The organism is Bacillus sp. C30 (assembly GCF_040838255.1).
Lineage (GTDB): Bacteria > Bacillota > Bacilli > Bacillales > Bacillaceae_G > Bacillus_A > Bacillus_A mycoides.
The window spans coordinates 1-50611 of sequence record NZ_JBFPJH010000005.1 but is presented as its reverse complement, the minus strand read 5'-3'; the positions used below and the strand labels follow the sequence as shown (position 1 = coordinate 50611).

The window sequence follows — 50611 nt, the reverse complement described above, 5'->3', positions numbered from 1 at the left end:
AACATATAGTATAACTATTTGAATGAAGAATACTGAGAAAAGCCCTTAATAGGGGATTAGTTTATAACGAGGTGAATGGGGCATTGTTATCGGAATTATCGATCAGAAACTTTGCTATTATTGAGGCATTAAATATTTCTTTTCAAAAAGGTTTAACCGTTTTAAGTGGTGAAACAGGAGCTGGAAAATCCATTATTATTGATGCAATTAGTTTGCTTGTTGGTGGCCGTGGTTCAGCAGAATTTGTTCGATATGGAACAGAAAAGGCTGAGATAGAAGGCTTATTCTATGTAGAAGATGACAAACATCCATGTATCGCAAAGGCAGAAGAGTTAGATATAGAAATAGAAGATGGCATGATTATTTTGAAGCGTGACATCGCTGCGAACGGAAAAAGTGTCTGTCGTGTAAATGGGAAACTTGTTACACTCAGCATATTAAAAGAGATTGGAAAAACGCTAGTTGATATTCATGGACAGCATGAAACACAAGATTTAATGAATGAAGAGCGTCATATGTTTATGCTTGATCATTTTGATGGAAATCGCATTGTTAAACAATTGGGCATATATCAAAATGTATATACAGACTATGAGAAGTTAAAAAAACAGCTGAAATCTTTAAGTGAAAATGAACAACAAATGGCCCATCGTCTAGATTTAATTCAATTCCAACATGAAGAAATTCGTAAGGCGGATTTAAAAATGGATGAAGAATATGAATTGACTGAGGAACGATTAAAAATCTCCAATTTTGAAAAGATTTATAAAGCATTAGGAGATGCGTATCGTTCGTTAAGTGGAGACGGACAGGGATTGGATCACGTAAGAAATGCAATGGGACAAATGGAGAGTATTACGCACTTAGATGAAGCGTATCAAGAAAATCATGATTCTATTGCGAATAGTTATTACTTATTAGAAGAAGTTGCATACCAGCTTAGAGAAAAATTAGATATGATGGAATATGATCCGAAACGTCTAGATGAAATTGAAACACGTTTGAATGAAATCCGTATGTTAAAGAGAAAGTATGGAAATACTGTAGAAGAGATTTTAGCGTATGCTGATAAAATTGAACAAGAAATTTTTACGATTGAAAATAAAGACGTACATATTGAAACGACGAGAAAGCAGTTAACGAAATTAGAAGGTGTTATTGTAAAAGAAGCAACGTTGTTAAGTACTATGCGTCATGAGCTTGCAGATCATCTTACAAGCGCTATTCATCAAGAATTAAAAGAACTATATATGGAAAAAACGAAATTTGAAGTGAGAATTATGAAGAGGGTAGGAAATGTAGAAGAACCTCTCGTGGAAGGAACACCGGTAAAACTTACGGCGGATGGCTACGATCATGTGGAATTTTATATTTCAACGAATCCGGGTGAACCGTTAAAGCCACTTTCAAAGGTCGCTTCTGGCGGAGAGTTATCTCGTATTATTTTAGCTTTAAAAAGCATTTTTTCTAAGCATCAAGGTGTTGCATCTGTTATTTTTGATGAAGTGGATACGGGTGTGAGTGGTCGGGTTGCACAGGCTATTGCGGAAAAAATTTATCGTGTATCAGTAAACTCGCAAGTACTTTGTATTACGCACTTACCTCAAGTAGCTTCAATGGCGGACTCTCATTTATTTATTAGAAAACAAGTGGCGAATGATCGTACGATTACATCGGTTACTGTGTTAAGTACGGATGAAAAAGTAACAGAAATTGCTCGAATGATTTCTGGTGTTGAAATTACAGATTTAACGACAGAGCATGCGAAAGAGTTACTTACGCAAGCGCATCATTTCAAACAGACAGCAGAGGCTATCCAGTAATGGATAGCTTTTTTTTCTCAAATGACGATTTCTTAATTCTTCCGGTTATAAATAAAGCGCTGCAAGGAGAGATTAAAAAGTGAAGCCAAGAGGCTGAATGTGGGGTAGGAGCGAGGAGAGTGAACAAATTGAAATTAGAAAGATTTCGAAAAATAATAGGTCTTTGTCTCCTTGTTTCTCTAGTTTTTATTGGATGTTTTAAACCGCTTCGAACGTTTATTTCATCGCCGAAGCAACTTGTTGTTTTTGAAGGACAACAATCAGAAATAGCATCATTACCAGTTTTTAAGGCTGCATCTACAAATCGTAATGTATTTACTGTAAGTTCAAATGAACAAGAACTTATGGTAAATTCTCACCAAAATGGTGAAGCTGATATGGTGTTTCAACTTGCTGGTTTTCCAGTGAAAAAAGTAAATGTGAAAGTATTAAAAGATTTTAAAGTTATTCCAGGTGGACAATCGATTGGTGTAAAATTGAACACAAAAGGTGTACTTGTTGTAGGCCATCATTTAATTCAAACTGAAAAGGGTAAAGTATCTCCTGGTGAAACAGCTGGTGTACAGATTGGAGATATGATTACTGAAATCAATGGTAAAACAATTGAAAGAATGAGTGATGTAGCACCATTTATTCATAATAGTGGAGAAACAGGTGAACCGCTTAATCTTGTTTTATTAAGAGATGGAAAATATATTCGTGCTAAGCTAACACCACAAAAAGACAATGGTGAATCCTCTTACCGAATTGGACTGTATATTCGTGATTCAGCAGCTGGTATCGGAACGATGACATTTGTACATCCAGATTCTATGAAATATGGAGCGCTTGGTCATGTAATTTCCGATAATGATACAAAAAAGCCAATTCAAGTAGAAGATGGACAAATTATGCGTTCGACAGTAACGTCTATTGAAAGAGGAAGTCACGGGAACCCGGGAGAAAAATTAGCAAGATTTTCACCGGATCGTGAAGTGATTGGTAATATTACAATAAATAGCCCGTATGGTATTTTTGGGAAATTAAACACAGATATGACAAACGGCATAATGGATAAAGCAATGCCTATCGCATTATCTCATCAAGTAAAAGAAGGGCCAGCGAAAATATTAACAGTTATTGATCAAGATAAGGTGGAAGCGTTTGATATTGAAGTTGTTAGTACGGTACCACAAAAGTTCCCGGCTACAAAAGGTATGGTTATAAAAGTGACAGATAAACGTTTACTAGCAAAAACGGGTGGTATTGTACAAGGAATGAGTGGAAGTCCGATTGTACAAAATGGGAAAGTAATTGGTGCGGTTACACATGTATTTGTAAATGATCCAACGTCAGGATACGGTGTTCATATTGAATGGATGTTACATGAGGCTGGAATTAATATTTATGATCAAGAGAAAAAAGCGAGCTAATACATATTAGCTCGCTTTTCTTTTGAAAAATTCGTTGAAATTTTGTAAAAGCTCCGCAAGAGCTGTTTTTTGTTGTAAGATATAAGCAAAGGGTTGAACGTTTCGCTGTAATTCTATGATGGAATGTGTTGCGAAAGTAAAAAAATGAACGATAAACATATTTTTTTGTGATTTTATCGGAAAGTAAGAAACTTTAAAGGGAATTTTCACACAATTGTCGAACAATTCATGTAGCCTAGAAGCTTACACATGTCGGAAGAATCGATTCGGTAAGGGAGGAAAAACTGTGGAGAAAATTAAAGTATGTCTTGTGGATGATAATAAAGAATTGGTATCGATGCTAGAGAGTTATGTTGCTGCCCAAGATGATATGGAAGTTATCGGAATTGCTTACAATGGTCAAGAATGTTTAAACTTATTGAAAGAAAAGCAGCCTGATATACTCGTTTTAGACATTATTATGCCACATTTAGATGGTCTGGCTGTGCTAGAGAAAATGCGACATATTGAAAGGTTAAGACAACCTAGCGTTATTATGTTGACAGCATTCGGACAAGAAGATGTGACGAAAAAAGCGGTTGATTTAGGGGCATCATATTTCATATTAAAACCATTTGATATGGAGAATTTAACAAGTCATATTCGTCAAGTTAGTGGTAAGGAAAGTGCTACTATTAAACGTCCATTACCATCTTTCCGATCAGCAACAACGATCGATGGAAAACCGAAAAACTTAGATGCGAGTATTACAAGTATCATTCATGAAATTGGTGTACCCGCTCATATTAAAGGGTACATGTACTTACGAGAAGCAATCTCTATGGTGTACAATGATATCGAATTACTAGGATCTATTACGAAAGTATTATATCCAGATATTGCAAAGAAATATAATACAACAGCAAGCCGTGTCGAGCGCGCAATCCGTCACGCAATTGAAGTAGCTTGGAGCCGTGGGAATATTGATTCTATTTCGTCCTTATTTGGTTATACAGTATCTATGTCAAAAGCAAAACCTACGAATTCCGAGTTCATCGCAATGGTTGCGGATAAGCTAAGACTTGAACATAAGGCTAGCTGAGAGGAAAAGTAGTAAGGGATTTAAGTTTTAGTAGAGCTTAATAATTCTTGAAATTTATACTCGATATCAATTTTAAAACCAATAAACTTTTATTTAATGACCAATGAATTTTAGAATTCGTTGGTCTTTTTATTTTGTTGAGAAAAAGAGGGAGAAGGAAAATGAAAAACAAAATATTAACTTGGCTAGGAATAGTAGCAGCTATGGGAGTTCTTGCTGTTGCAGTTACATTTGGAATGTTAGAGCTTGCCGATAATCCAGTAGATAAAGAAGTGAGTGCTCAAATAGATAAAAAAGAAGACCCAACGATAGTAGGTAGAGAGGTAGATGGAGTCTTTGTTGATGTGTATGTTACTGAAAATTCTACTGAAAGCGAAGTCATTACAGCGATGTACCACATGACTCATCAAAAAGTAGTGGCAGAACGAAAATCGGGATCCATCCCAATGATTCAAAATAACGCTGAAAAATTAAAAAAAATCATAAATAAGAGTAGTTTTGCGAAGAAAAAGGAGCTTGTAGCAATTGCTGATAGATGGGCGAAAAAAGATTTTAGTAAAATTGTAGAAGATCACAATTTTTTCTCGGATGCTCAAGAGGGTAATGTTTGTAAAGCCACTAGAGCGATGGATGCGGTAGAAGAGCAACATTATATTTTAACTACATTTGGGGAGGAAAAAGCGAAAGAACTATACGAATCAGGGGATACTCCGCATGTTCAATAAAAAATAATATGAAGGGCTTCTAGTTTTTTTATTACCTTGCTTTAAGGGGGCAATGGTGACTTGTGAATAAATATTCTGCTTTCTTTATGACTTGTAACAAAAAAGAAGATATATAATTCATTATTAAATGATGAAGTGAAGGCTAACTCGCATCGTAGTACATCTGTTAAAGGATTTTAGCGGGGAAGTCATCCATGATATAATAGATGATAATAAAAAGCCCTGCAAAACAGGACTATATTATTCTTCGTCTTTATTTTGTTTTTCTAATTCAACTAACTTTTGGATTAAAATATGCTGTGGCATATGCATAAGTTGTTCAAGTGGAACACCTAACGCTTTTGATAGGCGGACTGCAGTGTCTGGAGAAATTTGTAATGGTCTCATAGAAGTACCTCCTTTTTCGTATAGTATAGCATAAGATTGGGGGAGTGAGGATGACTCTTATATTTGCGCATCGTGGTGCGGCGGGAACGTATCCGGAAAATACAATGATTTCATTTGAAGCAGCAGAGGCTTTCGGGGCAGACGGAATTGAACTCGATGTTCAATTCACGAAAGATGGAAAAGTTGTCGTTATTCATGATGAAACGGTGGATCGGACAACAAATGGAAAAGGTGCGGTTCGGAATTATTTATATGAGGATTTATGTAAGTTGGATGCGAGTTATAAATTCGGTGACAAAGTAGGTTTTTGCAAAATACCTCTTCTAGAAGAGGTGTTAGAATGGCTCGCAAAAACGAAATTGCTACTCAATATTGAACTGAAAAATAATAAAATCCCATACAGAGGTTTAGAAGAAGAGGTTATAACACTTGTACGTAAGTTTAGTCTAGAGGATCGGATTGTGTTTTCTTCTTTTAATCACTACAGTATGAAGCGATGTCATATGATGGCTCCTGATATTCAAACAGCTATTTTGTATCGTGAAGGTTTGCATAGCCCGTGGGCATATGCAAAAAAGATGGGTGCTACTGCAGTACATCCGAATTATCGTTATCTTCAAGATGCTATCGCTGAATTAACGATGGGAAGTGGTGTGGAGGTTCGTCCTTACACGATAAATGAAGAAACGCTTATGCGTAAATATTTTGATATGAATATATCAGCGATTATTACTGATTATCCTGAAACAGCAAGAACTTTATTACCGATAAAAAAATGAGACCTAATATAATGGTCTCATTTTTTATTTATGATATGTGAAAACTTTGTTTTATCTTCTGAAGCGTGCTTGTACTTTATTTCTCTTACGATCTCTGTGTAAGACGAAGCCGCCGAAGATATAAAACCCGAGTGCGAAGCAAAGAGCGCCGATTAAAAATTGTAACCATAATATAGGGATTGGGGAGAACAAAATCCCAAATACAGTATCTCTCATTAGTTTAATACCAAGCACGGCTAATGAAATGGGGATGAGTGCTAATAATAGAGCGAGGTAACGCTGCATACATAACGCTCCTTTTTAGATTATTTTGTGTATTTTAATGATGTTATATGGAATGGGGGTTTGTCAAGAGGTTGCTGAACGAGTAAGATAAGAATGTGAAAAATTTTGCAGAGATACTTCGAGAGGAAGTGTAATGTATGAAACAAAATGTGTTAATTGTTGGAGCAGGTGAAGGTGGGAGTACACTGCTGAGTCTGTTGCAAAATTCGAATATATTTCAAATTATAGGAGTTATTGATAGTAATCCAATTGCGAAAGGATTACAAATCGCAAAGGAATATGGGACTCCGATTGGTGATAGTGTAACTCCGTTTCTTTCTATGCATATTGATGTAATGTTTGATATGACAGGTGATTATGATTTACATAAAGTTTTATTGGGAAGCAAGCATAAAGACACCCTTCTTATACCAGGGGATATTGCAAAAATTGTTACGAGACTAGCGCATGAGAAGGAAAGCTTAATTGGAAAGCTAGAAGAACAGACGCAACAAGGGAATTTAATTTTAAATTCAACGCATGACGGTATGATTGTTATAGACCAAGAGGGACAAGTTCGTCTGTTTAATAAAAGCGCAGAGCGTATTACTGGATATAAAAAAGAGGAAGCAATAGGGAAATATATTTTAGAAGTTATTCCAACGAGTAAGTTGCTTCGTATTATACGCACGAAAAAAATAGAAGTGAATCATGAACTGACGTTAGAGAATGAAAAAAAGATTATTACAACGCGTATTCCGATATTAAAAGAAGGTGGAGAGGTTCAAGGGGCATTTGCGATTTTTAAAGACATTACAGAAGTTGTAGATTTAGCGGAAGAAGTTACAGACTTAAAAGAAATTCAAACGCTACTTGAGGCGATTATTAACTCATCTGAGGAAGCAATTTCGGTTGTTGATGAGAAAGGAAGAGGACTAGTTATAAACCCTGCTTATACGAAGTTAACGGGTTTGACTGAAGAAGAAATTATTGGGAAGCCGGCTACAACTGATATTGTGGAAGGTGAAAGTATGCATATGAAAGTACTTCGGACGCGCCGAGCGGTACGAGGAATACATATGAAGATTGGGCAAAAAAAGCGAGATGTAATTGTAAACGTAGCACCGGTTATTGTCGATGGAATATTGAAAGGGAGCGTCGGGGTAATTCGCGATGTATCAGAAATTCAAAAGTTAACAAATGAATTGAATAGGGCAAGACAAATTATTCGAACGTTAGAAGCAAAATATTCATTTGATGATATTGTTGGTGATTCAGATGAAACGACGGCAGCTATTGAACAAGCAAAACTTGGAGCGAATACACCGGCAACAGTATTGCTTAGAGGGGAATCTGGTACGGGGAAAGAGTTATTTGCACACGCTATTCATAACAGTAGTAATCGAAAATACAATAAGTTTGTACGAGTAAACTGTGCTGCTATTTCTGAGACCTTATTAGAAAGTGAATTATTCGGTTATGAGGAAGGCGCGTTTTCTGGAGCGAAAAGAGGCGGGAAACGAGGATTCTTTGAAGAAGCGAATAATGGAAGTGTTTTTTTAGATGAAATCGGAGAGTTATCTGCAAATACGCAAGCGAAGCTCCTTCGTGTGCTACAAGAAAAAGAAATTGTGAAAGTAGGGGGAACGAAAGCGATACCTATTAATGTCCGGGTAATTGCAGCAACACATGTGAATTTAGAAAAGGGCATTCTAGAAGGAGAGTTCAGAGAGGACTTGTATTATCGTTTAAATAAAATCCCGATTCAAATTCCTTCCCTTCGTCAGCGTAAAGGAGATATACCAGCGATTGCAGAAAGGTTAATTCAAAAAATTAATCAAGATTATGGTCGTAATGTAGAAGGACTCACCGATTCAGCCGTTTCGTATTTACAATCATATGAATGGCCAGGGAATGTTAGGGAACTTGAAAATATTTTAGGACGAGCTATTATCTTTATGAATTATAACGAAATATATATTGATGTACATCATTTACCGCCTTTACATAAAGAAGAACAAGTAGAGACGAAACAAAATAATTTATTACCTGAATTAGAAGAGAAGGCCCTTGAACACCTAGTGACAGAATTTGAGGGGAATATTATCCGTGAATATTTAGAGAAATTTGATGGGAACAAAACGAAGACTGCAAAAGCGTTAGGAATTTCAGTTCGAAACTTATATTACAAGCTAGAAAAGTATGACTGCGCAAAAAATAGCATGCAATAAATTGCGCACCGTGCAATTTATTGCGTGGTATACAAAAAGCGACAAAACGAGACAGAATATTCCGTTGTTTTCCAAAGTATTGATTTTACTGCGTTTTGAATGCGTTTTCATTATTGGTAAGACCACTTTTGAAAGTTGGCACGGTATTTGCTTAATGAATAGACGAGGGACGACGGAAAGGGTTGATTACAAAATATGAAGTTAGAACACTTAATTGATCAAGCAGCAGGACAGTCTAAAAAAACTGTGGCTGTAGCAGTAGCTGAAGATCATGAAGTAATTGAAGCTGTAGCGAAAGCAATCAAGTTACAGCTAGCTCAATTTCGTCTATATGGAAATCAAGAGAAAATAATAGGGATGCTACAAGAGCATGGGTTACAAACTTCAGAACATATTGAAGTGATTGCAGCAGCGTCAAGTGCTGAGGCTGCAGAACTTTCTGTTAAATCTGTAAGCAATGGCGAAGCAGATGTGCTAATGAAGGGGAACATCCCAACAGCAAATATTTTGAAAGCTGTATTAAATAAAGAGTGGGGACTTCGTAAGGGCAGCGTGCTTTCACATGTTGCAGCGTTTGAAGTTCCAAATTACGATCGTCTTATTTTTGTTACAGACGCAGCGATGAACATTGCACCTGATGTAACACAAAAAGCTGCTATTATACAAAATACTGTAGAAGTTGCCCAGGCAATAGGAATTGATTTGCCAAAGGTAGCGCCAATTGCAGCGGTAGAGGTTGTTAATCCTGCGATGCAAGCGACAATTGATGCAGCGATGTTAACTCAAATGAATCGCCGCGGACAAATTAAAAATTGTGTCGTTGATGGACCACTTGCTTTAGATAATGCAGTATCACAAATTGCAGCAGAACATAAAGGCATAGTAAGTGATGTAGCAGGTAAGGCAGACATTTTACTCGTCCCAACGATTGAAGCTGGAAATGTGCTATATAAATCACTCGTCTATTTTGCAAATGCAAAGGTAGGAGCGATGATTGCTGGCGCTAAAGCACCGATTGTTTTAACATCACGTGCTGATTCAGCAGAAACAAAAGTATATTCATTAGCATTGGCAGTTGCGACTGCTTCAAAATAAACCAAATAGGGTAAAACAATTAGGGGGAAACGACAATGACATTAGAAATCTTCGAATACTTAGAAAAATATGATTATGAGCAAGTGGTATTTTGTCAAGATAAAGAATCTGGTTTAAAAGCAATCATTGCAATCCATGATACAACACTTGGACCAGCTCTTGGTGGAACAAGAATGTGGACATATGATTCTGAAGAAGCGGCGATTGAAGATGCATTGCGTCTTGCAAAAGGGATGACATACAAAAATGCAGCAGCTGGTTTAAACTTAGGTGGTGCAAAAACAGTAATTATCGGTGATCCACGTAAAGATAAAAGCGAAGCGATGTTCCGTGCATTAGGACGCTACATTCAAGGACTAAACGGACGTTACATTACAGCTGAAGATGTTGGTACAACAGTAGATGATATGGATATTATCCATGAGGAAACTGATTTTGTAACAGGGATTTCACCATCATTCGGTTCTTCTGGTAACCCATCTCCAGTAACTGCATACGGTGTTTACCGTGGTATGAAAGCAGCTGCAAAAGAAGCATTTGGTACAGATAACCTAGAAGGAAGAGTAATTTCTATTCAAGGTGTTGGTAATGTAGCATATCACCTATGCAAACATTTACACGCTGAAGGAGCAAAATTAATCGTTACAGATATTAATAAAGAAGCTGTACAACGTGCAGTAGAAGAATTCGGTGCAACAGCAGTTGAGCCAAATGAAATTTACGGTGTTGAATGTGATATTTACGCACCATGTGCATTAGGCGCAACAGTTAATGATGAAACTATTCCACAACTTAAAGCAAAAGTAATCGCAGGTTCTGCAAATAACCAATTAAAAGAAGATCGTCACGGCGACCTTATTCATGAAATGGGTATTGTATACGCACCAGACTATGTTATTAATGCAGGTGGCGTAATTAACGTAGCAGACGAATTATATGGATACAATAGAGAACGTGCATTAAAACGTGTTGAGTCTATTTATGACACAATTGCAAAAGTAATCGAAATTTCAAAACGCGATGGCATAGCAACTTATGTAGCAGCAGATCGTCTAGCTGAAGAGCGCATTGCAAGCTTGAAAAACTCTCGTAGCACATACTTACGCAACGGTCACGACATTATTAGCCGTCGCTAATCATTCATATATAACTTTTACAAAAGGTGTGGTTACCTCTTATGAGGTTTCCACTTCCTTTTAAATTTATTAGTGGAGGTAGCAACATTGTCTGTAAATCGAATTCTTGTTATTAACCCAGGTAGTACATCCACAAAGATTGGTGTTTTTGATAATGAAAGACCCGTTCTAGAAGAAACTATTCGTCATGACGTAGAACAGATTGGAAAATATAAGCGAATTATCGACCAATATGAGTTTCGTAAAGAAACGATTTTAGAAGTTCTACATTCTCATGGTATTAACATTTCAAAATTAAACGCTGTTTGTGGGCGTGGTGGATTACTTCGTCCAATCGAAGGCGGTACGTATACAGTAAACGATGCGATGTTAGAAGATTTAAAAAATGGGTTTAGCGGTCATCACGCTTCAAACCTTGGAGGCATTTTAGCATATGAAATCGCTTCTGGATTAAACATTCCTGCATTCATTGTGGATCCTGTCGTTGTAGATGAAATGGAACCGATTGCTCGTATTAGCGGTATTGCTGGTATGGAACGTAAAAGTATTTTCCATGCATTAAACCAAAAAGCGGTTGCTCGTAAAGTAGCAGATGAATTAAATCACAAATATGAGGATTTAAATTTATTAGTTACACATATGGGCGGTGGTATTACAGTTGGTGCTCATAAAAAAGGAAAAGTTATCGATGTTAATAATGGCTTAAACGGAGAAGGACCATTTAGTCCAGAGCGTGCTGGTACAGTACCAGTAGGACAATTAGTTGAAATGTGTTTTTCTGGTGAGTATTACCGAGACGAAATGGTTAAAAAACTTGTCGGACAAGGTGGACTTGTAAGTCTTATCGGTACAAACGATGCAATTAAAGTAGAACAAATGGTTGAAAAAGGTGATCCTGAAGCAACTCTTATTTATAAAGCAATGGCGTATCAAGTTGCAAAAGAGATTGGCGGAGCTAGTGCTGTACTTCACGGGAAAATCGATGCAATCGTATTAACTGGTGGACTTGCGTACAGTAAAATTCTTGTCGATGAAATAAAAGAACGTGTTCACTGGATTGCAGATGTTATCGTACATCCAGGAGAAGATGAATTACAAGCATTAGCAGAAGGAGCACTTCGTGTATTACGTGAAGAAGAAGCTCCAAAAGAATATATTGTACGAGAAAAACAAACAGTAGCTAGGGGTTGAGATAATGGCAAGAGAATATGATTTAGTCATCGTTGGCGGCGGTACTGGTGGATATGTTGCTGCTATTCGTGCATCACAACTAGGGTTAAAAACTGCACTTGTTGAAAAAGAAAATCTTGGCGGTACTTGTTTACACAAAGGATGTATTCCTAGTAAAGCTCTTTTACGTAGTGCGGAAGTATACGCAACTGCTAAAAAAGGAGAAGAGTTCGGAGTTATTGCAAGTAATGTAGAACTAAACTTTGCTAAAGTACAAGAGCGTAAAGAGAAGATTGTAACGCAGCTTCATAAAGGCGTTCAGCATTTAATGAAACAAGGTAAAATTGATGTGTTTGAAGGTATTGGCCGTATTCTTGGCCCATCTATTTTCTCTCCAATGCCAGGTACAATTTCAGTTGAACTTGCAAGTGGAGAAGAGAATGAAATGTTAATTCCAAAAAATGTACTTGTTGCAACAGGTTCTCGTCCAAATTCATTACCAGGATTAGAGTTAGACGGAGAGTATGTAATGTCTTCGGATCATGCCCTAAAAATGGAAACGCTTCCTAGCTCAATCATTATCGTTGGTGGCGGTGTAATTGGTATTGAGTGGGCATCTATGCTTGCTGACTTCGGTGTAGAAGTTACTGTATTAGAATATGCGAAAAACATATTACCACTAGAAGATAATGACGTTTCAAAAGAAATGCAACGTCTATTCAAGAAAAAAGGTATTAAAGTGGTAACTGGTGCAAAAGTATTACCAGAAACATTGGTAAAAGATAATGGAGTAACAATTCAAGCTGAACATAACGGTGAGAACAAAGCATTTAAAGCAGAAAAAATGCTTGTATCTGTAGGAAGACAAGCGAATACGCAAAATATGGGCTTAGAGAACACAGATATTGTTGTGGAAAAAGGATACATTCAAACAAATGAGTTTTATCAAACGAAGGAATCTCATATTTACGCAATTGGAGATGTAATCGGTGGCTTGCAACTTGCTCACGTTGCTTCTCATGAAGGAATTGTTGCAGTAGAACATATCGCTGGTAAAGAAGTTGCACCAATTGATTATTCTATGGTATCAAAATGCGTATATAGTAGTCCAGAAGTTGCTTCTGTCGGCTTAACAGAACAAGAAGCAAAAGAAAAAGGCTATAAGTTAAAAGTAGGTAAGTTCTCATTCCGTGCAATCGGAAAGGCACTTGTATACGGAGAATCAGACGGTTTTGTAAAACTTGTAGTTGATGAAGAAACAAATGACATTCTCGGTGTTCATATGATCGGACCACATGTAACAGATATGATTTCTGAAGCTGGTCTTGCAAGAGTACTTGATGCAACACCTTGGGAAGTAGCACATACAATTCATCCGCATCCATCATTATCTGAGGCGATTGGTGAAGCTGCACTTGCTGTAGATGGAAGAGCGTTACACGCATAAAAATGTGGATTTAGGAGGTTATGAAAAATGGCAGAAGTAAAAGAAAAGCGCCATGAAGAGCTTGGCTTAAGTGATGAGCAAGTATTAGAAATGTTCCGTACGATGTTACTTGCACGTAAAATTGACGAACGTATGTGGTTATTAAACCGTGCAGGTAAAATTCCATTCGTAATTTCTTGTCAAGGACAAGAGGCTGCACAAGTTGGAGCGGCGTTCGCTCTTGATAGAGAGAAAGATTATGCATTACCATACTACCGTGATATGGGTGTTGTACTAGCGTTTGGTATGACAGCTAAAGAGCTTATGTTGTCTGCTTTCGCAAAAGCTGGAGATCCAAACTCTGGTGGTCGTCAAATGCCTGGTCACTTCGGTCAAAAGAAAAATCGTATTGTTACAGGATCATCACCAGTAACAACGCAAGTACCACATGCAGTTGGTATTGCACTAGCTGGAAAAATGGAGAAGAAAGATTTAGTAACGTTCGTTACATTCGGAGAAGGCTCTTCAAACCAAGGTGACTTCCATGAAGGAGCAAACTTTGCTGGTGTACACAAACTACCTGTTATTTTCATGTGTGAAAATAACAAATATGCAATCTCTATTCCAGTTGAAAAACAATTAGCATGTAAAAACGTATCAGATCGTGCAATTGGTTACGGCATGCCTGGATATACAATAGACGGAAACGATCCGCTTGCAGTATATAAAGCTGTAAAAGAAGCAGCAGACCGCGGTCGTCGTGGTGAAGGTCCGACTTTAATTGAAGCAGTATCATATCGTTTAACAGCACATTCTAGTGACGACGATGATCGTGTTTATCGTGATAAAGAAGAGGTAGAAGAAGCGAAGAAAAAAGATTCAATTATAACATTTGCAGCTTATTTAAAAGAAGTTGGTGTGTTAACTGAGGAATTTGAAAAACAAATGCTAGACGAAATTATGCATATCGTAAATGAAGCAACAGAATATGCAGAAAATGCTCCGTATGCAGCACCTGAAGATGCATTGAAGCACGTATACGCAGAATAGGGGGGAACGTTTCATGGCTGTAATGTCTTATATTGATGCTATTACATTAGCAATGCGCGAAGAAATGGAACGCGATGAGAAAGTATTCGTTTTAGGAGAAGATGTTGGTAAAAAAGGTGGCGTGTTTAAAGTGACACACGGTTTGTATGATCAATTTGGTGAAGATCGTGCGCTTGATGCACCGCTTGCAGAATCTGCAATTGCTGGGGTAGCAATTGGTGCGGCAATGTATGGTATGCGTCCAATCGCTGAAATGCAGTTTGCTGATTTCATCATGCCAGCAGTAAACCAAATTGTTTCTGAGGCAGCAAAAATTCGTTATCGTTCTAACAACGATTGGACTTGTCCAGTTACAATTCGTGCGCCATTCGGCGGGGGTGTTCACGGTGCATTGTATCATTCACAATCTGTAGAAGCGATGTTTGCAAACCAACCAGGTTTAAAAATTGTTATCCCTTCTACACCATATGATGCAAAAGGCTTATTAAAAGCTGCAATTCGTGATGAAGATCCAGTATTATTCTTTGAGCATAAGCGTGCATATCGCTTAATTAAAGGTGAAGTGCCAGAAGATGACTATGTATTACCAATCGGAAAAGCAGATGTAAAACGCGAAGGTGATGATATTACTGTTATCACTTACGGATTATGTGTTCACTTTGCTCTTCAAGCAGCTGAAAAGTTAGCCCAAGATGGAATCTCTGCACACATTCTTGATTTAAGAACGGTATATCCGTTAGATAAAGAAGCAATTATTGAAGCGGCTTCTAAAACAGGTAAAGTTCTTCTTGTAACAGAAGACAATAAAGAAGGAAGTATTATAAGTGAAGTGGCAGCAATTATTGCTGAAAACTGTCTGTTTGATTTAGATGCGCCAATCGCACGTCTTGCAGGTCCAGATGTTCCAGCAATGCCATATGCACCAACAATGGAAAAATTCTTTATGGTAAATCCAGATAAAGTTGAAAAAGCAATGCGTGAACTTGCGGAATTTTAATCGGGGGGACTATACATGGCTGTAGAAAATATCACAATGCCTCAGCTCGGGGAGAGCGTTACAGAGGGTACAATTAGTAAATGGCTCGTTAATGTTGGCGATCACGTAAACAAGTATGATCCGCTTGCAGAAGTAATGACTGATAAAGTAAATGCTGAAGTGCCATCTTCTTTCACTGGTATTGTGAAAGAATTAATCGCTGGTGAAGGTGAGACGTTAGCTGTAGGTGAAGTAGTTTGTGTTATTCAAGTAGAAGGCGCAGATGAAGTAGCAGCGACAGCTGTTGAGGAAAAAACAAAAGAAGAACCAAAGGCAGAAGTAGCTACGCCTGAAAAAGCACCGAAAGCAAAACAACCAATTGATGGAAAACCACGTTTTTCACCAGCTGTTTTAAAACTTGCAGGTGAGCATAATGTTGATTTAGATTTAGTAGAAGGTACGGGAGCAAATGGCCGTATCACTCGTAAAGATATTTTAAAGCTAGTGGAATCTGGAAATATTCCGCAAGCAGGTGCGAAGAAAGAGGAAGCGGTAGCAGCAGTAGTAGAAGCGCGTCCAGAAGCACCAAAAGCAGCGCCAGTAGCACAAAAAGTAGAAGCTGCAAAACCAGTTTCTGTACCAACAATGCCTGGCGATATCGAAATTCCAGTAACAGGTGTGCGTAAAGCAATTGCAGCGAACATGTTACGTAGTAAACACGAAGCGCCACATGCTTGGATGATGATTGAAGTAGATGTGACAAACCTTGTGTCATACCGTAATTCAATTAAAGGTGATTTCAAAAAGCGCGAAGGCTTTAATTTAACGTTCTTTGCTTTCTTCGTAAAAGCAGTAGCGCAAGCGTTAAAAGAGTATCCTCAAATCAATTCAATGTGGGCTGGCGATAAGATCGTTCAGAAGAAAGATATTAACCTTTCTATCGCTGTTGCAACAGAGGATGAACTATTTGTACCAGTAATTAAACACGCGGACGAGAAGACGATTAAAGGTATCGCTCGTGAAATTACAGAGCTTGCAGGAAAAGTACGTACGAAATCGTTAAAAGCGGACGAAATGCAAGGCGGGACATTTACAATTAATAACACAGGATCATTCGGTTCTGTTCAATCTATGGGTATTATTAATTACCCACAAGCGGCTATTTTACAAGTTGAATCAATTGTAAAACGCCCAGTAATTATGGATAACGGTATGTTCGGTGCTCGCGACATGGTTAACTTATGTTTATCACTTGACCACCGTGTACTAGATGGCCTAATTTGTGGTAAGTTCTTAGGACGTGTAAAAGAAATTCTAGAAAATACGTCAGAAAATAATACATCTGTATATTAATAAAAAGCTCGCTTATGCGAGCTTTTTATCATCTTATTTCTTCATTTGCATCCTACTATATGTACAACACTTTTCCCAGCAATCTTACAATGAACGAGTATGTATTAGAAATTTACGAAAATACATTGCTGATATATGGTATATAGATATAAAATAAGAAAAGAATAATTTTTTTGGCCAATCTTACTGACGAAACTGTAGTATAATATATTGTATTGTATGAAAAAGAGAGTTATTCTATATAAGTGTTTTATAGATAATGTGTAATCAGTCGTCAAAACATGAAGAATGTTGACTCCTGGTTTTTTATTTTGCTGTAACAATGTTTCAGGAGGATGTCATGAAAAGAAGTACCGAGTTTCTAAAAAGTTTAGATGTAAAATTAATATTAATTTTGTTTGCATTATGTGTTACGAGTATAGCTGCTATATATAGCAGTCAGCAAACTGGCCAATATGGAGAGGCAAACTTTGCGATGAAACAGGGTTTGAACTACATAATTGGAGTTGTATTGTTACTGCTTGTTGCAAGCATCGACTTAGATCAATTACAAAAATTGTCTTGGCCACTTTATATCGTTGGATTTGGTTCACTTATTCTTTTGAAAATACTACCGGTTTCCACTTTCACACCTGAAAAATTAGGTGCAAAAAGATGGTTTGTGTTTCCGTTAGTTGGACAAATTCAACCATCTGAGTTTTTCAAAATTTCATTGCTTCTCGTAGTAGCAAGTATAGCAGTGAAACATAATGCACAGTATATGGCAAGGACATTCCAAACGGATTTACAATTAGTAGGTAAAATTGTGCTAGTATCCCTCCCGCCTATGGCTGTTGTATATAGCCAACCGGATACAGGGATGGTGTTCTTATATGCTGCTGCAATTGCATGTATTTTATTTATGTCAGGTATTCAGAAGAAATTGATAGCGTTATGTACAGTTATTCCAGTCACCATATTATCGGCGTTAATATTTATTTACGTAAGGTATGAGGATTTCTTCTTTAATAAGTTAGTTACGTTACTAAAACCTCACCAACAATCACGTATTTTAGGTTGGTTAGATCCATTTGAACATACAGATCAAGGTTATCAAACACAGCAATCGATTTTAGCTGTAGGTAGTGGAGGTATGGAAGGGAAAGGATTCGGTGAAGGGAACGTCTATATCCCGGAGAAACACACTGACTTTATTTTCGCTACAATTGCCGAAGAAGGTGGATTTATAGTAGCCGCGTTAGTTGTGTTCTTGTTCCTATTACTGCTATATCGAACAATTATTATCGGTTATTCTGCTGATAATTTATTCGGTACATTATTATGTGCTGGGTCTATTGGTATATTAACAGTTCAAATATTCCAAAATATTGGTATGATCGTCGGATTAATGCCTGTAAAAGGGATTGCACTACCTTTCTTATCGTATGGGGGAAGTTCCTTATTCTCGAATATGATTATGATGGGGCTCATATTGTCCGTACGGAAAACGTATAAAAAATATATGTTTTCAGTTAAGTAAAAAAGCTAGTTCGTGTAAAAACGAACTAGCTTTTTTACATATATGCTCTTAAACGTTGCAAACTAAAACAGAATAGCAGTTTGAGACGGGTAAGGAGTGCAAAGTGATGCATATGCATATTTTTGAAGGGGCACGGCATCTATCTAATAGTGAATGGGTTATTCGAGCTATCATAGCATACATATTTTTAATATTAGTTGCGAAAGCGATGGGACAAAGGTCCATCGCACAACTTCGTTTTTTAGATGTCGTATTAGTATTATTGCTTGGTGGGAATATTTCTAACGCATTATCTGATGAAAAAGTGGGGTTACTCGGCTCGATGATTACAACGTTCATACTCGTTGTACTTCACATTATAAGCTCAGTCTTAATGTTGAAATGGGATAGATGGAGACGCTTTTTAGAGCCAGCACCTATTATTCTTATACACAATGGTTCCATTGATTTTAGCAATTTGAAAAAAGCGAGAATTACGGTGGAATATTTATTTTCGGAACTTCGTATGCGAAATGTGAGCGATATTCAAACGATTAAATTAGCATTGTGGGAAGCGAATGGTGTTGTTTCTATATTTCAGTATCCAGAATATGAAGCAGTTTCGCGGCTTGATCTGAAAGTGGCGGGAAGAAGATCTCCAGTTTCTTTTGTATTAGTAAAGGATGGGAGGATTCAGCAAGATGTTCTAGCTTTAGTAGGAAAAACAGAAGAGTGGGCGAAAGAATTTCTAGAGAAGAGTGCAGAAATCGAATCCATTATGTTAGCTACAGTAGATGAAGCGCATAAAATAAATGTTTTGTTAAAAAAATGAAAAATAGACGCATTTTGTCGTTTCGTACATATGATACAATAGTGTGGACAACGAAAAAATGGGAGGTGTTTCCATGGGATATGTAGAGGAATTACGAAAAGTAGTTGGTCATCGCCCTTTAATTTTAGTTGGTGCTGTTGTACTCGTTATAAATGAAAGTGGATATGTATTATTACAGCAAAGAACAGAGCCTTACGGAAAATGGGGGTTGCCTGGCGGGCTAATGGAGCTTGGTGAATCACCAGAAGAAACAGCTTACCGTGAAGTATATGAAGAGACAGGAATAGAAGTAAAGAACCTCCGATTAATCAATGTATTTTCTGGAGCGAACTATTTTTCAAAATTAACAAACGGTGATGAGTTTCAATCCGTAACGACAGCCTATTATACCGATGAATACGAAGGGAATTTTGTTATGAATAAAGAAGAAGCGGTTCAGCTTAAATTCTTCCCACTAACAGAGCTACCTGATTATATTGTAGGATCGCATAAAAAAATGATTGCGGAATATATGAAAATTATGGAAAAGTGACAAAAAGGTGTTAGAGCAAGGGCTCTAACACCTTTTCTATGCCTAAATACAAGTAAACTTACTTGTATTTCATAAACATTAACTGGTAAGATACAAATAGGTAGAATTAGAGGAGGGAAAAGATTGATTAACTTTAACTTTTTTATGAATGATGTTGTCCGTCAAGCGCGTGAAGAGATTGTCTCTGCGGGATATACAGAATTGACGACACCAGAAGCAGTCGAAGAAGCATTTAAAAGAAATGGTACAACACTTGTAATGGTAAACTCTGTATGTGGTTGTGCAGGTGGCATTGCTCGTCCTGCTGCTGCACATTCCGTACATTATGATAAACGCCCTAACCACCTTGTAACGGTATTTGCGGGTCAAGATAAAGAAGCAACAGCAAGAGCTCGTGAATATTTTGAAGGATATCCACCTTCATCTCCATCATTTGCGTTATTGAAAGATGGAAAAATTGTAACGATGGTAGAACGTCATGAAATTGAAGGTCATGAACCAATGCAAGTAATTGCAAAACTACAATCTTATTTCGAAGATAATTGCGAAGAACTATAAGGAAGAGAAAAAGGCGGTACGTCCACGATTAAGTGGGTGTACCGCCTTTTTTATTTAGTTTTTAAAATAATTAAACATGCAGGAAGTTGTTATTTTATGCATATTTTTATGCATTAACAACAGCTTTAATGCTGTTTTTATATTTATTTTTATTTTAAATATTGCATAAAAATGAAAGTACTGATACAATACAAACATCGAAAAAATATTCTATTAAACTTTTAAATATACATTATTAGGGGGAAGAAAGATGAAGAAGTTATTATCAATATCATTTGCACTTATTTTAATTGTAAGTATGTTCAGTGCTTGTAGTAATGGGGAAGAAAAGGCGAATGGCGAAAATAAAAAAGTACTCGTTATGGGGACTTCAGCAGACTATAAACCGTATGAATACGTGGAAGCTTCAAAAAGTGATGAAATTATCGGCTTTGATGTTGATATTGCAAAATATATCGGAAAAGAACTTGGGTATGAAGTAAAAGTGAAAGATATGGATTTTGGCGGATTATTAGCATCTCTTAGCTCAGGAAAAGTTGATTTCGTTATGGCAGGTATGACGCCAACTGCAGAGCGTAAAAATAATGCTGATTTCACAGATATTTATTTTGTTGCTAAAAATATGATCGTTTCAAAAAAGGGCTCTAATATTAAATCGTTAGAAGATTTAAAAGGGAAAAAAGTAGGGGTACAAACAGGGTCAATTCAAGAAGAAAAGGCAAAAGAATTTCAGAAACAAGTCGATTTCAAAGCTGAGGGACGTGACCGTATACCAGAAATCGTACAAGAAATTAAAGCTGGTCGTTTTGACGCTGCAATTATAGAAGACACAGTTGCAAAAAAATATTTAGAAAAAATGAAAGAACTACAAGGAATTGAAATTCAAGAAGCACCAGAAGAAGTAGGTGCAGCAATTGCTCTTCCGAAAAATAGTGATAAAACAGAAGAATTTAATAAAGTAATTAAGAAAATGCAAGAAAATGGAGAAATGGATAAATTAGTGAAGAAATGGTTTGGCAGCGGAAAATAAGCTGCCTTTCACTTTTCTGTGAGGGGAATGAAAAGGATGAATCTAGATTTTTCGGCAATTACGCCTTCAATACCATATATATTAAAGGGATTAGAGGTTACATTGAAAATTGTAGCTGCATCAGCTGTGGTAGGATTTATTTTAGGAACGTTATTAGCACTTTGCAAAATTGCTAGAATACGAGTATTAAATATTGCAGCAGATATTTATACGTCAATATTTCGTGGCACACCGCTAGTATTACAATTAATGATTATTTATTTCGGTGTTCCGCAAATGATGGGTTATGAGATACCAGCCTTTTTAGCAGCTGTACTTGCATTTAGCTTAAATTCAGGTGCGTATATGTCAGAAGTAATTCGTGCCGGCATTCAAGCAGTCGATAAAGGACAAACAGAAGCAGCAATGGCTTTAGGTATTCCGTACAGTAAAATGATGAGAAATATTATTTTTCCTCAAGCTTTAAAAAATATATTACCAGCACTTGTGAATGAGTTTGCGACACTTATGAAAGAGTCGGCTGTAGTAACCGTAATAGGAGCGACTGATTTAATGCGCCGTGCTTATATTGTAGGTGGTGAAACATTTAAATATCTTGAGCCATTACTTTTTGTTGGACTTATTTATTATATATTAGTAATTATTCTTACATTAGTCGGGAAAGCCATTGAAGGGAGAATGAAGAAAAGTGATTAAAATTGACAACCTTCATAAATCATTTGGGAAAAATGAAGTATTAAAAGGAATTACAACAACGATTGAGAAAGGAGAGGTTGTTGCAATTATTGGACCGTCTGGATCTGGAAAGTCAACGTTTTTACGCTGTATGAATGTATTAGAAGCGCCGACAGATGGTCACATTTGGATTGGAACGGAAGAAGTAACGAATCCGAAAACAAATATTATGCACGTTCGTGAAAATGTCGGAATGGTATTTCAACATTTTCATTTATTCCCTCATATGACTGTATTAGAAAATATTACGTATGCTCCTATCAATGTAAAAGAAGTAACGAAGCAAGAAGCTGAAAAAAAAGCTGAGAAACTTCTAGAAAAAGTGGGGTTATTAGATAAGAAAGATGCATATCCAAATCGTCTTTCAGGAGGACAAAAGCAACGTGTAGCAATTGCAAGAGCGTTAGCGATGGAACCGGAAGTTATGTTATTTGATGAACCGACCTCTGCGCTAGATCCAGAAATGGTGAAAGAAGTGTTAGAAGTTATGAAATCATTAGTTACGACAGGAATGACGATGGCAATCGTTACACATGAAATGGGATTTGCAAAAGAAGTAGCAGACCGTGTTCTCTTTTTAGATGGTGGAAAGCTCGTAGAAGATAGTAATCCGGAAGAGTTTTTTACAGCACCAAAAAGTGACCGTGCAAAAGAATTTTTGCAAAAGATATTGTAATATGTGAAGGGTACGTGAATAATAGGTAGAAAAGGATGACATTGCGTCATCCTTTTTTTTATACTATTTTTAAATACATTTATACATATAGGAGTAATGATATGTTTAAAATTGGATATAGAACAGTGAAAACAGCGCTTGGAACGGGAGCGGCAGTTTTTATTGCTCAGTTATTAGGATTAGAATTTTATAGTTCAGCTGGTATTTTAGTCATTTTATGTGTGCAAAATACGAAACGAAAATCCGTTCAAGTATCGTTGCACCGTTTTTTAGCTTGTGTATTATCGATGGTATTTGCGTTTTGTATTTTTGAAACGATTGGTTATACACCACTTGCGATTAGCGTATTACTGCTTACCTTTATTCCAACTGCAGTTATGTGCAAAATTCAAGAAGGGATTGTCACGAGTTCGGTTATCGTTATGCATCTGTATTCATTAAAGCAAATTACATGGTCTATAGTTGGTAATGAAATTGCTATATTAACGATTGGAATTAGTGTCGCTTTATTAGTAAACATGTACATGCCAAGCAGTGAGAATAAACTGAAAGAGTATCAAGGAAAAATAGAAGAGCATTTCAGAACGATTTTGTTTGAAATGGTCGTTTATTTACGGAATCGAGATAGTAATTGGAGTGGGGCCGAATTAATTGAAACAGAAATGATGCTGAAAGAAGCGAAAGATTTATCATTTAAAAAACTTGAGAATGAATTTATGCGTGAAGATGACTATTATTATCGGTATTTTGATATGCGTATGCAACAATTTGAAATTTTGGAGCGCATGATACCATTAGCTGCATCACTATCTTGGACGTATGAACAAGCTGATATGATTGCAGACGTAATTGAAAATATAGGGAATTCTATTCGACCTGAAAGTACAGGGGTCATTTCGTTAAGACAACTTCAAGAAATGCGAGAAGTATTTAGAGAAATGCCTTTACCAGTCTCGCGAGAAGAATTTGAAATACGTGCAAAACTTGTTCAACTTGTTTATGAGATGGAGCAATATTTACTCATTAAAAGTCGTTTTAAGGGAAAGGATAATATAAAAGAACTTATTTAGAAGGTAGGAACTATATATGCCGTATCTTCTTTCTTTATTATTATGTCTTTCTCTATCACCGATCTGGCCTCTTGGTGATAACCCACGTGCTGGAGATCCTTTTATAATTGTAAATAAAGCAACGAATAAACTAGCTTACATCGATGATGGGAAGATCCAAAAGGTTTTTCCAGTAGCGACAGGGAAAACAAATGAATTAACCCCAGAAGGAACCTTTGACATTGTATTGAAGGCGAAGGATCCCTATTATATTGCGAAGGATATTCCTGGGGGCTCTCCCAAAAATCCACTTGGATCGAGATGGATGGGATTTAATGCAAGAGGCACGGATGGAAGTAAGTATGGGATACACGGGACAAACCAACCTAGTTCAATTGGAAAATATATTTCGCAAGGATGTATAAGAATGAAGAAACATGATGTGGAATATTTGTTTGATCGTATTCCAATTGGAACGAAAGTATCGATTGTGAAATCGAAAAAAACATTTCAGCAATTGGCGAAGGAAAAAGGGGTCATAGTATTTGGAAAAGTCAACGAAACGCTTGGCTTTTTCTTTTATTATAAGTTGTCTTGACATGTGTACATAACCATGCGTTAATGAGAATATATAAAGATAATTGAGTAAAGGGGTTGCTCATATGTATTTAAATCCAAAAATTTCTTACATGCAGTTTTGTGTTGGTTTTCTATTTGTTATTACATTCATATTGGCAACTTTTAATATATGTTCTTACGTTGTAGCGATTGTATTTATGGCATTACTCAATCTTACTTTTGTTATTGGGGCATTTCAGCAGAAACAATATACAAGTTTTGTAATAGCACTTGTAATGGCCTTTTCCTTTAGCATTGTAGCAATTGTAATATATATAAAATAAAATGTTCATTACAAGATAGACTATCTCGATTTCGAGATGGTCTATTTTGTATGTGTAAGCAGTAAAAAAAGGACGAGTGAATCGTCCTTTTTACCAAAACATACTTGCGCCAGTAAGTAATGTTGTTACAAGCATAGAAATTAGCATTATATAAACCATAATTTTTTGAGCTTTTTTATGCATCGTTAAACCTCCTTGCAAATCAGTACAATTTCATTGTAACGAGAAATGAAATTGTGGACAAGGGGAGAGAAAGGACAAAATTCGGGAAGGGGGTGCAAAATATTACAGGAAATTTGAGCATACGTAGAGAATATGTTAAAAGATAGATTATTAATTTTTTGTTATGCAAGCTGAAGAATGGAGATACAATGATGAAAATATACGAGACAGATCGTTTACATTTAAGAGAAATTGATGAGTCGTATGCGGAAAAAGTTCTTCAATATTACGACAAAAATCGTGAATTTTTAAAAGCGTGGGAAGAGTATAGACCGGAGGGGTTTTTCACGTTAGATTATCAAAAGAAAAAGTTACAAAAGGATAGAAAAGAGTTCGCGGAAGGCAAGATTATCAGGCTTTGGATTTTTAAAAAGGGTGATGATACAAAAATTATTGGATGTATTTCATTTAATCTAATTGTTCGCGGAATTTATCAATCTTGTGTACTCGGTTATAAATTAGATAAGGAAGAATTGAATAAAGGTTACACAACAGAAGCGCTTAGAAAAGCAATTCAAGTTACCTTTGAAGAATTTCATTTACATCGTATAGAAGCACCAATTATGCCACGAAATTTAGCATCTATACAAGTAGTGACGAAGATAGGATTTCAATATGAAGGTGTATCTCGAAAAATGCTAATGGTAAATGGCATCTGGGAAGATCATATGCGCTGGGTATTGTTAAACGAGTAATAGAAGGCAGATGGGTATCTAGATGTGTTAACCATCTGTTTTTTGTCTTGTATTTCGAAACTTTTGCGAAATTCTGTTATAATTAATGTTGTTACATACATAATGGTAGTGCAGGAGGCGCAGTCTTATGATTAATCAAGAACGTTTAGTAAATGAATTTATGGAGTTAGTACAAGTAGATTCTGAAACAAAATTTGAAGCAGAAATTTGCAAAGTGTTAACAGAGAAATTTACTGCTTTAGGTGTAGAAGTATTTGAGGATGACACGATGGGTGTGACTGGTCATGGTGCAGGTAACTTAATTTGTACTTTACCAGCAACAAAAGACGGTGTTGATACAATTTATTTCACTTCTCATATGGATACAGTAGTTCCTGGTAATGGAATTAAGCCTTCTATTAAAGATGGATATATCGTATCAGATGGTACTACAATTTTAGGAGCCGATGACAAAGCTGGATTAGCATCTATGTTTGAAGCAATTCGTGTCTTAAAAGAGAAAAACATTCCTCATGGTAAAATTGAATTTATTATTACAGTTGGAGAAGAATCTGGTCTTATTGGCGCAAAAGCGTTAGATCGCGAGCGCATTACAGCAAAATATGGTTATGCATTAGATAGTGATGGAAAAGTTGGTGAAATTGTAGTTGCAGCGCCAACACAAGCGAAAGTGAATGCGATTATTCGCGGGAAAACAGCTCATGCTGGCGTAGCACCAGAAAAAGGTGTATCTGCAATTACTATCGCAGCAAAAGCAATCGCAAAGATGCCACTTGGTCGTATCGATTCTGAAACAACTGCAAATATTGGACGTTTTGAAGGTGGTACACAAACAAATATCGTTTGCGATCATGTTCAAATCTTTGCAGAAGCTCGTTCTTTAATAAATGAGAAAATGGAAGCACAAGTTGCAAAAATGAAAGAAGCATTTGAAACAACTGCAAAAGAAATGGGTGGTCATGCAGACGTTGAAGTAAACGTTATGTATCCAGGATTTAAGTTTGCTGCTGGCGATCACGTTGTAGAAGTTGCGAAACGTGCAGCTGAAAACATTGGTCGTACGCCTTCTCTTCACCAAAGTGGTGGCGGAAGTGATGCGAACGTAATCGCAGGACATGGTATCCCAACAGTTAACTTAGCAGTTGGTTATGAAGAAATTCATACAACAAATGAAAAAATTCCTGTTGAAGAATTAGCGAAAACAGCAGAATTAGTTGTAGCTATTATCGAAGAAGTAGCGAAGTAAGTAATAAAGTCAAAAAGACGTGTGAACCAATTATGGTTTACACGTCTTTTTTTATTTTGATTCAATTGCTTTCACAAGGCGGATAAGCCAATATAAGAAGACCCACGGAAGTACATAAGTTGTTGCAAAACGTATGAAATGAGAGAAGATTCCTAAAGCGTAAATGTTAATGTTAAAAAGGGGAAGTAACAAATAATTAATCGCAAGGATTACTATAATAATAATAAATACATAATTGAGTTTATTATGTTGTTTCATAACGATTCACCTCCTTTACAATAATATCCATTTGTTACGTACAGTATAGCAAAAAATAGATAGAGAAAAGCCAATAATTATTATAACGTGTAAAGAAATTTGATATAATGAAGGAACAAATGTTCTTTAAGGGGTGAGTAGTATGCGAGAAATGTATCCGAAAAATGGACGTGTTATTTTACATGTAGATATGAATTGTTTTTTCGCATCTGTCGAAATTGCTCATGACCCATCATTACAAGGAAAGCCATTAGCGATTGCGGGGAATGAAAAAGAGAGAAAAGGGATTATCATAACATGTAGTTATGAGGCGAGAGAATATGGAATACGTACGACGATGCCTCTATGGGAAGCGAAGCGATTATGCCCGCAATTAGTTGTGAGGCACCCTAATTTTACATTATATCGAGAAGCTTCATTTCAAATGTTTCAAATTCTTTCCCGTTTTACAGAAAAAATACAACCGTTTTCTATAGATGAAGGGTATTTAGATATTACAGATTGCTATGCGCTCGGTTCGCCTCTTGAAATAGCGAAGATGATTCAACAAGCGTTACTAACAGAGTTACAGCTTCCATGTAGCATTGGGATTGCCCCAAACCTTTTCCTAGCAAAGACTGCTTCAGATATGAAAAAACCTCTTGGAATTACAGTACTTCGAAAACGTGATATCCCAGAAATTATTTGGCCACGATCAGTTGCAGAGATGCATGGAATCGGAGAGAAAACAGCTGAAAAACTAAAAGACATTCATATACATACAATTGAACAGTTAGCAAAAGGAGACGAGCATATCATTCGCGCTAAAATTGGAAAGCACGGTGTTGATTTACAAAAACGTGCAAAAGGTATGGATGACAGGGAAGTTGATCCGAATCAAATGGGACAACATAAAAGCGTTGGAAATTCGATGACTTTCTCAAAGGATATGGACGAAGAAAAAGAATTACTTGATATGTTAGAAAGATTATCGAAATCAGTAAGCAAAAGGCTACAAAAACGAACTCTCGTTAGTTATAACATTCAAATTATGATTAAATACCATGATCGTCGCACGGTAACACGGAGTAAACAATTGAAAAATGCAATATGGGAAGAACGGGTTATTTTCCAAGCAGCATCACGTTTATGGAAGCAACACTGGGATGGTGATTCTGTTCGTCTGTTAGGTGTTACAGCTACTGAATTAGAGTGGAAGACAGAATCAGTGAAACAGTTAGATTTGTTTTCATTCGAAGAAGATGCGAAAGAAGAGCCGTTACTTGCTGTTATTGATCAAATTAATGAAAAGTATGGAACACCTCTTTTACAGAGAGGTAGTCAATTATTGCGTCAGCAAGAAAAGTCGTTTCAGCAAAAATTAGAAAATAAGTTTATGTAGAAGGTTTTAGAGATTTAAACCCTTCTTTTTTAGATGGAAGAGAGGATCCAGCCATTCGATGTCTCCATTGTCTTTCCATTCCGATGCAAGCTCCTACAATAATTGCTATAAATAACCTTAATACGATGTCATACCATATCATCATGGTTACCTCCATACATATAAGTACATGTTATATTTTTTGAGAATGAGTGAGAAATACCCACTCATTCTCATTTTTACAACCAGCTGTGGAATTTTTTAATATAAAGCTTTTTCAGGAATTGTGTTAAGAAAGCATAACCTAATAATATTCCTATGAGCCACGGGAAGTAGCTTAGTGGTAATGCTTGTAAACCAATTGCTGCACCAAGTGGTGAGAATGGAATGTAAATTCCGATTGCCATAATACAAGCGGTTAATATAAGAACTGGTATTGATGCTGTACTTTGAATGAACGGAATTTTCTGTGTTCTAATCATATGGACAATTAATGTTTGAGTTAGCAACCCAACGACAAACCAACCAGATTGGAATAGCGATTGTTCTCCAGGTGTATTTGCACCGAACACATTCCACATGACAACGAATGTGATAATATCGAATATAGAGCTAATTGGACCGATGCAAATAATGAAGTTACGCAAGTTTGCAGTATCCCATTTTCTAGGCTTCTCTAGAAATTCCTTATCCATTTTATCCCATGGGATTGAAAGCTGTGAAATATCATAAAGTAAGTTTTGAATTAAGAGATGAATTGCAAGCATCGGTAAAAATGGAATGAAAGCACTTGCCACTAATACACTAAATACATTTCCAAAGTTAGAGCTAGCTGTCATTTTTATATATTTTAAAATATTGCCGAAAGTAGTGCGTCCTTCTAAAATACCTGCTTCTAATATAGTTAAACTTTTTTCAAGTAAAATAATATCGGAAGATTCTTTTGCAATGTCAGTAGCAGTATCAACAGATATTCCAACATCAGCATCACGTAGTGCAACGGCATCGTTAATACCATCCCCCATATAACCTACAGTATGACCATTACCTTGCAATACGCGAATGATGCGGGACTTTTGCATTGGATTTAGTTTTGCGAACACTGTTGTTTCTTCTGCCAGTGTTGCTAATGTTTTATCTGGTAAAGAATCAATTTCGTAACCGAGGACAGGCTCACCTATATTTAATCCCACTTCTTTACAAACTTTTTTTGTAACAATTTCGTTATCGCCTGTTAAGATTTTCACTTGTACGCCATGTTTTTGCAATGCTTGAATTGCAGAAGCAGCAGATGGTTTAGGTGGATCTAAAAAGCCGATATATCCAGTAAGGATCATAGCGGATTCATCTTGTACTGCATAAGCTTTATGATAAGGTTTGTTATCGTTCTTGTATGCTACAGCGATGACACGCATTCCTTCACTATTTAAAGTTTCGCTAAGATGTTTTACATTTACTCTCATTTCTTCAGTGAGAGGGACAATTTGTCCATCAACTTCAGTGTAGTTACAAATTGATAAAATTTCTTCTACGGCACCTTTACAAACCATTGTATGTTCACCTAAAATATTTTTCACGATGACAGACATGCGACGCCGAGCAAAATCGAATGGAATTTCATCTAGCTTTTGAAAAGCTGATGGATCAAATTTATGGTTCTCCTCTGTATGTTCAATAACAGCTTTATCTATTAAATTTTTCAATCCAGTTTGATAGAAGCTATTTAAATAGGCAAAGTGTAATACACGATCGCATTCATTTCCGTTAGGATCTAAATGACGAACTAGGACAACTTTATCTTCTGTTAAAGTTCCAGTTTTATCTGTGCAAAGAATGTTCATAGCACCTAAGTTTTGAATTGAGTTGAGCTGTTTTACAATTACTTTTTGTTTAGACATGTTCACGGCGCCTTTAGCTAAATTAGCAGTTACAATCATTGGCAGCATTTCAGGTGTAAGGCCAACTGCAACAGCAATAGCAAAGAAAAAAGCTTCTTGCCAATCTCCTTTTGTGAATCCATTAATGAGAAGGACAATGGGTGCCATAATAAGCATGAATGTGATTAAGAGCCAACTTACTTTGTTTACGCCTTTATCAAAGTTTGTTTCTGCACGTTTTCCGATAACCTTTTTTGCTAAAGAGCCGAAATACGTATCCGTACTAGTTGAAACAACAACAGCTTTTGCGCTACCGCTAACAATATTTGTACCCATAAAGCAAAGGTTTTCCATATCGAGCGGATTGTAATTTTTTTTCATGTTTTTCGGTAATATATGTTTATTTTCCGTATGGTAGCAGTTTTCGTATTTTTCTACAGGAAGTGCTTCCCCGGTTAAAGAAGACTGATTAACAAATAAATCTTTTGCGGATAAAATACGCACATCAGCTGGCACGATATCACCAGCTGAAAGTGAAATAATATCGCCAGGTACAAGTTCTTCAATTGGAATTTCTGTTGTGTAATTTCGATTTAAATTTGTTACGTTTTTTGTTTCGTGTACAAATCCATCTATTCTAAAGACACTCGCAGTTGTTCGAACCATAGCCTTTAACTTATCCGCCGCTTTCTGAGAGCGGAATTCTTGTAAAAAGCGAATCGTTGCACTTAGCAGTACCATTACAGATACGACAATTGTTCCTTGTATATCATCTGTGAAAAAAGAGAGTGCTCCAAGAGCTAACAAAACAAAAATAAATGGATTTTTAAATGCCAGCAGAAATTGAATGTACCACGGCAATGTTTTATTATGAGCGATTTCGTTCGGACCATATAAAGAAAGTCTACGAGACGCTTCTTGTTTAGAGAGTCCATCTTGTGTTGTTTCTAAGAGTTTTAACGCAGAGTTTACATCCTGTGTTGCAACTTCCACTAATAATTCGTTATTTGCTTTCATGCTATCTTGATCGTAAGCATGCTTCGTTTCTTGTTTTTGTAAATTTAACATTGGTAGTTCCTCCTTTTCATGAAGGAGGAAACAATCTGTTACTCGACTATTTTAAACAGGGAGGAACAGCTTCTTTCCTACCTACATGATGAAATATAAATGTAAAACATATGGGTATCTGGGCCGAATCATCACTTGACACTGTTCCTCACCTCCGTACAATTTAATAGTTTCTGAATATGCTATGTTTGTTTCATAGTAGGGTGCATAAAGATATAAAAAAGACCTTTACTCAAAACGAGTAAAGGTCTGAATTCGTAGTCAAAAAGAGTCAACAACAAAGACTGTTAGTAAACATAGATAAAAACAGTTTTTGTGTATGACAAAACATACGCACCTCTCCCTCGTTGAGTTTTAGCACTGTATAGCATAGGTACTGAAACCAGCTACGTTAAGAAAGGCCTTCATTCCGACCTTTCCTGTTGACCCATTGGCGTCTCTCGACATTTTTGGGCAGCAGCGTTTCTCTATACAGGAGCCTCACCTAACAGAGACCATATTCAATTACACGTTGAATATTAGCACTGTAAAATCGTAGTGTCAATATCTTTTCAATCTATTTTTTTTGAAAAATCAAATAGATTTATGATGGCTATATAGTAGGAAATAAGCGGAGTTTTTTGAAATAAGGCGGGAAAATAAATACTTTAATGAACATAAATAAAAAGCACTGATTACAGTGCTTTTTATTATAGATTATGAGATTGTAGGATTTTCAAAAATAACAATTTCTGAGTTACTTGTTGTTGAAACGCGTTGTGCGTAATATGTTAAAGCTGAAGAAATATATGTTGGTAACGTCTCATTTGTATGTGATGTTGTATATTCATGGATTAATTCTTTTAAAGTCGTCCATTCTAATTGTGCTGGGTGATCAGAAACGAAAGAACTTACCCAGCGATCAAATGAAGATGAAAAATCAGTTTGTAAACGAAATACTTCTTTCATAATAAAACGCTCCCTTAAAATGTAGTACAATCATTTTACCGCAAAATACGAACGATAGCTAAATTTTTTAAGTATAACGTTCGTGTTATATAGTTGTCTAGATGATTGGTTATACAAATTCAATTTGCCATTTGAAATAACATTCCGTAAGATGAAAGATAGATTATATAAAGAGCTGGAGGAAAGAAAGTGGAATTTGTATTTTTAGGGACTGGTGCAGGTGTTCCTTCAAAAGGAAGGAATGTTTCAGCAATTGCTTTGCAGTTGTTAGAAGAACGAGGACAGACTTGGTTATTTGACTGTGGCGAGGCGACGCAACATCAAATACTACATACGTCTGTACGTCCACGCCGCATTGAAAAAATATTTATTACGCATTTACATGGCGATCATATTTTTGGATTGCCGGGTTTATTGGGTAGCCGTTCGTTTCAAGGTGGAACAACAAAATTAACAGTGTACGGACCAAAAGGAATTAAACAATTTATTGAAGTGGCATTATTAGTAAGTACGACACATGTTAAATATCCACTTGAAATCGTTGAGATTACGGAAGAAGGTATTGTGTTTGAGGATAATGAATTTTGTGTAGAAACAAAAAGGTTATCACATGGAATTGAATGCTTCGGATATCGAATTGTAGAGAAAGATATACAGGGAGCTCTTTTAGTGGATAAGTTACTGGGAATGGGTGTGAAACCTGGTCCAGTTTTTAAACGCTTAAAAGATGGTGAAGTAGTTGAATTAGAGAATGGCACAGTGTTAGATGGAAAAGATTTTATTGGCCCGCCTCAAAAAGGAAGAGTTATTACAATTTTAGGCGATACACGATATTGCGAAGCGAGTAGAGAGCTTGCGCAAGATGCTGACGTACTTGTTCATGAAGCGACTTTTGCGGCAGAAGATGAACAACAAGCGTATGATTATTTTCATTCCACATCTAAGCAAGCTGCGAGTATTGCACTTCAGGCAAATGCAAAACGCTTAATATTGACTCATATTAGTTCTCGTTATCAAGGAGATACATATAAGGAATTATTGAAAGAGGCAAGAGAGCTATTTTCTAATACAGAAATAGCTACGGATTTAAAATCATTTCCAGTAGAAAGATAAGAATGTTGTGAAAAAATGGTGACGATAGGTTGCCATTTTTTTTTATTTCTAAAAAAAATTAAAAATAAAACTGTTATCATTTTATTTTTATATAGGATGACACAGAAAGTTTTAATGATGTGAAGATATAGGATAAAAATACATAATACCGATCATTTAGAAAAACTGTTATATAAGTCAGACGACATACGAGTGGTACAAGTAGCGAAAATGGATTTTTATTCAGAACTTTTAAAATTCATTAAAAGTAAGCGTTTTATTAAAAACAAGCTATAATGAGGGCAGATTATAATTTATTGTAGGCTACATGCGTTTTAGCCATTTGTCATAACAAGTGAAGTTGACTAAATCGTGAGAGAGCAACATGGAAATTATAATAGGAAGGATATTACTATTATTTGTACTAAGTCTTTTTTCACTTTTTAGCTTTAAAATATCAAAAGGTATGAAAGCAATGGGAGTTTCACTTGTTTATGCTATGCTTGTAAGGGGTTCTGTGTTAAACTTTGGATTGCTACCAGACTTTATTGTGGACTATCTTATATTATTTTTAAATGCAGGTAATGCTAAGTTTCTTATTTATTATTATAACTGGTATTATTTCAGGATATATTGCTTCACTGTTATTCAAAAACTATCCAATTCTTACAGCGGAACAAATTCGTGGTACGACTGGAACAGCAACCGATTCGGTAGCTTAATAGAATAGTAAATAATTTTTTCATAGAGGTTTAGGGGGAGTTATGATGAAGTATCGCTCAGTGTTTGATATTATTGGTCCGGTTATGATTGGTCCATCAAGTTCACATACAGCAGGCGCGGCAAGAATGGGGCAAGTTGCTCGTCAGCTGTTTCGTCATGAACCAGAGAGAGTTAGCATTTCATTATATGGTTCATTTGCAAAAACATACCGTGGTCACGGTACGGATGTAGCGCTAATCGGTGGAATACTAGGATTTGAAACAGATGATTTACGTATTCCAAGTGCGTTAGATATTGCAAAAGAACGCGGGATTGAAGTGGAATTCATTGAAGAAGATGCAAATGCTCCGCATCCAAATACAGCGAAAATTCGTCTGTATAAAGGTGAAGAGGAAATTGAAGTTGTTGCTTGCTCAATTGGTGGCGGTAAAATTGAAGTTGTAGAATTAAACGGATTCGATCTTCAATTAACAGGCACGAGTCCAGCACTACTTATTGTAAATAACGATCGCTTTGGTGCTATCGCAGCTGTAGCTTCAATCCTTGCTAAGCATGAGATTAACATAAGTACAATGAGTGTTTCTCGTAAAGAAAAAGGAAGAAGAGCGCTTATGGTCATTGAAACAGATGAATTATTAGCAGATGAAGTAATTGCGGAAATAAATGGGCAACAAAATATTTGTCAAGTAACTATTATGGATTAATTGCAGGGGGGACACACCATGTTTCGGAACGCAGCGGAACTAGTGGCGCAAGCTAAAGAGCAAAATGTAAAAATCGCAGAAATTATGATTCAATGTGAAATGCAAACAAGAAATATCTCACGTGAAGAAGTAATTGCTGGAATGGAAAAGAACTTAGTCGTGATGGAACAAGCAGTAGAACGCGGTATTCGTGGTGTAAAATCACCGACTGGTTTAACTGGCGGGGATGCTGTGAAAGTCCAAGCGTATATGCAGAGTGGAAAAGGCTTATCTGGAGATACGATTTTGGACGCAGTGAGTAAAGCTGTTGCGACAAATGAAGTAAATGCGGCGATGGGAATTATTTGTGCAACACCAACAGCAGGATCTGCTGGAACAGTGCCAGGTGTACTGTTTGCACTGCAAGAAAAATTACAGCCGACACGCGAAGAAATGATTGAATTTTTATTTACAGCAGGAGCTTTCGGTATGGTTGTTGCGAATAATGCTTGTATTTCTGGCGCGGCAGGAGGTTGCCAAGCTGAAGTAGGTTCAGCAAGTGGAATGGCAGCTGCAGCAGCAGTTGAGATGGCTGGTGGAACACAAGATCAAGCAGCTACAGCGATGGCGATTTCATTAAAGAATATGCTTGGTTTAGTATGTGATCCTGTTGCAGGGCTTGTAGAAGTACCTTGTGTAAAACGTAATGCAGCAGGAGCTGCGAATGCCATGATTTCAGCTGATTTATCATTAGCTGGTGTAACTAGTACAATTCCATGTGATGAAGTCATTGAGGCGATGTTTAGAATTGGACAAACGATGCCAGTAGCACTTCGTGAAACAGCAGAAGGTGGCCTTGCAGCAACACCGACAGGTCGTCGTTTGCAAGAAGAGATTTTTGGTAAGAGTAATAACTAAAAGCATATCATATGATTAAAGTAAAAACGGAGCTCAAATAAAGTTGAGCTCCGTTTTTTATTTTTCTTTTGCTATTTCTTCTAATGTTTTTCCAAGATCGTGTGATCGTTTCGTTGCTTGTGTAATACATGAGATTAATGCTTGTTGAAAATTATGCTCCTTTAATACTTCAATACCTGCTTCAGTTGTTCCGCCAGGAGAAGTAATTTCTTTTCGCAAAATAGAAGGGTGTTTTTCGCTTGCTTTTAGCATTTCAGCAGAACCAATCATCGTCTGAAGAATAAGAGATTTTGCAACATCTTCTTTTAAACCAATTTTTTTTGCTGCCTCTTCCAGTGCCTCTACCACGTAATAAATATAAGCTGGTCCACTTCCAGATAATGCAGTGATAGCATGCATATCTTCTTCTTCTACAACAGAGACGAGACCAATCGTTTCAAATAAAGATGTTGCAGTGCGAATATGTTCCTCCGTTGTGTGTTCTGAAGGTGAGATAGCGGTAGCGGATTTTAAAATGGCTGCAGATGTATTTGGCATTGCACGAATAATCGGAACGTCTTTTTGAAGTAGGTTTCTAATTGAATGAGTAGAAACACCTGCTAATAACGAAATAATAAGCAAGTCATTATTTATGTATTCTTTAAGAGGAATAACCGCTTCTGCGACATCTTTTGGCTTCATAGCTAGAAAAAGAATATTTGCATCAGCAAGTAATTCCTTTTTATTATGTGTACCTTTGACACCGTATTTTTTATGTAACTCCTGTAATCTTGTCTCGTTAGAACGATTACTTACAGTGACGTGTTCTCCCTTAACAACATTTGCGTTTAATAAGCCACCAATAATCGCTTCGGCAATAGAGCCTGCACCGAGAAAGGAAATGTTTTGCATAGACATGATGTGCCTCCTTTAAATTTGGTTAGAAATACTTATAAATGTACATACATTCGTTTTTTTATGGAAAAGACCTCTTTTTATCTGAAAATAATGACAAATTTATAGGGAAGTTGTAAACTGAAGAGGTATTCATTTTTGAACCGGAAAAAGACAGGGGGGGCTAAGCATGACGGCGATTCATCGAATGGAGATTCCTGTTCCATTTGCAGTTGAGACAGTGAATGTGTTTTTAGTTGAGGGAGAAACATTAACGTTAATTGATACAGGGACAAATACAGAAGAAGCAAAGAAAGCACTAGAAAGTCAATTAGGTGCATTAGGATATAAGATAGAAGATATTGAAACGGTAGTGATTACGCATCACCATGCGGATCATTGCGGACTTTTAAATACATTTTCTGAAAAAGTAAAGATTATCGGACATCCTTGGAATGAACCGTGGATTACACAGAATGCTGAATTTTTAAAGAGGTATCATGAATTTTTTAAAGAGACAGCCTTGCAGTTCGGCGTTCCAGCAGTATTTCTGAATGGTGAGGCGTTATTGACGACGAAGACACTTAAATATTCTTGTAATAGATCGTTAACACATACCGTGAGAGAGGGAGATCGTATAGATTCGTTACCTGGATTTACAGTGATTGAAACCCCGGGTCATGCTTCCACTCATATTTCATTATATAGAGAATCTGATGGAATATTAATTGGTGGGGATGCTCTCATTAGTCATATTTCTTCAAATCCAATATTAGAACCACCATATGAAGGGCAAACAGAAAGAGCGCATCCTTTATTGCAGTACAATCAAACGCTAAAACGTTTAAGTGAAATGAATATTTCACGGATTTTATCAGGGCATGGGGAAGATGTTCTGAATGTGAAACAACTTATTGAAACAAGATTACAAAAGCAAGAGACACGTGCTTTTAAAGTGCTTGAACTATTAAAGGAAAAGCCAATGACAGCATTTGAGGTGTGTGTAAAACTATTTCCGGTATTATATAAAGAGCAATTACCACTTACTATCTCAGAAACTGTTGGACAATTAGACTTTTTAGCATATAATCAACAGGTGATGATTGATGAATCTTCACAACAATTGATTTATTATGCAAAGTAGGTGACAGCAATGACGGGACGTTTACAAGAAAAAGTAATCGTCATTACAGGTGCTTCTAGTGGAATTGGAGAGCAGGTTGCAGAGCAAGGGGCGACGCCGGTATTAATGGCTCGAACAGAAGAGAAGCTACAAGCATTAGCAGACAAAATTAAAGTAACTTATAATACGCCTTGCTATTACTATGTATTAGATGTAAGTGAAGAAACGAAAGTACAATCTGTTTTTTCAAAGGTATTACAAGAAGTAGGACGTATTGATATATTGGTAAATAATGCTGGGTTTGGTATTTTTAAAACGTTTGAAGATGCTTCAATGGATGAAGTAAAGGATATGTTTCAAGTAAATGTATTTGGATTAGTAGCTTGTACGAAAGCGGTATTACCTAATATGGTAAAAAGGAACGAAGGACAAATTATTAATATTGCTTCATTGGCTGGAAAAATTGCAACTCCGAAGTCGAGTGCTTATGCAGCAACAAAACACGCTGTATTAGGATTTACGAATAGTTTACGTATGGAGTTATCTAACACAAATGTATATGTAACAGCAATTAACCCAGGACCGATAGATACGAACTTTTTTGAAATAGCCGATCAATCAGGTACATATGTGAAAAATATGGGACGTTACATGTTAAAACCAACATATGTAGCAGAACAAATCGTAAAGGCGATGCAAACGAAAAAACGTGAAGTAAACTTGCCGAAGTGGATGGGAATGGGGCCAAAGCTCTACGCATTATTCCCAGGTTTATTTGAACGCGTTGCAGGCAAATCATTAAGTAAAAAATAGGAGATTTCCATATGGAAATCTCCTATTTTTTATTTTCCAGTCACATAATCGTAAACGATATCCTCAACAGCCTCGTATACATCAATTTCAGTATTTGAATGAATTATCATTTGAATATGTTTAATTAGCATTTCCTGATCCTCTTTTGAAACAGGATTACATTGATATTGCCGAAAACTTTTTATAATCATTTTCTCAATTAATTTTTTATTCATGTTTTTCCCCGCCTGTATGTATACATGTATCGTTTTATTATACTTGAAGTGAAATGAAAATACTACTATGCACTATTTTTGCATAAAAATCCACTTGTATATATTGCTTTTATAGCGAGATTAATATTTTGAAGTTTTTAAAAATTATAAATATTTAATTGACTTTATAATTATGCAATATTATAATCAAACTTAATTTAAAGAATAGATATGAGGAGGAGCTTATGAAAGTCGCAATTATTGGAGCAACTGGATATGGAGGTATTGAGTTAATTCGGTTATTAGAGCAACATCCATATTTTTCGATAGCATCTCTCCATTCTTTTTCACAAGTTGGTGAATTTATAACAAATGTATACCCGCATTTTCGAAATGTTCTTGTCCATACGTTACAAGAAATTGATGCGGAGAAAATAGAGAAGGAAGCTGAAATTGTATTTTTAGCAACTCCAGCGGGAGTATCGGCAGAGTTAACACCAAAATTATTGGCAGTAGGTTTAAAAGTAATTGACCTATCTGGAGACTTTCGTATGATAGATCCCTCGTCATATGAATTGTGGTATAAAAGGCCAGCTGCACAGGAAGAACTTCTTAGGAAAGCAGTATATGGATTAAGTGAATGGAAAAGGCATGAGATCCAAAATGCAAATTTAATTGCAAACCCAGGATGTTTTGCTACAGCTGCATTATTAGCGGTAGCGCCGTTAGTACGTAGCGGCATGATTGAAGAAGCTTCGATTATTATTGATGCGAAATCAGGAGTATCTGGAGCGGGCAAAACGCCAACAACAATGACTCACTTTCCTGAGTTATACGATAACTTACACATTTATAAAGTTAATCAGCATCAGCACGTTCCTGAGATTGAGCAAATGCTTGCAGAGTGGAATCGTGAAACGAAGCCAATCACGTTTAGTACACATTTAATACCGATATCACGAGGGATTATGATTACACTTTATGCGAAAGTGAAAGAGGAAATGAAAATAGAGCAACTTCAAAAGTTGTATGAAGAAACGTATGAATACTCAGCTTTCGTTCGAGTTCGCTCGCAAGGAGAATTTCCAAGTCCGAAAGAAGTAAGAGGCTCAAATTATTGTGATATTGGGATAGCTTACGATGAAAGAACAGAAAGAGTTACGGTCGTTTCTGTTATAGACAATATGATGAAAGGTGCGGCAGGGCAAGCAGTTCAAAATGCAAATTTATTAGCGGGACTAGAAGAGACAACGGGTTTACAACATATGCCGCTTTATCCATAAGGGGGAAATTATGATTAAAGCATCGTCTATTACAAAATTAGCAAATGGTTCAATTGTTACACCAAAAGGCTTTTTGGCAATCGGTACTGCAAATGGTCTGAAAAAGGTGAAAAAGGATATGGGTGCAATCGTTTGTGAGGTGCCAGCATCATGTGCCGCTGTGTATACAACAAATCAAATACAAGCAGCGCCGTTGCAAGTAACGAAGGATAGCATAGCAGCAGAAGGGAAATTACAAGCAATTGTTGTAAATAGCGGCAATGCAAATGCTTGTACGGGGATGAAAGGATTGCAAGATGCTTATGAGATGCGAACATTAGGAGCGGAACACTTTGGAGTAAAAGAAAAGTACGTCGCAGTCGCTTCAACAGGTGTAATTGGAGTGCCTTTACCGATGGATATCATTCGAAAGGGAATTGAATCTCTTGTGCCAACAAAGGAAGTAAGTGAAGCTTATTCTTTTTGTGAAGCAATTTTAACGACAGATCTTATAACGAAAGAAACTTGCTATGAGATGATAATTGATGGGGAAGCAGTGATCATTGCTGGGGTCGCAAAAGGATCAGGGATGATCAAACCGAATATGGCAACGATGCTTAGTTTTATTACAACAGACGCCAATATAGAGCATGAAGTATTGCAAACAGCATTATCACAAATTACGAATCATACGTTTAATCAAATTACGGTGGACGGAGATACTTCTACAAATGATATGGTCATCGTTATGGCAAGTGGATTATCAGAAACGAAAACGATGAATATGGAACATGAAGACTGGGAAACTTTCGTAGTTGCTTTACAAAAGGTATGTGAAGATTTAGCGAAAAAAATTGCACAAGATGGTGAAGGTGCTACGAAGTTAATAGAAGTAAACGTGTTAGGGGCTAGAACAAATGAAGAAGCAAAGAAAATTGCAAAACAAATAGTCGGTTCCAGTCTTGTGAAAACAGCGATATACGGTGAGGACCCAAATTGGGGACGAATTATTAGTAGTACTGGACAGAGTGAAGTAATTATTAACCCAAATACAATTGATATCACTCTTCAATCTATCGCCGTATTAAAAAATAGTGAGCCTCAAATGTTTTCTGAAGAGGAAATGACAAAGAAATTACAAGAACATGAAATAAAAATTGATGTGTGTTTACATTTAGGAGATGAAACGGGATCAGCTTGGGGCTGCGACTTAAGTTATGAATATGTGAAAATAAATGCTTGTTATCGTACATAAGGAGAGAGAAGATGAGTGATTATATTGTAGTTAAATGTGGCGGTAGCATGTTGAATCGATTAAATAGTGTCTTTTTTGATTGTATAAAGAAATTGCAAAATAAGTATAAGGTTGTTATTGTCCATGGCGGTGGCCCAGAAATTGATGCCAAGTTAGAAGACTCTAATATCGAGATAGAAAAGAAAGATGGATTAAGAGTAACGCCGAAAGAGGTTATGGATGTTGTTCAAATGGTGCTATGCGGAAGTACGAATAAAAAATTCGTAATGAATTTACAAAAACATGATTTACTTGCGGTGGGGCTTTCAGGATGTGACGGTAATTTACTTCAAGTTCAACCTGTTGGCGAAGCGATAGGATATGTAGGAGAAGTAAGTTATGTAGAAACAGCCCTATTGAAAGGGTTGATAGATATGAATTATATTCCTGTCATTGCCCCAATTGGGATAAATGGTAATGAGGTTTATAACATAAATGCAGATACCGCTGCAGCTGGAATTGCAGCCGCACTATCTGCAAAAGAACTCATTTTTATAACGGACGTAGATGGAGTATTACACGAAGGAAGATTGGTAAAGAAAACGGATGAATATGAAATTCTTACTTTTATAGAACAAGGCGTCATCACAGGTGGAATGATTCCGAAAGTACAGGCGGCACTTACATCGTTAAAAATGGGAGTGAAAAAGGCTAGTATCGTAAATGGTACAAAGGATTTTACTGAAGTTACAGGAGAGTGTGTTGGAACTACGGTAACAAAAGGAGTGAGTATCGTATGACAAGCCATCTTTTTCAAACATATGGAAGAAGAGAAATTGAATTTCTAAAGGGCAATGGGGCGAAAGTTATTGATAAAAGTGGTGAGCAATATTTAGATTTCACTTCTGGTATTGGAGTATGTAACTTAGGACATTGTCATCCTACGGTTGTAAAGGCAGTAGAAAAGCAACTTAGAACTATATGGCATATATCTAACTTATTTACGAACTCCTTACAAGAAGAGGTCGCATCATTATTAACAGAAGATACAGCATTAGATCATGTGTTTTTTTGTAATAGCGGGGCGGAGGCAAATGAAGCGGCTTTAAAGCTAGCACGTAAGCATACTGGAAAATCTCTCGTAGTAACATGTGAGCAATCTTTCCACGGGAGAACATTTGGAACGATGAGTGCAACAGGGCAAGATAAAGTGAAAGAAGGATTCGGTCCATTACTTCCGTCTTTTTTACATATACCATTTAACGACATATGAGCATTAGAGGAAGTAATGAATGAAGAAGTTGCGGCGGTAATGGTAGAAGTTATTCAAGGAGAAGGAGGAGTAATATTAGCTGATCCATCCTTTTTGAAGGAAATTGAAAAACTATGTAACCAGTACAATGCTCTTTTTATTATAGATGAAGTACAAACTGGAATAGGCAGAACAGGAACACTATTCGCTTATGAGCAAATGGGAATAGTTCCTGATATCGTTACCATCGCAAAGGCGCTTGGGAATGGTATTCCAGTTGGAGCGATGATTGGCCGAAAAGAACTAGGTTCTTCTTTTACTGCCGGGTCACACGGTTCAACTTTCGGTGGGAATTATATTGCTATGACTGCAGCGAAAGAAGTATTGCAATTCATTAAGGAACAATCGTTTTTTAAAGAGGTACAGGAAAAGGGCGAGTACGTATTAAAGAAATTGCAAGAAGAATTACGACACGTTGAATGTGTTCAAAATATTCGTGGTAAGGGACTTATGATTGGAATCGAATGCAAGCATGAGGTTGCAAATGTCATAGAACAACTAGAAAAAGCAGGACTTCTCGTATTACAAGCAGGGCCTAATGTTATAAGACTATTACCACCACTTATTGTAACGAATGAAGAGCTAGAACAGGCAATATATATGATAAAAAGAGTGGTTTGTACAAAAAATGCATCAATAATATAAGGGGGAAATTTCATGTCAACTGTACAAGTACCGAAATTAAATACGAAAGATCTTTTAACGTTAGAAGAATTGACGCAAGAAGAAATCATTTCTTTAATTGAGTTCGCTATATATTTAAAAAAGAACAAGCAGGAGCCTTTATTACAAGGGAAAATATTAGGTCTCATTTTTGATAAACATTCAACCCGTACTCGCGTTTCTTTTGAAGCAGGAATGGTACAGCTCGGAGGACATGGAATGTTTTTAAGTGGAAAAGAGATGCAAATTGGCAGAGGAGAAACGGTGTCAGATACTGCGAAAGTACTATCTCATTATATTGATGGAATTATGATACGCACATTTTCGCATGCGGATGTAGAGGAGCTTGCAAAAGAGTCCAGTATCCCAGTTATTAACGGTTTAACTGATGATCATCATCCTTGCCAAGCATTGGCAGATTTAATGACGATATATGAAGAAGTTCATACGTTTAAAGGAGTTAAATTAGCTTATGTAGGTGATGGGAATAATGTATGTCATTCACTATTGCTAGCGAGTGCAAAAGTCGGAATGAATATGACTGTTGCAACTCCCGTAGGGTATGAGCCGAATGAAGAAATTGTTAAAAAAGCATTAGCGATTGCTGATGAAACAGGGGCTGAAATTGAAATTTTGCATAATCCTGAATTAGCGGTAAGTGGAGCAGATTTTATTTATACTGACGTTTGGATGAGTATGGGCCAAGAAGGAGAAGCAGAAAAATATACTTTATTCCAGCCTTTCCAAGTAAATAAAGAGCTTGTTATACATGCGAAGCAAACATATCGTTTCCTGCACTGCCTGCCTGCTCATCGTGAAGAAGAAGTAACTGGAGAGATTATAGATGGGCCACAGTCTATCGTTTTTGAGCAAGCTGGTAACAGGTTGCACGCGCAAAAAGCTTTATTAGTGAGTTTATTTAAAAATATAGAAGAGCCTTCCTAAAAGGGAGGTTTTTTTATATGGAAATGTCGGATGTATATTTAGTTAATTATCTCTATATCATTTATAATAAAAAGAGAAAACTAAATTTGTTTTTCATATCATGTAAGGACATACTAGATAAAAAAATATAGTTAAAGAGATGATGAATTTGAAAACAACTAAGAAAACATATTCGTTTTTTCAGCGGATGTGGAGAATATTAAAGTTTCAATATTTTAAGTTACTTCGATCGCCAGAAGGAGCAAAGAAAGTGTCGCTAGGTTTTGCTATTGGATTTGGTTTAGAAATGTTGGTGATTTATACGGCATCGCTCGTATATTTAATATTTTATCCAATTGTCAGGTTAGCAAAGGGATCTTTTCCAGCCGCAGTCATTGGTAATATTATTGGGAAAATATCGTTTCTCCCAGTATTTTTATTTCCGTTTGCTTATGCGCTAGGAAAAATGATTTACCCATTTCATGTACAGAAAATACATCATGAACCATTTACGATATCAGATTTGTTTTCGAGCCATATTTTTACGATGTTAAAGAGCTTATTACAGAGTGAAGTATATGTATTAATTGGTATGACGATAATAGGAATTGTGTTTGGGGTAATTTCATATTTCGTTGTGCATTATTTATATGAAAAGAATCGTAAGTTACGTTTGAAGAAAAGAAAGAAACAAGTGAGAGAACCACTTGTTCAAATATAAAGAATGTCACATTCATTTTCTCCTTTGAATATGTTTAAGAAAAAGGGGGAGAGAATGAATGTATTATTACTATGTACCTCAAGTATATCCATATACAAATTATTATCCTGTAACTGGAGTGAGACAGCAATTCGGAGTATATCCGCAGCAACAAATACAACAAATACAGCAAATGCAACAGCCTGAGCAGCAACTTGTTCAAGAACGAAAACCGTATTTAATGACATGGCCGTATTCAAATGTATACTATGGTAATTATTACGAATCATAAAGCTGCTTCTATTTAGAAGCAGCTTTATGCGTTTGTTTTCAAAATTAAATTTTGAATGGTTTTAAGAGAATAAATGAGCTTTTCGCGCTCTTCCTCAGATAATGTTTGAAAATTTTCTTTTAGTTTGCCTAAAATGAATTGCTGATACTGACTTACTAACATTTTCCCTTCAGTTGTTAGGGAAATTAAAATGACCCTTCGATCTTTTTCGCTATAATGACGCTCTATTAGCTCTTCTTGAATAAGTTTGTTTAATAGAGGGGTCATGTTTGGCCGTGAAATCGCTAGCCGCTTGCCAATTTCTGAAACTGCTAATGTACCATTTTCATGCAAAAGCAGTAACACTTGCGTATGTGATGGCGGCATATGTCTTTGAGAAGAAAACTCTCCAGGAAGCATAAATTTGCGATAAAAAAGAGGCACTAGCGAAAGAAGATGATCAACAATACGTTCCCACTCGCGTGATTCCATATAACGGCCCCCTTCCACTATCATTGTAACAAAAAAGACAAGGTATAAAAATAGAATTGTTTCATGGTAGCCTTAATATTTGTAGGATAACACTTGCTTTGTAAATATATTGGCAATAATCGTATAACCGTTATCATTTGGGTGTACTTGGTCAAATAGTAAATCTTTTTTATCCTTCGATATTAATTTGCGAATTGGTAAAACAATCGACGGTTGATGTGCTTTTGAAATAGAATAAATAGAATCATTCCAACCATCTAAAAACATATCTGCATAACTTGCGATGGAGTCATCTAGTTGTAAAGGGTTATAGAGTTCAGATAGAATGAGTAAAGCATTCGGATTTTGATCTCGAACGGTCTTTACAATATTTTTTACATCCGTTTCAAAACGGGCTTTTTCTTTATTTAACATTTTAATACCATCTATAACACCTACATCACGATTTAAGCGGAATAAATTATTTCCTCCAATATTAATAGTAATTATATTTGCTTCCCTAATTTTTTGTTGAACTTCTTCTGACTGGACTTTTTTAACGAGACGATCTGTAGTGAGACCATTTACACCGAGGTTTTCTACCGTAATTGGTTTATGAATTTGTCCTTCTAATTGTTTAGAAGCTAATTCGGCAAATCCCCCTTGTGTAGATCCATATCCTTTTGCAAGTGAATCACCTAATACGAGGTGATAAAAGGAATCATTCGTTTGCTTATCAATCCAGCTGGGAGCAGATGTTTTTTCTGTTTTTCTTTCATTTTCTTTTTGTTTTGTCTCATCGTTCTTTTCAAAATTAGAATAAGAAATGATTAGAAGGAGGAGACAAACAATTGTTAAGATGACTTTTTTCATAAATTCATCCTCCTTGTAATTGGTAATTGTATCATATTCAGCAGTATAAGCAATGTAAGGGCATATTATATATTTATGAAAACTTTACAGAAAATTTGTAGAAGTGTGTCAAAAAATATTGACGATATGAAAGCACTTTAGATATGATAATGTCAGATAAGGTGAAGATTATCGCTCTAATAGAAGAAAAAAGGTATGTGGTTAGAGACTGATAGAGATTCACTTCATTATTTTGGGGTAATTGTATAAGGGGGATTTTTTGTGAAAAAGTCAAAAAAAATGCTAGCTGGAGCAACACTTGCTATTGGCGTTATAGCACCGCAAGTGTTGCCAACAACAGCTCAAGCAGAGGAAAAAGCTGGGGAGAGTACAGTTAACTTACGGATTTTAGAAACATCAGATATTCACGTTAACTTAATGAATTACGATTATTATCAAACGAAAACAGATAATAAAGTAGGTCTCGTGCAAACTGCAACACTTGTTAATAAAGCACGTGAAGAAGCGAAGAACTCTGTCCTATTCGATGATGGGGATGCACTGCAAGGGACACCGCTTGGAGATTATGTAGCGAATAAAATAAATGATCCGAAGAAGCCTGTGGATCCTAGTTATACACATCCATTATATCGTGTAATGAATTTAATGAAGTATGACGTCATCTCTCTTGGGAATCATGAATTTAACTACGGTTTAGACTATTTAAACAAAGTAATTAGTAAAACAGAGTTCCCAGTTATTAACTCAAACGTCTATAAGGATGATAAAGATAATAATGAAGAGAACGACCAAAACTACTTTAAACCATATCATGTTTTTGAAAAAGAAGTAGAAGATGAATCAGGTCAAAAACAAAAAGTGAAAATTGGCGTAATGGGATTTGTTCCACCTCAAGTTATGAACTGGGATAAAGCGAATTTAGAAGGAAAAGTGAAAGCAAAAGATATAGTTGAAACAGCGAAGAAAATGGTGCCAAAAATGAAAACAGAAGGTGCAGATGTTATCGTTGCACTAGCGCATTCCGGTGTTGATAAGAGTGGATACAACGTTGGTATGGAAAACGCGTCGTATTATTTAACAGAAGTTCCTGGTGTAGATGCAGTATTAATGGGACATTCACATACTGAAATGAAGGATGTATTTAATGGTGTTCCAGTTGTAATGCCTGGTGTCTTTGGAAGTAACCTAGGTATTATTGATATGCAATTGAAAAAGGTAAATGGAAAATGGGAAATACAAAAAGAGCAATCGAAGCCGCAACTTCGTCCGATTGCTGATAGTAAAGGGAATCCATTAGTACAATCCGATCAAAAATTAGTTAATGAAATTAAAGATGATCATCAAGCGACAATTGATTATGTCAATACAGCTGTAGGAAAAACGACAGCGCCAATTAATAGTTATTTCTCATTAGTACAAGATGATCCGTCTGTACAACTTGTGACAAATGCACAAAAATGGTATGTAGAAAAGTTGTTTGCTGAAAATGGACAGTATAGCAAATATAAAGGAATTCCAGTTTTATCTGCGGGCGCACCATTTAAAGCGGGGGGCCGAAACGGTGCTACATATTATACGGATATTCCTGCTGGAACGTTAGCAATTAAAAACGTGGCAGATTTATATGTATATCCAAATACGTTATATGCTGTAAAAGTAAATGGGGCACAAGTGAAAGAATGGCTTGAAATGTCTGCAGGTCAGTTTAATCAAATTGATTCAAAGAAAACAGAAGAACAGCCGTTAGTAAATATAGGCTATCCTACATATAACTTTGATATTTTAGATGGCTTAAAATACGAAATTGATGTAACACAACCGGCGAAATACGATAAAGATGGAAAAGTTGTAAATGCAAATACGAATCGTATTATAAATATGACGTATGAAGGGAAGCCAGTAGCTGATAATCAAGAGTTCATCGTCGCTACAAATAACTATCGTGGAAGTAGCCAAACGTTCCCAGGTGTAAGTAAAGGGGAAGTTGTATACCAATCACAAGATGAAACACGTCAAATCATTGTGAAGTATATGCAAGAAACACCAGTTATTGATCCAGCAGCCGATCAAAACTGGACATTTAAGCCGATTGTTGCAGATAAATTAAATACAACATTCGATTCTTCACCAAATGCACAAAAGTATATAAAGAAAGATGGGAAAATATCATATGTTGGACCATCTGAAAATGAATTTGCTAAATATGCAATTGATATAACGAAGAAGAACGATGATGATAAGGAAACTGGTGGAGAGAATCCAACAACACCGCCAACAGGTGAAGGCAATAATGGAGAGAATCCAACGACACCACCAACAGGTGAAGGCAATAATGGAGAGAATCCAACGGCACCGCCAACAGGTGAAGGCAATAACGGAGGAAATCCAACGACACCACCAACGGATGAAGGTAATACTGTTAATGAACCAAAACAAGATGGAAACAACGCGGGATCTGGACAAACTACAACAGATAATCAAAATGAAAAAGAAACAACGAAAGTAAGTGAAGGTAAAGAAGAACGTGATTTACCGAAAACAGGTACAAGTGTTGCTTCTACAATTGGAGCAGGTCTGGCGTTTGTTGGAGCGGGATTACTTATGTTATTTAGAAGAAAGAAAGCGAATAGATAGTACAGTATTGTAAAAAGGATTACCGTAATCGGTAATCCTTTTTTTCGTATATATTATGAAACTGGTACTGTTTTTTCTTTCTTCCATGAAAGACCAAATCCAGTGAAACCAACAATAATTGTTAAGACCGGGCAAGCTAAACAGAAGATTGCGAATGGAACGTAATCAAATGTCGGAACGCCGAGGACGTTCGATAAGAATACGCCACTTACTCCCCATGGTACGAGCGGGTTAATAACTGTACCTGCATCTTCTAATACTCGTGATAAATTACGACGTTCTAAACCGACTTCATCGTATTTGTTAGCGAATGCTTGTCCTGTTAAAACGATTGATAAGTATTGTTCGCCAAGTAAGAAGTTTACACCAATTGCAGTTGAAGCAGTAGAAATAATTAAGCGTGTACTATTTTTTACGAAGCTAGAGATGATATTCATCAGCTGCGTGATAATGCCCATTCCTTGTAGTAATCCTCCCATACAAAGAGCTAGGAAAATAAGAGCAATCGACATCATCATACTTTGTAGACCACCGCGAGATAGTAAGCTATCAATGTCTTTAATACCAGTTTTAGAAACGTAGCCGTCTTGCATAATTTTCATTAAATCAGCTAAAGAAGTGCTAGGTTTAAAAATAAAGAGAATAATAATTCCTACCACAATTCCTGCAAGCAATGTTGGAACTGCTGGAACTTTTTTAAATGCGAATAGGAACAGTAATAAAATTGGAATAAGTGTAACGATAGAAATCGTTGTGTTTTTTTCTAACGTGCTAATAAAGTTAGTGAAGTCAACGTCTCCACTAATACCGCTTCCTAAAATGAAAAATGCGATAAAAGCAATAATGAAAGCAGGAACTGTTGTCCAAAGCATGTTGCGAATATGCTCAAATAAATCTACACCCGTTACAGCAGGAGCTAAGTTTGTTGTATCAGATAAAGGAGACATTTTATCTCCAAAGAATGCACCAGAAATAATTGCACCAGCGATTAGAGCTGGATCGTATCCGAGAGCACTACCCATTCCCATAAAGGCAAGCCCTACTGTTGCTGCAGTTGTAAAGGCACTACCGATACTTGTTCCAACAATTGCACAAACAACAAAAACAGTTGGGACGAAAATTTTAGGAGATACAAGCTGGAAGCCGTATACCATTAAAGTTGGAATTGTTCCAGCAGCGATCCAAACACTAATTAATACGCCCACAAGTAAGAAAATAAAAATAGATGGAATACCAGCTGAAATACTACTGATCATCCCTTTTTCCATAGTAGACCAAGATATTTTTTTCATAAATCCAAATGCTAATAAAAGAACGATACCAAATAAAATTGGGATGTGTGGTGAAACTTCTAATTGGATAACACTAAAGCCAATACAGAAAAAGATAAATAATGTTAAAAGAACAGATTCAATTTTTGAAACCATTGTTTTTCCCTCCTAAGTAATTTAAAA

General features: G+C 36.3%; 51 protein-coding genes, 1 pseudogene and 1 riboswitch. Of the genes and pseudogenes, 40 read left to right on the top strand and 12 right to left on the bottom strand.

Going from position 1 to position 50611, the window contains the following annotated elements:
* Positions 1 to 83: 83 nt before the first annotated feature.
* The 4 genes from recN (at position 84) to AB3X49_RS01460 (ending at position 5041) form a co-directional block, all read left to right on the top strand.
* Positions 84 to 1823 (top strand): DNA repair protein RecN, encoded by a 1740-nt coding sequence (gene recN, locus AB3X49_RS01475; protein ID WP_002088564.1) that lies wholly within the window; start codon positions 84 to 86, stop codon positions 1821 to 1823.
* A 119-nt stretch (positions 1824 to 1942) separates the two neighbouring features.
* The gene (gene spoIVB, locus AB3X49_RS01470; RefSeq protein ID WP_002015079.1) at positions 1943 to 3235 is read left to right on the top strand and encodes a SpoIVB peptidase; all 1293 of its coding nucleotides are present in this window, start codon (positions 1943 to 1945) and stop codon (positions 3233 to 3235) included.
* A gap of 286 nt (positions 3236 to 3521) precedes the next feature.
* Positions 3522 to 4316: a sporulation transcription factor Spo0A gene (gene spo0A, locus AB3X49_RS01465; RefSeq protein WP_002015081.1), complete on the top strand. Its 795-nt coding sequence runs from the start codon at positions 3522 to 3524 to the stop codon at positions 4314 to 4316.
* A 161-nt stretch (positions 4317 to 4477) separates the two neighbouring features.
* Positions 4478 to 5041, top strand: coding sequence for a PRK06770 family protein (locus tag AB3X49_RS01460; RefSeq protein ID WP_367960204.1), 564 nt, complete (start codon positions 4478 to 4480; stop codon positions 5039 to 5041).
* Between the two features lie 240 nt (positions 5042 to 5281).
* Here AB3X49_RS01460 and AB3X49_RS01455 read toward each other — a convergent pair whose 3' ends face one another.
* Positions 5282 to 5428 (bottom strand): YycC family protein, encoded by a 147-nt coding sequence (locus AB3X49_RS01455; RefSeq protein ID WP_001247671.1) that lies wholly within the window; start codon positions 5426 to 5428, stop codon positions 5282 to 5284.
* Positions 5429 to 5478: 50 nt separating this feature from the next.
* Here AB3X49_RS01455 and AB3X49_RS01450 point away from each other — a divergent pair, with 50 nt between their 5' ends.
* Complete coding sequence (locus AB3X49_RS01450) at positions 5479 to 6207, top strand: glycerophosphodiester phosphodiesterase (protein WP_002033957.1); 729 nt, start codon at positions 5479 to 5481, stop codon at positions 6205 to 6207.
* A gap of 51 nt (positions 6208 to 6258) precedes the next feature.
* Here the strand turns inward: AB3X49_RS01450 and AB3X49_RS01445 are convergent, their stop codons facing one another.
* The gene (locus AB3X49_RS01445) at positions 6259 to 6492 is read right to left on the bottom strand and encodes a DUF2627 domain-containing protein (RefSeq protein ID WP_001190193.1); all 234 of its coding nucleotides are present in this window, start codon (positions 6490 to 6492) and stop codon (positions 6259 to 6261) included.
* 137 nt (positions 6493 to 6629) lie between these two features.
* Here AB3X49_RS01445 and AB3X49_RS01440 point away from each other — a divergent pair, with 137 nt between their 5' ends.
* From AB3X49_RS01440 to AB3X49_RS01355, 18 genes are all read left to right on the top strand, one after another.
* Entirely contained in the window at positions 6630 to 8702 is a 2073-nt protein-coding gene (locus AB3X49_RS01440) for a sigma-54 interaction domain-containing protein (RefSeq protein ID WP_060749631.1), read from the top strand.
* Between the two features lie 195 nt (positions 8703 to 8897).
* The gene (gene yqiS / locus AB3X49_RS01435) at positions 8898 to 9797 is read left to right on the top strand and encodes a phosphate butyryltransferase (RefSeq protein WP_367960202.1); all 900 of its coding nucleotides are present in this window, start codon (positions 8898 to 8900) and stop codon (positions 9795 to 9797) included.
* Positions 9798 to 9832: 35 nt separating this feature from the next.
* A complete protein-coding gene (locus tag AB3X49_RS01430; protein WP_002015088.1) occupies positions 9833 to 10933 on the top strand; it encodes a leucine dehydrogenase in 1101 nt (366 codons plus the stop codon).
* A gap of 87 nt (positions 10934 to 11020) precedes the next feature.
* Complete coding sequence (gene buk, locus AB3X49_RS01425) at positions 11021 to 12124, top strand: butyrate kinase (protein ID WP_002088555.1); 1104 nt, start codon at positions 11021 to 11023, stop codon at positions 12122 to 12124.
* 4 nt (positions 12125 to 12128) lie between these two features.
* Positions 12129 to 13550 (top strand): dihydrolipoyl dehydrogenase, encoded by a 1422-nt coding sequence (gene lpdA / locus AB3X49_RS01420; protein WP_002015090.1) that lies wholly within the window; start codon positions 12129 to 12131, stop codon positions 13548 to 13550.
* Between the two features lie 27 nt (positions 13551 to 13577).
* Complete coding sequence (gene bfmBAA, locus AB3X49_RS01415) at positions 13578 to 14579, top strand: 3-methyl-2-oxobutanoate dehydrogenase subunit alpha (protein WP_002033961.1); 1002 nt, start codon at positions 13578 to 13580, stop codon at positions 14577 to 14579.
* Between the two features lie 13 nt (positions 14580 to 14592).
* Positions 14593 to 15576, top strand: coding sequence for a 3-methyl-2-oxobutanoate dehydrogenase subunit beta (bfmBAB, locus tag AB3X49_RS01410; RefSeq protein WP_367960201.1), 984 nt, complete (start codon positions 14593 to 14595; stop codon positions 15574 to 15576).
* Between the two features lie 15 nt (positions 15577 to 15591).
* The gene (locus AB3X49_RS01405) at positions 15592 to 16908 is read left to right on the top strand and encodes a dihydrolipoamide acetyltransferase family protein (protein WP_367960199.1); all 1317 of its coding nucleotides are present in this window, start codon (positions 15592 to 15594) and stop codon (positions 16906 to 16908) included.
* A gap of 340 nt (positions 16909 to 17248) precedes the next feature.
* Complete coding sequence (locus AB3X49_RS01400; protein WP_367960198.1) at positions 17249 to 18427, top strand: FtsW/RodA/SpoVE family cell cycle protein; 1179 nt, start codon at positions 17249 to 17251, stop codon at positions 18425 to 18427.
* Positions 18428 to 18533: 106 nt separating this feature from the next.
* Positions 18534 to 19238, top strand: coding sequence for a DUF421 domain-containing protein (locus AB3X49_RS01395; RefSeq protein ID WP_367960196.1), 705 nt, complete (start codon positions 18534 to 18536; stop codon positions 19236 to 19238).
* 73 nt (positions 19239 to 19311) lie between these two features.
* Entirely contained in the window at positions 19312 to 19770 is a 459-nt protein-coding gene (locus AB3X49_RS01390; RefSeq protein WP_367960194.1) for an NUDIX hydrolase, read from the top strand.
* A gap of 144 nt (positions 19771 to 19914) precedes the next feature.
* Positions 19915 to 20328, top strand: a complete 414-nt coding sequence (locus AB3X49_RS01385; RefSeq protein WP_002015097.1) for a BrxA/BrxB family bacilliredoxin — start codon at positions 19915 to 19917, stop codon at positions 20326 to 20328.
* 250 nt (positions 20329 to 20578) lie between these two features.
* Positions 20579 to 21358: a transporter substrate-binding domain-containing protein gene (locus tag AB3X49_RS01380; protein WP_002067072.1), complete on the top strand. Its 780-nt coding sequence runs from the start codon at positions 20579 to 20581 to the stop codon at positions 21356 to 21358.
* Positions 21359 to 21394: 36 nt separating this feature from the next.
* Complete coding sequence (locus AB3X49_RS01375) at positions 21395 to 22054, top strand: amino acid ABC transporter permease (protein WP_367960193.1); 660 nt, start codon at positions 21395 to 21397, stop codon at positions 22052 to 22054.
* Positions 22047 to 22769, top strand: a complete 723-nt coding sequence (locus AB3X49_RS01370) for an amino acid ABC transporter ATP-binding protein (RefSeq protein ID WP_002088545.1) — start codon at positions 22047 to 22049, stop codon at positions 22767 to 22769. Before AB3X49_RS01375 ends, AB3X49_RS01370 begins: the two co-directional genes overlap by 8 nt.
* A 101-nt stretch (positions 22770 to 22870) precedes the next feature.
* Entirely contained in the window at positions 22871 to 23839 is a 969-nt protein-coding gene (locus tag AB3X49_RS01365) for an aromatic acid exporter family protein (protein ID WP_002033971.1), read from the top strand.
* A gap of 16 nt (positions 23840 to 23855) precedes the next feature.
* Positions 23856 to 24416 (top strand): L,D-transpeptidase, encoded by a 561-nt coding sequence (locus AB3X49_RS01360; protein ID WP_367960191.1) that lies wholly within the window; start codon positions 23856 to 23858, stop codon positions 24414 to 24416.
* A gap of 64 nt (positions 24417 to 24480) precedes the next feature.
* Positions 24481 to 24720, top strand: a complete 240-nt coding sequence (locus AB3X49_RS01355; protein ID WP_002088543.1) for a DUF3894 domain-containing protein — start codon at positions 24481 to 24483, stop codon at positions 24718 to 24720.
* A gap of 90 nt (positions 24721 to 24810) precedes the next feature.
* Here AB3X49_RS01355 and prli42 read toward each other — a convergent pair whose 3' ends face one another.
* Positions 24811 to 24903, bottom strand: a complete 93-nt coding sequence (gene prli42, locus AB3X49_RS01350; protein ID WP_000549036.1) for a stressosome-associated protein Prli42 — start codon at positions 24901 to 24903, stop codon at positions 24811 to 24813.
* 188 nt (positions 24904 to 25091) lie between these two features.
* Here prli42 and AB3X49_RS01345 point away from each other — a divergent pair, with 188 nt between their 5' ends.
* Together AB3X49_RS01345 and AB3X49_RS01340 are read left to right on the top strand one after the other, a co-directional pair.
* Entirely contained in the window at positions 25092 to 25637 is a 546-nt protein-coding gene (locus AB3X49_RS01345; protein ID WP_002015105.1) for a GNAT family N-acetyltransferase, read from the top strand.
* 127 nt (positions 25638 to 25764) lie between these two features.
* Complete coding sequence (locus tag AB3X49_RS01340) at positions 25765 to 26883, top strand: tripeptidase T (protein ID WP_002015107.1); 1119 nt, start codon at positions 25765 to 25767, stop codon at positions 26881 to 26883.
* A gap of 51 nt (positions 26884 to 26934) precedes the next feature.
* Here the strand turns inward: AB3X49_RS01340 and AB3X49_RS01335 are convergent, their stop codons facing one another.
* A complete protein-coding gene (locus tag AB3X49_RS01335) occupies positions 26935 to 27141 on the bottom strand; it encodes a hypothetical protein (RefSeq protein ID WP_002129020.1) in 207 nt (68 codons plus the stop codon).
* A gap of 142 nt (positions 27142 to 27283) precedes the next feature.
* Here AB3X49_RS01335 and AB3X49_RS01330 point away from each other — a divergent pair, with 142 nt between their 5' ends.
* Positions 27284 to 28522 (top strand): DNA polymerase IV, encoded by a 1239-nt coding sequence (locus AB3X49_RS01330; RefSeq protein ID WP_044442669.1) that lies wholly within the window; start codon positions 27284 to 27286, stop codon positions 28520 to 28522.
* Here the strand turns inward: AB3X49_RS01330 and AB3X49_RS01325 are convergent.
* From AB3X49_RS01325 to AB3X49_RS01315, 3 genes are all read right to left on the bottom strand, one after another.
* On the bottom strand, positions 28515 to 28664 hold the full coding sequence (locus AB3X49_RS01325) for a hypothetical protein (protein WP_162014387.1): 150 nt from the start codon (positions 28662 to 28664) through the stop codon (positions 28515 to 28517). The genes AB3X49_RS01330 and AB3X49_RS01325 overlap by 8 nt on opposite strands.
* Positions 28665 to 28740: 76 nt before the next feature.
* Entirely contained in the window at positions 28741 to 31446 is a 2706-nt protein-coding gene (gene mgtA / locus AB3X49_RS01320; protein ID WP_367960189.1) for a magnesium-translocating P-type ATPase, read from the bottom strand.
* A 331-nt stretch (positions 31447 to 31777) separates the two neighbouring features.
* Positions 31778 to 31945: riboswitch (M-box (ykoK) riboswitch) on the bottom strand.
* A gap of 197 nt (positions 31946 to 32142) precedes the next feature.
* A complete protein-coding gene (locus tag AB3X49_RS01315) occupies positions 32143 to 32394 on the bottom strand; it encodes a DUF3932 family protein (RefSeq protein WP_000665712.1) in 252 nt (83 codons plus the stop codon).
* Between the two features lie 189 nt (positions 32395 to 32583).
* On the opposite strand from AB3X49_RS01315, the gene rnz reads away from it, so the two are divergent.
* The 4 genes from rnz to sdaAA all read left to right on the top strand — a co-directional run bounded on the left by rnz (position 32584) and on the right by sdaAA (position 35810).
* The gene (gene rnz / locus AB3X49_RS01310) at positions 32584 to 33507 is read left to right on the top strand and encodes a ribonuclease Z (RefSeq protein ID WP_002014952.1); all 924 of its coding nucleotides are present in this window, start codon (positions 32584 to 32586) and stop codon (positions 33505 to 33507) included.
* A gap of 563 nt (positions 33508 to 34070) precedes the next feature.
* The gene (locus tag AB3X49_RS01305) at positions 34071 to 34208 is read left to right on the top strand and encodes a hypothetical protein (RefSeq protein WP_002066987.1); all 138 of its coding nucleotides are present in this window, start codon (positions 34071 to 34073) and stop codon (positions 34206 to 34208) included.
* Between the two features lie 45 nt (positions 34209 to 34253).
* On the top strand, positions 34254 to 34913 hold the full coding sequence (gene sdaAB, locus AB3X49_RS01300) for an L-serine ammonia-lyase, iron-sulfur-dependent subunit beta (RefSeq protein WP_002088527.1): 660 nt from the start codon (positions 34254 to 34256) through the stop codon (positions 34911 to 34913).
* Positions 34914 to 34931: 18 nt separating this feature from the next.
* Positions 34932 to 35810 carry an L-serine ammonia-lyase, iron-sulfur-dependent, subunit alpha gene (gene sdaAA / locus AB3X49_RS01295; RefSeq protein WP_002033842.1) on the top strand — a complete coding sequence of 293 codons (879 nt, stop codon included), beginning with the start codon at positions 34932 to 34934 and terminating at the stop codon, positions 35808 to 35810.
* 57 nt (positions 35811 to 35867) lie between these two features.
* Here sdaAA and proI read toward each other — a convergent pair whose 3' ends face one another.
* Positions 35868 to 36707, bottom strand: coding sequence for a pyrroline-5-carboxylate reductase ProI (gene proI / locus AB3X49_RS01290; RefSeq protein WP_002066991.1), 840 nt, complete (start codon positions 36705 to 36707; stop codon positions 35868 to 35870).
* Between the two features lie 166 nt (positions 36708 to 36873).
* Here proI and AB3X49_RS01285 point away from each other — a divergent pair, with 166 nt between their 5' ends.
* Together AB3X49_RS01285 and AB3X49_RS01280 are read left to right on the top strand one after the other, a co-directional pair.
* Positions 36874 to 37827: an MBL fold metallo-hydrolase gene (locus AB3X49_RS01285; RefSeq protein WP_002014957.1), complete on the top strand. Its 954-nt coding sequence runs from the start codon at positions 36874 to 36876 to the stop codon at positions 37825 to 37827.
* Positions 37828 to 37836: 9 nt separating this feature from the next.
* Positions 37837 to 38619, top strand: coding sequence for an SDR family NAD(P)-dependent oxidoreductase (locus AB3X49_RS01280; RefSeq protein WP_367960187.1), 783 nt, complete (start codon positions 37837 to 37839; stop codon positions 38617 to 38619).
* A gap of 29 nt (positions 38620 to 38648) precedes the next feature.
* Here the strand turns inward: AB3X49_RS01280 and AB3X49_RS01275 are convergent, their stop codons facing one another.
* Complete coding sequence (locus AB3X49_RS01275; RefSeq protein WP_002014960.1) at positions 38649 to 38834, bottom strand: YqzH family protein; 186 nt, start codon at positions 38832 to 38834, stop codon at positions 38649 to 38651.
* Between the two features lie 224 nt (positions 38835 to 39058).
* Between AB3X49_RS01275 and argC the strand changes: the two genes are divergently transcribed.
* The 7 genes and pseudogenes from argC to AB3X49_RS01240 all read left to right on the top strand — a co-directional run bounded on the left by argC (position 39059) and on the right by AB3X49_RS01240 (position 45200).
* Positions 39059 to 40096, top strand: coding sequence for an N-acetyl-gamma-glutamyl-phosphate reductase (argC, locus tag AB3X49_RS01270; protein ID WP_002088517.1), 1038 nt, complete (start codon positions 39059 to 39061; stop codon positions 40094 to 40096).
* A 10-nt stretch (positions 40097 to 40106) separates the two neighbouring features.
* Complete coding sequence (argJ, locus tag AB3X49_RS01265; protein ID WP_002014963.1) at positions 40107 to 41330, top strand: bifunctional glutamate N-acetyltransferase/amino-acid acetyltransferase ArgJ; 1224 nt, start codon at positions 40107 to 40109, stop codon at positions 41328 to 41330.
* An 11-nt stretch (positions 41331 to 41341) separates the two neighbouring features.
* Positions 41342 to 42109, top strand: coding sequence for an acetylglutamate kinase (argB, locus tag AB3X49_RS01260; RefSeq protein WP_002143074.1), 768 nt, complete (start codon positions 41342 to 41344; stop codon positions 42107 to 42109).
* Positions 42106 to 43266, top strand: a pseudogene (gene argD / locus AB3X49_RS01255) (acetylornithine transaminase). Before argB ends, argD begins: the two are co-directional and overlap by 4 nt.
* 12 nt (positions 43267 to 43278) lie before the next feature.
* Positions 43279 to 44229: an ornithine carbamoyltransferase gene (gene argF / locus AB3X49_RS01250; protein ID WP_002014968.1), complete on the top strand. Its 951-nt coding sequence runs from the start codon at positions 43279 to 43281 to the stop codon at positions 44227 to 44229.
* A gap of 148 nt (positions 44230 to 44377) precedes the next feature.
* Complete coding sequence (locus AB3X49_RS01245) at positions 44378 to 44929, top strand: DUF2062 domain-containing protein (RefSeq protein WP_002088510.1); 552 nt, start codon at positions 44378 to 44380, stop codon at positions 44927 to 44929.
* A gap of 58 nt (positions 44930 to 44987) precedes the next feature.
* A complete protein-coding gene (locus AB3X49_RS01240) occupies positions 44988 to 45200 on the top strand; it encodes a hypothetical protein (protein WP_367960186.1) in 213 nt (70 codons plus the stop codon).
* 24 nt (positions 45201 to 45224) lie between these two features.
* Here AB3X49_RS01240 and AB3X49_RS01235 read toward each other — a convergent pair whose 3' ends face one another.
* Complete coding sequence (locus AB3X49_RS01235) at positions 45225 to 45671, bottom strand: MarR family winged helix-turn-helix transcriptional regulator (RefSeq protein WP_002088507.1); 447 nt, start codon at positions 45669 to 45671, stop codon at positions 45225 to 45227.
* 72 nt (positions 45672 to 45743) lie between these two features.
* On the bottom strand, positions 45744 to 46523 hold the full coding sequence (locus AB3X49_RS01230; protein ID WP_367960185.1) for a GDSL-type esterase/lipase family protein: 780 nt from the start codon (positions 46521 to 46523) through the stop codon (positions 45744 to 45746).
* Positions 46524 to 46784: 261 nt separating this feature from the next.
* On the opposite strand from AB3X49_RS01230, the gene cpdB reads away from it, so the two are divergent.
* On the top strand, positions 46785 to 49157 hold the full coding sequence (gene cpdB, locus AB3X49_RS01225) for a bifunctional 2',3'-cyclic-nucleotide 2'-phosphodiesterase/3'-nucleotidase (protein ID WP_367960183.1): 2373 nt from the start codon (positions 46785 to 46787) through the stop codon (positions 49155 to 49157).
* A gap of 53 nt (positions 49158 to 49210) precedes the next feature.
* Here the strand turns inward: cpdB and nhaC are convergent, their stop codons facing one another.
* Positions 49211 to 50584 carry a Na+/H+ antiporter NhaC gene (gene nhaC / locus AB3X49_RS01220; protein ID WP_367960182.1) on the bottom strand — a complete coding sequence of 458 codons (1374 nt, stop codon included), beginning with the start codon at positions 50582 to 50584 and terminating at the stop codon, positions 49211 to 49213.
* Positions 50585 to 50611 lie beyond the last annotated feature (27 nt).

Bases quoted from the DNA above. Each gene is read 5' to 3' on its own strand.
- AB3X49_RS01280 (WP_367960187.1), top strand. From the start codon at position 37,837: ATGACGGGACGTTTACAAGAAAAAGTAATCGTCATTACAGGTGCTTCT.
- argF (WP_002014968.1), top strand. From the start codon at position 43,279: ATGTCAACTGTACAAGTACCGAAATTAAATACGAAAGATCTTTTAACG.
- AB3X49_RS01360 (WP_367960191.1), top strand. From the start codon at position 23,856: ATGCCGTATCTTCTTTCTTTATTATTATGTCTTTCTCTATCACCGATC.
- AB3X49_RS01285 (WP_002014957.1), top strand. From the start codon at position 36,874: ATGACGGCGATTCATCGAATGGAGATTCCTGTTCCATTTGCAGTTGAG.
- AB3X49_RS01345 (WP_002015105.1), top strand. From the start codon at position 25,092: ATGATGAAAATATACGAGACAGATCGTTTACATTTAAGAGAAATTGAT.
- AB3X49_RS01460 (WP_367960204.1), top strand. From the start codon at position 4,478: ATGAAAAACAAAATATTAACTTGGCTAGGAATAGTAGCAGCTATGGGA.
- AB3X49_RS01395 (WP_367960196.1), top strand. From the start codon at position 18,534: ATGCATATGCATATTTTTGAAGGGGCACGGCATCTATCTAATAGTGAA.
- prli42 (WP_000549036.1), bottom strand. From the start codon at position 24,903: ATGCATAAAAAAGCTCAAAAAATTATGGTTTATATAATGCTAATTTCT.
- AB3X49_RS01405 (WP_367960199.1), top strand. From the start codon at position 15,592: ATGGCTGTAGAAAATATCACAATGCCTCAGCTCGGGGAGAGCGTTACA.
- AB3X49_RS01240 (WP_367960186.1), top strand. From the start codon at position 44,988: ATGTATTATTACTATGTACCTCAAGTATATCCATATACAAATTATTAT.
- AB3X49_RS01235 (WP_002088507.1), bottom strand. From the start codon at position 45,671: ATGGAATCACGCGAGTGGGAACGTATTGTTGATCATCTTCTTTCGCTA.
- AB3X49_RS01330 (WP_044442669.1), top strand. From the start codon at position 27,284: ATGCGAGAAATGTATCCGAAAAATGGACGTGTTATTTTACATGTAGAT.
- AB3X49_RS01445 (WP_001190193.1), bottom strand. From the start codon at position 6,492: ATGCAGCGTTACCTCGCTCTATTATTAGCACTCATCCCCATTTCATTA.
- argB (WP_002143074.1), top strand. From the start codon at position 41,342: ATGAGTGATTATATTGTAGTTAAATGTGGCGGTAGCATGTTGAATCGA.
- AB3X49_RS01385 (WP_002015097.1), top strand. From the start codon at position 19,915: ATGAATGATGTTGTCCGTCAAGCGCGTGAAGAGATTGTCTCTGCGGGA.
- AB3X49_RS01390 (WP_367960194.1), top strand. From the start codon at position 19,312: ATGGGATATGTAGAGGAATTACGAAAAGTAGTTGGTCATCGCCCTTTA.
- sdaAA (WP_002033842.1), top strand. From the start codon at position 34,932: ATGTTTCGGAACGCAGCGGAACTAGTGGCGCAAGCTAAAGAGCAAAAT.
- bfmBAB (WP_367960201.1), top strand. From the start codon at position 14,593: ATGGCTGTAATGTCTTATATTGATGCTATTACATTAGCAATGCGCGAA.
- AB3X49_RS01380 (WP_002067072.1), top strand. From the start codon at position 20,579: ATGAAGAAGTTATTATCAATATCATTTGCACTTATTTTAATTGTAAGT.
- AB3X49_RS01400 (WP_367960198.1), top strand. From the start codon at position 17,249: ATGAAAAGAAGTACCGAGTTTCTAAAAAGTTTAGATGTAAAATTAATA.
- AB3X49_RS01430 (WP_002015088.1), top strand. From the start codon at position 9,833: ATGACATTAGAAATCTTCGAATACTTAGAAAAATATGATTATGAGCAA.
- AB3X49_RS01305 (WP_002066987.1), top strand. From the start codon at position 34,071: ATGCTAAGTTTCTTATTTATTATTATAACTGGTATTATTTCAGGATAT.
- AB3X49_RS01230 (WP_367960185.1), bottom strand. From the start codon at position 46,523: ATGAAAAAAGTCATCTTAACAATTGTTTGTCTCCTCCTTCTAATCATT.
- bfmBAA (WP_002033961.1), top strand. From the start codon at position 13,578: ATGGCAGAAGTAAAAGAAAAGCGCCATGAAGAGCTTGGCTTAAGTGAT.
- yqiS (WP_367960202.1), top strand. From the start codon at position 8,898: ATGAAGTTAGAACACTTAATTGATCAAGCAGCAGGACAGTCTAAAAAA.
- AB3X49_RS01375 (WP_367960193.1), top strand. From the start codon at position 21,395: ATGAATCTAGATTTTTCGGCAATTACGCCTTCAATACCATATATATTA.
- AB3X49_RS01365 (WP_002033971.1), top strand. From the start codon at position 22,871: ATGTTTAAAATTGGATATAGAACAGTGAAAACAGCGCTTGGAACGGGA.
- proI (WP_002066991.1), bottom strand. From the start codon at position 36,707: ATGTCTATGCAAAACATTTCCTTTCTCGGTGCAGGCTCTATTGCCGAA.
- argC (WP_002088517.1), top strand. From the start codon at position 39,059: ATGAAAGTCGCAATTATTGGAGCAACTGGATATGGAGGTATTGAGTTA.
- AB3X49_RS01450 (WP_002033957.1), top strand. From the start codon at position 5,479: ATGACTCTTATATTTGCGCATCGTGGTGCGGCGGGAACGTATCCGGAA.
- AB3X49_RS01355 (WP_002088543.1), top strand. From the start codon at position 24,481: ATGTATTTAAATCCAAAAATTTCTTACATGCAGTTTTGTGTTGGTTTT.
- lpdA (WP_002015090.1), top strand. From the start codon at position 12,129: ATGGCAAGAGAATATGATTTAGTCATCGTTGGCGGCGGTACTGGTGGA.
- AB3X49_RS01440 (WP_060749631.1), top strand. From the start codon at position 6,630: ATGAAACAAAATGTGTTAATTGTTGGAGCAGGTGAAGGTGGGAGTACA.
- sdaAB (WP_002088527.1), top strand. From the start codon at position 34,254: ATGAAGTATCGCTCAGTGTTTGATATTATTGGTCCGGTTATGATTGGT.
- nhaC (WP_367960182.1), bottom strand. From the start codon at position 50,584: ATGGTTTCAAAAATTGAATCTGTTCTTTTAACATTATTTATCTTTTTC.
- AB3X49_RS01315 (WP_000665712.1), bottom strand. From the start codon at position 32,394: ATGAAAGAAGTATTTCGTTTACAAACTGATTTTTCATCTTCATTTGAT.
- argJ (WP_002014963.1), top strand. From the start codon at position 40,107: ATGATTAAAGCATCGTCTATTACAAAATTAGCAAATGGTTCAATTGTT.
- AB3X49_RS01275 (WP_002014960.1), bottom strand. From the start codon at position 38,834: ATGAATAAAAAATTAATTGAGAAAATGATTATAAAAAGTTTTCGGCAA.
- AB3X49_RS01325 (WP_162014387.1), bottom strand. From the start codon at position 28,664: ATGATATGGTATGACATCGTATTAAGGTTATTTATAGCAATTATTGTA.
- mgtA (WP_367960189.1), bottom strand. From the start codon at position 31,446: ATGTTAAATTTACAAAAACAAGAAACGAAGCATGCTTACGATCAAGAT.
- AB3X49_RS01340 (WP_002015107.1), top strand. From the start codon at position 25,765: ATGATTAATCAAGAACGTTTAGTAAATGAATTTATGGAGTTAGTACAA.
- AB3X49_RS01335 (WP_002129020.1), bottom strand. From the start codon at position 27,141: ATGAAACAACATAATAAACTCAATTATGTATTTATTATTATTATAGTA.
- AB3X49_RS01455 (WP_001247671.1), bottom strand. From the start codon at position 5,428: ATGAGACCATTACAAATTTCTCCAGACACTGCAGTCCGCCTATCAAAA.